This is a genomic window from Anabaena lutea FACHB-196, from assembly GCF_014698305.1.
In the GTDB taxonomy this organism is placed as follows: domain Bacteria; phylum Cyanobacteriota; class Cyanobacteriia; order Cyanobacteriales; family Nostocaceae; genus Anabaena; species Anabaena lutea.
This window is the reverse complement of sequence record NZ_JACJST010000001.1, coordinates 57,672-115,342: the sequence shown is the minus strand read 5'-3', so window position 1 is coordinate 115,342 and position 57,671 is coordinate 57,672. Positions and strand designations below refer to the sequence as shown.

Below are 57,671 nucleotides of genomic sequence, written 5' to 3'. Positions count from 1 at the left end.
ATAATCATCAGGTTATCAGCTACTTTACACCTATGTTGTGACAGAATTTGATGATCATGTAACCCTAATATTACATTTCATATAGCTTGAGACATATTTAAATATCATTACTTTTTTGAGCTTATTTGCCCTATTAGAGGTTAATATACACAAAATTATAGCCTTGTCAAAATTTTTACTATCAAAATTCAGAATTTTCTCTAGAGGAGTGAATGCAAATGAAAAGGATTATTGTCTGCTGTGATGGAACTTGGCAAACATTAGAAACTCCATATCCAACCAATGTGGTAAAACTGGCTGAAGCTATTAAACCACTCTCTGATGATCACATTTACCAAATATTATTTTACGACGAAGGTCTGGGAACTGGAAACTTAGTCGATAAAATCAGAGGAGGTGCTTTTGGCGTGGGAATTGACCAAGCGATTCAAAAAGCCTACCGTTTTTTGTGCCTCAACTATGAAGAGGGAGATGAAATTTATCTATTTGGTTTCAGTCGTGGTGCTTATACTGCACGCTGCTTGGCTGGATTAATTTATTGTTCAGGATTATTGAAAAGACAATACATTCGGAAGATTCCACAAGCTTACGAGCTTTACCGAAATAGAGATAAAGATACTCATCCTAGTGGTGAAACAGCAGTTAAGTTTCGCGAACAATACGGTGGAAATGTACCTATTGAAGTCTTAGGATGTTGGGATACTGTGGGTGCTTTAGGTGTTCCAGATCTGATTCCTTTTATCCCTCTTGACAACTGGCTTAATAAGAAATATGAGTTTTTTGATACCAAGCTCAACCACCGGATTAAGAAAGCATTCCATGCGGTGGCGATTGACGAAACTCGCAAAGCATTTGATGTAACTCCTATGACTCCTAATGCTGATATTCCAAACCAAGTGACACAAATATGGTTTCCTGGTGATCACGGTTGTGTGGGAGGAGGAACACAATCAACGAGAGGTTTATCAGATGCTGCACTCGATTGGATGATGGCTCAAGTAGCTGCAATTGGTCTAGATTTAGATAAAAGCTGTGTTGAAGATGGGATTAAACCAAATTATCAAACTATTTTTCACCATGATCCAAAAATATTTGGTATTCCTTTACCAAGGATATTACGCAAAGTTGATGGTGAGTTTTCAGATTTGGATGTCACTGTAAAGAAGCGTTGGCAAGATCCTTCGCTCAAGTATAAACCTAAAAATCTGGAAAAATTCCAAGATCAACTTAATGCCTGGAAAGCAGAATAAGTAAGTTGGTAAATCATTATTGTTGGGAAAGAAGGAGGGACTAGGGGCAGGGGGAAAGAATAAAAAACCAATGGTTTATATTAGAATAATCAACACTCATTACTCGGTACTCGGTACGGGCTAAACGCCCCGCTACCGCTAACAGCACTATTCCGGTGAGATTAGATTTTCAGTTTTGCTAAACCCAAATAACGAATGCCTTCTGGAGAAACATCAAAACGACAGGGTAGGACTTCTAAACCCAGGTTTATAGCTTCCCGTAACAACTTACCATATACAGGGTCGGTACTGTCACCAGGGGCAAACTCTGGACAATCACCCCGATTAATAAAATACAGCATCACTCCCCGGCTTTGAGGTAAAAGTGCCATTAATTCTCGTAAATGCTTTTGTCCTCTTGTGGTTTCTGTGTCGGGAAACAGTGCTAAATTACCTTGTGTCCAAGTCGTATTTTTCACTTCTAAATAAATCGGAAGTTGTTCATCACTTCCTGTTAAAAAGAAATCTACTCGACTTTTTTTATCTTGGCCATAAACCACTTCACCTTTAATTTGGCTATAGTCACCTAATTCTGGAAAAAGATGTTTTTCTAAAGCTAATTTCACTACCCGATTTGGTAAAGCTGTATTCACACCTACCCAAGTCGGTTCTATATTTTCTACTTGAATTAACTCTAAGGTATAAGCTAATTTGCGGTTAGGATTATCACTTTTAGAAAGCTGTACTGCACTACCAATAGTTGAAACTCCAGTCATTGGCCCTGTATTGGGACAGTGTGCTGTCACTACTTCCCCTGAAGCTAGTTGAACATCAGCAAAAAAGCGCTTGTAGCGTTTGAGCAAAATACCAGAATATAGTGTTGGATAGCGATAAAGCCAATCAGTCATTGTAATAATTCAGAGGGAACTCTTAACAGTGAAGGGGGAACAGTGAAACCCACCCTTAAAAGAGTGAGATTGAAAACTTGGACGTTTTATTGTTCGGGCTACGTTTTCATTACTAAAGTTTTAAGAAATAAGACACTTTCTATTCTCTGTTCCCTTTATTTTGTAAATTGTCTCATTAATATCACAAAATGGTAACTTTTGTAGTTAAATTTACGATATTTAAATTCTAGTGGCATATAATAGAGATCACATACCTCCTATGTAAAAAAACTGGGAGGGTTAAAAAATGCAAGGAGAAATATCCTATGCAAGAAGTCTCACGTGCGACGGAATTAGAATATGCTTTTCTGTTTACTCTCAGAAAGGTAAATTCGATTAATACTGAAGATTTACAGCCATTTTTTCATAATTTACCAGTTGATCCTTACATTAAGGGAGAATATCGCTCCAGAAGGTTATCGCGGCTGATAGTTTCAGGGGATAAGTTGATTAAACTTCCTCATGGACATCTATTTCAAAGCGGAGAATATAATCCTTTATTGGGTGATATCAAAAGAGAGTTTGCAGATTTGGATGATAGGTTGGTAGAACTGGATATTTTTAAGAAGGTTGTTTTAGCATTTTGTGATTCTTGTCAACTTCACCCGGAAGCAGAAATTGGTGTTCATCAAATCAGAACTAGTTGTTCCCCTGGACATTTAGGAAATCCAGCACCGGAAGGTATCCATCAAGATGGTACTGATTTTATTGGGATATTTGCTGTGAGTAGAAACAATATTCAAGGTGGAGAAACGCATTTGTACAATGCTAAAAAAGAGAAACCAGTTTTTAACAAGATCCTCCAACCAGGAGAACTGCTTTTAGTTAATGATCATGAATTTTTTCACTTTACTACTCCCATTAAACCTCAAAATCCAACTACTGGAACTAGGGATGTTTTTGTGCTGACTTCTCCTAGTTTAATTGTAGATTGAGTATTGTTTATAGAGGATGTCTGGAAAAGTTGTAGAGTTTACCTAAGAGGATGTCTGAGAAGTATCAGAATTGATCAAGATCCCCCCTCACCCCCCTTTCCAAGGGGGGATAAATTACTCAAAGTCCTCCTTTTTAAGGAGGATTTAGGAGGATCTACAAGTGTTAGATCTCACACGAAAAAGTTTTCAGACATCCTCTAAGAACCCCACTCTAAACCTCTCCCCCCTTGGGAGGAGAGGCTTTGATATTATATATAGGATGGCTATAGAAGTATTATTGAAAATAAAAGATTATGAATGAGGAATTTTACAATCGGGGATTAGAAAAAGCTCAACAAAAAGATTATGCTGGTGCGATTGCAGAATTTAACCAAGCTATACAGGTAGATCCTTATTTTAGCGCCGCTTACGTAAAACGGGGTTTAGCATATTATGATTCAGGTGCAATTCTCCAAGCTGTTTCTGATTATACCGAAGCTATCAAACTTGATAACAAAAGTGTCCAAGCTTATTATTGTCGCGCTTTAGCTAGGTTGGCGCTGAAAAATTTACCTGGTTGTTTAGAAGATGTAGAAAAAGCGATTCAGCTGAATCTGAATTTTGCTGCTGGTTATGATTTGCGGGGGATAGTGCGACGCAAACAGGGATATATTCAAGATGCGATCGCTAATTTTAAAAAAGCCGCAGAATTATATCTAGTACAAAAGGATGCAGAAAATTGTCGTCTCTGTTTGGAGAAGATTAAACAAATACAACCTCAAGAAAAATCTACCGTAAATCCACCCACTTCTAAACCGACTCCTGTCATATCTACTAAAGATTATTTCACGCAATTATTAGATAAGGCGGAAAAGGGAGACACAGGAGAAGCAATTGCTGATTTAAATTGGATTTTAAAAGCTGATTCCCAAGATGCACAAGCTTATTGCTGTCGTGGGGTGGTGCGTTGTAAAATGGGAAATTATCGAGAAGCGATCGCAGATTTTAATCAAGCACTACAACTAAATTTTCAAGCTGCTATTGTCTATCGCAATCGGGGAAAGGCTCGTTCGCAGTTAGGAGATCATCAAGGGGCGTTATCGGATTTTAACCAAGCAATCAAGATAGAACCAGAAAATGGTTTAGTCTATATTGCTAGAGGTAATGTTTATCGGTCAATGGGTAACTATCTGGCTGCTATTCAAGACTACGCTCAAGCCTTACAAATTAATCCCCATGATCCACAAGCTTACTACAATCGCGGACTAGCTTACACCTTTTTAGAAGAAATGTCAAAAGCGATCGCAGATTATCAAAAAGCAGCGAGTATATTTTGTGAACAAGAAGACTGGGAAAATTATCAACAAGTATTAAATAGCCTGCAAAAAATCCAGTCATCTGTCCCAGAAACAAACAAAGCCACCCATAATCTATTACGTCAAAAACTGTTACGTCTAGTGGGGGGATATTGGGAAATCGCCCAAAGACTGATTCAGCAAAAGAAAAATGTGTATCCGGGGATGTCGGAAGAGTGGTATTTACAAAAAGTGATTAATGATTGGGAAAGCGATCGCAGTTAAATAATTCGTAATTCGTAATTAGGTTTTGTGACGGGGATTTAAACCCACGGTACTCGGTTAAACTCCAAAAATATCCCCTAATTCCCTGAAAAACCAGGAATATCAGCCTACTCAGACAACCGCCAAATTTTAATTTTCTTATCTTCCCCACCACTAACCAAAGTCTTACCATCAGCACTAAAAGCCAAAGATGTGACTGTACTAGTATCTCCCTGTAAGGTGCTAATTTCCTTACCTGTAGACACATCCCATAATTTAATCGTGCGATCGCGGTTAGCACCAGCTAAAATCTTACCATCTGGGCTAAAAGCAATAGTCGTCACATTATTCTCTTGTCCCATCAGAGTAGGAATTTCCGCCCCAGTTTCGATATTCCACAGTTTAATTTTGCGATACTTGGGGTGAGCGTAGCTATCGCGGCTAACACTTGCTAAAATTTTACCATCAGGGCTAAAAGCGACAGTAGTCACAGTTTGTAAATTGGGTGTAATTGTACGAATTGGCTTTTCTTGAGCAATATTCCAGAGTTTAATCGTCTTGTCAAAACTACCACTGGCTAAGGTGACACCATTAGGACTCATCGCTACAGTTCGCACCCAGTAAGAATGACCTTTAAAAGTATGAATTAGCTTTCCCTCTGCTAAATTCCAAACTTTAATTGTTTTGTCATCACTAGCACTCACTAAAGTTTTTCCATCAGCGCTAATCGCCAAAGCATGAACTGCGTCAGCATGACTTATTAAAGTATGAATCAGCTTTTTAGTGCTTAAATTCCAAACTTTAATTGTGGAATCATCACTACCACTAATCAAACTTTTACCATCAGGGCTAATAGCTACCACATTTACCTTTTTTGTATGTCCTTTCAGGGCTGTAATTTCCTGATCTGTGCTAATATCCCATAAATTAATGATGCTATTTTTTTCCTCGCAGCCCTTCGTGCAATCGCCACTACTAGCAATCATCTTACCATCAGGACTAATCGCCACAGACAAAATCAAATCTTCCTCACCTGGGAGAGTTTTCACCAAAGACATTTTCCCCAAAGATTCCTCTTGAGACTGATGGACAATAGCATCACTCTTAACTGTACTAATTGGTGGTGGACTGAAACTAGAGGAAAGACCAGTTTTTAACTGGCGAAAATGTCTATAACCAGATTCTCCCAACCCCAAAGATAAAATCACCCCAGCTATCAAAAGTACATTTCTCAGGAAAATATATTTTTTTGGATAAGTAGTTGAATGATTTTTTGGTAATTGGACAAATGAATTACTAGCTGGTGGTAATATATGTGTATACTGTTTACTCAAATCTCTGATAACTTCATTAGCTGATTGGTAGCGATTCTTAATATCTATTTGTAACAGCTTATCTATAGCTTGTGCTACTTCATTACTCACAGGAGTTCGCAAATAATTCTGCCAAGTTTTTACCCAACTGTATCCATGTTCCATCCACAATTGGAAAGGAGAAATTCCCGTTAATAAATGAAAGCAAGTAGCCCCTAAACTAAATAAATCACTAGCGGGATAAGCTTTGCCATCTCTAATTTGTTCAATGGAAGAATAACCATGTGAACCAATTGAAGTTCCATGCTTTTTTTGACCTTTGGCTGTTAATTGTTTAGAAGAACCAAAATCAATTAAAATTAATCTGCCATCACTTTTCCTGCGAATAATATTTTCTGGCTTGATATCTCGATGAATAACTCCCCGCTCATGAATAAACTGGATAATCGGCAACAAATCTAGCAAAATAGATTGAATATCCCAATCTCTATAGGTCTTTCTTAATTGCAACTCTGTTAATAAATTATGTCCATCAATAAATTGCTGAACTAAATACAAACAGTTATCTTGCTCAAAGTAAGCTAATAGAGTGGGAATTTGTGGATGTTCTCCAAGTTCACGAAGTCGCTTTGCTTCTTCACTAAACAACTCCATTGCTTTCTTTTGTGACCAAGTTCCTTGGAATTTTGGAGCTAATTGTTTAACTACACAGTAGTCATTTAATTTATCTGTATCTTCTGATAGATAGGTTCTACCAAATCCCCCTTCATCTGAAAGCACCCGAATGACACGGAAGCGATTTCTTAAAAGTGGTACAAGGGGAGTTTTACAAGTTTGACAAAGCTGATTTCCCTTTGGATTTTGGGGATTTGAACAATCTGGATTTAAGCAGCAAATCATGATCTGAGATGCGTGAATGCATGATAAATAATCCGTAATCGTACTCTGTTTTCCTGAATATGGGAAAATTAATAGAGCTATATAATTAATTATTTATTTTCTGATTATATAATATTCAAAAATTAAAAACTGGTCAAAATGCCACTATGATTTGATGTATACTTTGCTATCAAATCGGCAATTAGCTATTCGGTAAATATATCTTTATCTAATCACAGATTATCTGTGTTTATTTGTACAATAGGTTACTAAATTTATGTCTTAAATTAACAAATTCTGGGGGTCTAAATCCCCGTTGCAAAACTTAATTACGTATCCCTAGCGGGACTGTAGGCACTATTACGTTAGCGTTCGCGTAGCGTGCCGTAGGCATAGTTCCTCTGAAAGAGGCATTACGAATTACGTATCCCTAGCGTTTCCGAAGGAAATATTACGAATTACGAATTACGAATTATTTTAACCTTGCCATGTTTTAAACCACTTATTTAAAACTGTATTGATAGTCTGTTTAATTTGATGCTTACGATTCCATTTTTGGAAAGCAACTTCGTATTCTTCACCTTTAGTTTGAAACGTATTCCAGATATCCAGCCCTATGGCTAAACCGCAAAATAGTAAAATATAAAGTGACCAAGAAAGAGTATTGCCCCCAATCAAGTCCATCAGCAGCAAAAAACCATTGACAATAGTATAATTACCAAGACGCTTTTTGAATTTACCCCAGCGGTAAACCTCAAAAGCTTGGCGCTGCTGGACTTCACTTTTTTGTCCTAACCAGTCCTGTTCTGCAACTTTTACTAAATCAGGTGATATTTGTAACTCAGCAGCAATTTCTAGTATCTGCTGATATGAAAATTCTTGATCAAGATCGTCAGTTTGACGAGCGATCGCTAATTGCAGAATTTGCTGCACCTCTTCTTGGCTATAAGAACGCAGGCTGTTAGATTCAAACGCCGTCATAATGCTTTCTCAAAAAGGAATTTTAATAATAGAGAGCCAGTATCACCAATCTTCGCGCTATTCCTACACTAGCAAATCTAGATGAGGGTGGCGATAGAGATTTATAACTGCAAGCAAAGCTGAAGACTCTCAAAAAATCTGCTGCTGACGAGAATTTAGCAGCGCATAATAACCAAAGAAGTTGCAGCAGGAGATAAAAAAACCAATGCTTGAAGATAACGGATCAATTCGCACCCTATCGGTGGATATTGGCGGTAGTGGTGTCAAAGTCATGGTTTTGGATATTACAGGTAAACCATTAACAGAAAGGGGAAGGTTAGAAACACCCCAACCCGCGACACCAGAAGTAGTCATTAATGCCATTGCGATGTTAGCCTCATCTCAAGGTGAGTATCATCGAGTTTCCGTTGGTTTTCCTGGTGTTGTGCGTTGTGGAGTCACGGAAACAGCCGCCAACCTAGATCAAAGTTGGATTGGGTTTGATTTAGCAACAACACTGGCTGGACGACTAAATAAACCCGTGAAAGTAATTAATGATGCAGATATGCAAGGACTAGGTGCAATTGCAGGTCAAGGTGTGGAATTGGTGATTACCCTGGGGACTGGTTTTGGTTCCGCTTTATTTGTTGATGGTAAGTTAGTACCAAATATGGAGATGGGACATCATCTGTTTCGTCAAGGGAAGACTTATGAAGAACAGCTAGGACGTGCAGCCTTGGAAAAAATTGGGGATAAAAAATGGAATCGGCGGTTAGAAAAAGCGATCGCATCTTTGCAAAGTCTGTTTAACTATGATTGTCTTTACATCGGCGGTGGTGAAGCGGTGCGAGTGAATATGAATTTGCCCTTAAACGTGAAACTTATTCCCAATATCACCGGGTTATTAGGTGGTATTGCTTTGTGGCGAGATTAGCTGTTTTAATCCCCACTGATATCGTGTTCGGTTAAAGACTTATAGTTAGGGAACCGCGCGGTGAAGGGGGGACGCGATGACTTTTTTAATATAGCAATTAAGCGAACATGATATGAGTTATAAACAAATTTGTTAATAGTTTAAAGCCTCAACAAGTTATATCAATTCACTTAATTAAAGCTACAAATGAATCTTCGCGTCTGTGCGTCCCCTGACCCATCTGTCCATTTGTATCAACCTGAAAGTAAAACCGCATTACTCCCACGCCTTGGGAACAGGAAATAGGAAAAACTTTTAAGAGTTCCCTATTCGCTGTTCCCTTTTTCGATAAATTTGTACCTCAACTGACAAGAAAACGCTATATTATTAATCTTTAACAAACTTAGGTCGAGTCTGTTGATTTAAATTCATTTGTTCGTTTAGCTGTTCCCACTTTTCTTGTTCAATCAGGTAAATAAATTCGTCGAGGTTTTGACGATACTGATGTAGCGAGTGTAGCAAGGCTTGACGATTATATTGTGCCATCATCACCCCTAATTCTGGATTCCCACCACCAACACGGCTGGTATCTCGAAAACCTGAACTAGCAAGATTTTGGGCAAGGTGGGCAATTTCTAGGTCTGTTTCACTCAAACAAGCAGCTATCAAGGAGGCACTAACCATCACAGGTAAATGAGAAATCCAACTAACAGCACGGTCGTGTTTTTCTGGCTGACAATGGTAGATAATAGAACCAAGCGATCGCACAATTTCCTCTAACACTGTAATGGCACTAATTGGCGTTGTCGCTACAGGTGTGAGTACATAAGGACGATTAACAAACAAATTTCGTTGTGCAGATTCTATGCCTACATCCGTATTTCCCGCCATTGGATGACCACCAATAAAATTTTCCCAAATGGGGGCAATCGCCTCTACAATTGGTGTTTTTACTGAACCTACATCAGTCACGATAGTAGTCGCAGGTAAATGAGCAATTAGCTGTTCAACTTGAGGCACAATAAGTCCTATAGGGGTGCAAATAAATACAACATCGGCTGATGCCAACAGGCTCAAGTCAACTGAGGCTTCATTCACACTTCCCAAATCAACAGCTTTTTTACAGGTTGATTCACGACGGCTAACTCCTAAAACATGATGTCCTTGCGACTGTAAATCAAAACCCAGAGAGCCGCCTATCAGTCCCAGTCCTAAAATACCAATTTTCATTTTTTCAATTGACAACTAAACTTTTACATATTCTCTGCATAACTTTACCAACTATTAAAGTTGGCATCTGAGAGGTAGGCTCATGACTATAGAGGAATTATTAGAAAAATATGCAAGGGGAGTCTTAGATTTTAGTGGCGCTGAACTAGCGGAAGTCAACTTGAGCGGCACTAAACTTAATGGTGTTAATCTCAGCCAAGCTAATCTCAGCGTAGCTAACCTCAGTGGAATAAACCTCTCCGAAGCTAATTTGAGTTATGCCAAGCTGAATGTAGCTAGGCTCAGTGGCGCAAATCTGGCTGGGGCAATTCTTAACAACTCCAGTCTCAATGTCGCTAATTTGATTAGAGCAGATTTTAGTCGCACTCAACTCCGTCACGCTTCCTTAGTTCGCGCTGAGTTAATTCGCACTGATTTCACTCGCGCTGATATGAGTGAAGCTAACCTCAACAGTGCCGATTTACGAGAAGCTACACTGCGTCAGGCTAATCTCCGTCACGCTAACTTGAGCGAAGCCAATTTAAGAGGCTCTTGTTTGCGGGAAGCCAACTTAGAAATGGCTAATTTAAACGCCACTGATTTGACTTCTTCCGATCTCAGTGGGGCAAATTTACGTGACAGTGAGTTGAGACAGTCCCAACTTTGCATGGCCAATCTTAGTGGAGCAGACTTAAGTGGGGCAAATCTTCGTTGGGCAGATTTGAGAGGAGCAAATCTAATTTGGGCAGATTTGAGCAATGCCAAACTGAGTGGAGCCAACTTAACTGGGGCAGATTTGAGTAATGCCAATTTAACCAATGCAAGTTTAGTACACGCTAACTTAACTCAGACAAAATTAATTAAAGTCGAATGGATTGGTGCTGACTTAACTGGAGCTACATTAACTGGTACAAAACTTTACGCCACTCCCCGTTTTGGTTTAAAAATTGAAGGCATCAAATGCGACTGGGTTGACCTTTCGCCTACAGGCGATCGCACCATCATTCAAAATTTTAATGAGGAAGAATCACGGGACTTTTTTAATGCTACTCCGCCGACAATTCGCATTATTGTAGACTTACCTTTAGAACACGAAGCTAACTTTGTTCTCGCTGGGACTTATTACCAAATTGCTCAAGAATATGCGGGACTGATACAAATACCCAGTGTAGAAAACGGAAGCCGTAGAACTATTTTTACCTTTCGAGTCGATAGCGATGAAGCTTTATTACCAACAGCTTTTATGGCTATTCTTCCCTTTAAGGATGCCGCTGCTACCCAAAAAAATATCTACACAATGGTAGAGATGATTCGTAAAGAAACGATGACTAACCAAAGTTTCAAATCACCACAACTTGTCAAAAAAATAATCTTCTTGGTAGAGGAAGCTCTGAATAAGTCAAAGACAATTAAACAGACGAAAAAGAATCTAGAAGTAGCAGCAAAATTAAGATTTTTTAAAGCGCCAACCCAAACAATATTAACAAATTCTAACGCTCAATCTTTAACTCTTTATGATCATCCTAACTTTGGCAAACGATTGATGAATCGTCCTATGAGTACTTCTGTTGATGATATATCGATTGAATCAGAATATATTATGCCTTCACTCAAGATGACCTTAGATTTTGTGCAAGGATTTTATTTCATGGGTCGATAATCCAGTAATCTGAATTGATTGATTCGTAAGAATTCAGGAGTCAGGAGTCAGGAGTCAGGAGTCAGGAGTCAGAATGCTTATGAAATGAAGAATAGAGAGAGGTGAGATTTTATCAAAATCATCAAAGTTTACTAAAAAAGCCTTTATTCTCCTGAACCGAGGTCTGCGTAGCGTCTTCTGTATTCTCTATCCTGAATACTTACATGGATTTTATAATCCTCAGACTAAATTAGTATAAATAATAGATTTTGGGAGTCAAACAATGCGCGATGGCTTTAATCGGATGATGGGTAAAACTCGCTATGTCGTCTGTCGTCTATTCCTGCATTTAAACGGGGGCGAAGTAGCACCAATTTTGGGAATCTTAAACCGCGCCGCACGGGAAGCAATTGATGCTGATGGCGATTTGGAAGTTTTGGGAGAAGAATTAGTCTCAATCTGCCAAAGCCTACTTCAATATGATGAATACTGGACTTCAGCCGCTAATGAAGGCGATGTATTTTGGAGTGAAGGCGAAGCGGGAGATTATGTCAATGAATTATTTACCGACTCCGCCCAAAGATATCTCAGTGAACCAGATTTTAGTGCAGTTTCCCGTTTCGATGAACCTTTATCTATCCCTGTCACCCGCAACGTAGTAGTCATGCTGACAGTGGCTTATGAAGGAGAAGTACCAGAATTAGAAGCAGATCTTTCTAATATCCAGGCGCTGAAGGAAGGCTTTAAAGCTTTAATCAATCTGCACTACAAACATAAACTCCGAGCCATCCAAGTGCATTTTTCACCAGCCCAGTTAGGTGACGAACTGACTAACGATCAGTTGTTGCAGTATTTTCCGGAATTGATTCCTTTGTAATTTGTTAGTTAGTCTATAATTACTACCCGCATCGATCACTTTAGGAAAATCACACAATGATCATGACCATAGCACGTAAATTTACAGTCATTCTTCTAGCCTTGAGTTTGTGCTTGACAACTGTCGCCTGTGGGGGAGGAAACGAAACTACATCTTCCAATAACAATGTGAGCCAAACTGCTACCCCCACGAAAATAAGTGATGGACAGTATCCAGTACAGCAAGCCACCTACAACGATGGTAATGGGGAGTATACGCTGTTTTTACTCAATAGTCAGCCTCCAACATTTGCCACCGAAAAGTTACAAATGGCACGGCTGACAGATGAAGAAATCAAAGAGGGTAAAAAAACTTACTTGAAGGTAGAAAATGGACAGCCAGCCCTATACCTGACAGAAGATTTTAAAATCGAGTACGTTCATAACGTTACTGAAACCAAAACTAATCCCCAAACTGGACAAAGAGAAACAGTTGTTGTTCGTCAAGAATCTAACTTCTGGACACCTTTTGCAGCTTCTTTGGCTGGTAACGTGGCAGGTCAAGCCATTGGTAGTCTATTATTTAGACCTCAGTACTATGTACCCCCTGTTTATCAGTCAGGTGGGATTATGAATGGCTATGGTGGATATGGTTCTACCTATGACCAAGCTGTTTCTAGCTATCGTACTCGCTACAATGAACCACCCGCAGCAGTGAGAAATCGCACCGCTTTCCGCACCACAGGAACGATTAGGTCATCTGGAAACTCACTTCGCACGACACCAAGAACAAATACAGGTAGTAGAGCTACAGGTTCTGGTTTTGGTGGCAGTACCCTGCGTCCTTCTGGTAACTCTAGCTCAACCCGCCGCAATTCTGGTAGTAGTTTTGGTAGTGGTGGACGTTCGTCAAGTCGCCGTTCTTCTGGTTTTGGTAGCAGAAGAAGGTAATTCGTAATTCGTAATTCGTAATTCGTAATTCGTAATTCGTAATTCGGATGATGGTTACAAATTACGAATTAGTTTTATACTGCTACAGGTGTCGGTTGTTGCCAGCGCCCCATTAATTTAGCTAGAACTGCTAATTCTGGCATCAACTTATCAAAACGGTCTGGGGTTAAAGATTGGGGTCCATCAGATAAGGCTTTGGCAGGATTGGGATGTACTTCTATCATCAGGGAATCTGTACCAGCTGCGATCGCCGCCATTGCCATAGAAGGTACAAACTCAGACCAACCGACACCATGACTAGGGTCAATCATCATCGGTAAATGGGTCAGTTTTCGCAACACAGGCACAACCGACAAATCCAAAGTATTGCGCGTATACTGACGATCAAAAGTTCTAATTCCCCGCTCACACAAAATCACATTAGGATTACCCGCAGCCAAAATATACTCAGCCGCCATTAGCCAATCTTCAATCGTCGCCGCCATACCTCGTTTTAAAAGCACTGGTTTCGGTTGCGCCCCAACTTTTTTCAGCATGGAGAAATTTTGCATATTTCTCGCCCCGACTTGAATCACATCCGCAACTTCCCCTATTTTCTCCAAATCTTCTGTATCCATGACTTCGGTAATAATGCCGAGTCCACTCACTTCCCGCGCTTTCGCCAACAATTCCAAGGCACTTTCGCCATGACCTTGAAAAGCGTAAGGTGAAGTCCGGGGTTTGTATGCACCACCACGTAAAAACTTAGCCCCAGCAGCTTTTACACGTCGCGCCGTCTCGACAATCATTTCCTCATTTTCCACCGAACAAGGCCCAGCGACAACTACCAATGGATGATGTTCGCTAAACACAACAGCCCCATCAGGCGTATTAACAACTACCTCAGAAGCTTCACCGTGGCGGAATTGGCGGCTAACTCGTTTGTAGGGTACTTCCACCCGCAACACTTGCTCAATCCATGGACTGGCTTCCTGAATTTGTAAAGGGTCTAAGCTAGCTGTCTCACCGACTAGACCAATTACGACTTTATGCTGTCCAATGATTTTTTCTGGTGTTAATCCCCAGCTACTTAGTTCCTCGCTTAGGCGGTCTATCTCTTCCTGTGGGGAACCCACTTTCATCACAACAATCATGTTAAAATTCCTGTTATTTGAGTAACTTTTATACTTTCTTATGGAATTTCTCTGCGTTTATCTGCGTACTCTTCTCCTGTCGGAGACACTACGTGAACGATCAGCCACCTTACGGGTGTCTACATATGCGGTTAGTATCCTGGAAATCTGATTCTATACAGCTTCATGTGAAAAAAGCTATCACCTTACCTAGGATTTAATACTTATTAGTTAACAGATAAAATATCAAAAAAAATGTAGCGCCCAGTACTTTTTCTGAATATTGGGTATAAATAAGAAATTATAATTTTTTGGAAATTGATGTTGAAGAGATAAAATTTCCACTTCAACATTCAAGCTTAAAAACCTACCCAATATTACAGTTATCTAAATACCTGAGCGCTAATGATTCAGACGTTCTTGTTTCGAGTTTCGCGCCAAACTTCGGTCATCCGTCCCCAATTAATGCCAAACTCACCCAAACCTAGTAAAGTTCCAGGTCTTTCTTCATCCCAAGAAGCTGAGAGAACACCATAGGTTATTCCCAGCACCCCTAAACCAAATAATCCCATGTTCACCAATAACACAGCAATGGGAGGCAGTTGGATATCAGCGAACGTGATCAGCAGATAGCTGGCAACTAAAACGATAATACCTAACGCTGTGGGTATACCGCAGAAAGCAGCCACTCGGCGAATCATCCGCTGGCTGACGACTTCAGGAATCGCCATTTCTTCTTTAGTGAAGGTTTGGGGCTTTTGCGGCTGTTTACTAGATTCCTGAGACTTGACTATGGGTTGACTGTTAGTTTTAGGGGCAGTTTTTGGAGTAGTTTTAGCGGGTTTTTGGCGCTTTTTGTTTGGCTCAAAGGGTAAACGACTGCGTTCTGATTCTTCACCAGGCATAAGCGGTAGTTCCTAACCACGAATACCGAGGCGACTAATCAATGCTTGATACTTTTCCCGGCTATCCTTTTGGATATAGGATAGAAGGCGCTTACGTTGACCAATCATCTTTAATAAACCCCGGCGGGAAGAATGGTCTTTTTTATTAGCTTGGAGGTGTTCACTGAGGCGGTTAATGCGGTCAGTTAACATAGCGATTTGGACATCGGCTGAACCAGTATCGGTTTCGTGAACTTGGAAGCCAGAAATTAGTTCTTGTTTGCGCTGTTGCGTCAGAGCCATGATTAATTCAATTTCTATTTTTTTTAATGTCTTCAGCAGTCTCCCATAATATCACAACCTCTAAGCTGTGTGGTGAATTAGGGTTGCCGCCCTATCAAAGAAGAGGCAGAATTTCCCAGAAAGTTAGCTTCCAGTTGTAGCCACGGGTACAGGCACATTTGCCGCTGGCTGCTGCTCTAGGATAGGTTGGCGTGTTTTTAGATCAAATTTGTATCCATGTGGCAAAATATGTAGCTTCGCGCCGACAATTGCCAAAGGCTCATCCTTCAAAATTTGATCCAGATTATTATAGGTAGCTTCTGATTCATCTACAATCGTGACTGCACCTTCGCCAATGACTTCAATCTGGTTATCAGTTACTACCATAGCTGTATTTTCGTCAATGCCAAATCCCAAGGCCACAGGCTCTTGCACTAAAGCAGAAATTAAGCGTCCTAAGCGTCCGCGCTGAGAAAAATGCTGATCAATCACTACCCCAGGTAAAAAACCAAGACCAGGCCCCATTTCCACCACTTCAATTCGGGCATTAGTCTGGGAATCACCTTCGACTATCATTTGATCTGGCATGACAGCAGCACCTGCACTGGTTCCACCGATGACTATGCCTTCCGAGTAACGTTTGTGAATCGCTGCATCAATTTCTGTGTCTTTGAGAATACTGGTGATGCGAGCTTGATCTCCGCCAGTAAAAAATACACCTGTGGCTTTACTAATCGCTTCCAATGCTGTAGATGAGGATGCATCTTCACGAGTTTCTGTATCAATAATGCGAACCTGTTCGGCTCCCAGACGCTCAAAAACTCTAATATAATTTTCTCCGACTTCTCGTGGTAGTTCTGTAGCCGCCGTCATAATTACTATGTGTGCCTTTGTCCCACCAGAACGGCGCACAAACTCGCGCAAGATTGGGGTATCTCCATCTTTTTCTTCGGCTCCACCAATAATTACTAGCTGCCTTTTGCTATGAATGTCAGTCATGATGCTTCCTAGTTTTGGTTATTTATTTTCACTAAAACATGACATTACAAGTAAGGAATCATCCATTTGATAGATTGCAGAGCCATGAAAATGTATTTAGTTGTTAGTCAGAACCGTTAATAAATCAATAGCAATTTTCCGTTCTGCAAAATGGTAGGTGGAGGCTATTATTTCTCGCAGCTTATAGCAATTACCACTCAAATGAGGTACACGCAGTAATAATAAAACGCAGATGAACGCAGATAGACGCAGATGATTTTGTACTTCACTAGACTGGGAAACGCTATATTTAATCTCTACTGAACTCGACTCCTATAGAGTAAGTCAATTAAGAAAAGACGTGCTTGTGCAAGTGAGATATGCCTGGGTTTACCTTGGTAGACAATTTGGTACTCATTGATATCTGGTCCATCTCCATATCCTGAAATCAACTTGTTGTGAAATGCTTCCTCCGCAAGTTGCCGAACTTCATCTCTCAGACTAGCTTGTGTGTTATTCATGCTTGACTGTACCCTGAACGCCCTTTTTGAGTTATATACATTTGGCGAACCTATTGCACCTTTCTTAGGTTATATTTTTTTGATTTTTTGATCGAAAAGACGTTGAAGGCGATCATACTCAAGCTCCATCTGTCTCTGAGGAAATCAGTAATTTAGTCGAAGTTATGTCCTGAGATAGGAGCAACTTTTAGATCATTGGGATATGCTGAGTTGTTGCAATTCAGATTTAATACTTAATCAATTTGGATATAGCGGTTATCGGTTGAGTGAGGTACAAATAGACAGACGCTCTGACGCGGAGATTCATTTGTAGCTTTAATTAAGTGAATTGATATCAGAAACCACCAGATTCCAGAGTATTTAGCTAAAGGTTAATAATCAATGGTTCAAGAGCAAAGCACCGATGTCATTCGCATCAATGCTAGAAGAACTGATGTTTTCGATATTTTCAATTTAAGGTATTATATTGGACCTAATCCCTATTTAGATACAGGGGCGCTAGTTTTTGATTTTTCTTTGACTGAATATCGACAGCCCCTAAAAATTGAGGAGTATGTTTCAATTATTAGCGATACCTCCAGTGGTCTTCGCCCACGCTATCCCCACTTAGCAGAGCAAACCTATAATTCCTACGCTGATTTATTTGCTCATGTCGTTTCGGAAGTGGGTAAATTAGACATGGGTTTGCACTTCCATCTTTGGAGCATCAAGCAATATCCCAATTTTTTCAGAATTAGCATTCAATCACTTCATGAACGGACAACTAGATCAGTAGTTTATTTAGTTTGGGATTGGTTGGAAACTATTACTCAAGGTGAGGAATTCTCAATTGAGGAAAGATTAGTAAGCTTGCAAAATACATTTCGTGCCTCTGTGTATGGGGGTCCTACTGTTTACGCTTTATTGCGAACTGCATACCAACAGGGTATTCCTGCTTTCTACTTGTGGGAAGAAGGACTAATGCAATATGGCTATGGTAAAAAACAGGTGCGAGGAGTCGCAACGACTTTTGATTGTGATAGCCATCTTGATTCAGAATTCAGTACCCGCAAAGATGACTGTAAAGACTTTTTACAAAACTTGGGTTTCCCTGTTCCCAAAGGTGATATAGTCAACTCCGAAAAGGAAGCTGTGGCGGTAGCGAAAGTGATTGGCTATCCAGTTGCAGTTAAGCCTGTGGTAGGTCACAAAGGAATTGGTGTTACTGCTGAGGTGCAAAATGTTAGAGAGTTGGAATCTGCTTATAATAGGGCGTTGTTAGCGATTCCAGATGAACAGCCAACCAGGATTATTGTTGAGAAAAGCATATCAGGAACGGATTTTCGGTTACTGTGCGTTGATGGTAAATTTGTCGCCGCTACAGAACGCCGCCCAGCATCGGTTGTGGGTGATGGACACTCAACCATTAAAGAATTAATTAGGCGGGAAAATGGGAAACCGGAAAGGAGGGATACACCAACTTCTCCCATGAGTAAGATTCAGATTGATGAAGCAATGGAATTGTCTTTAGAGGAGCAGGGTTTAGAATTGGATAGTATTGTTAAGAGCGATCGCACTGTTTATCTGCGTAAAGTGGCGAATCTCTCTGCTGGGGGAATGAGCATTAATGCTACAAACCCAATTCACCATGACAATATTATTTTGGCGCAAGATATCGCCCAACATTTTCGGCTCACTTGTCTGGGTATTGATATCATTGCTAAAAATCTTTCTGAATCTTGGAAATCCGGCAACTTTGCTATTCTAGAAATTAATTCTGCACCAGGAATTTTGATGCACCTTAACCCAGCAGTGGGTAATAGTGTTGATGTCCCTGCTCATATTTTGGCAACCTTTTTTCACTCTAGCATTGATGCCAGAATTCCAATTATTACTTTTAATCAAATCGACCTTACTGAACTGCAAGCAACAATTGATCATATTCTTTTGCAGCATCCCGAATGGACAATTGGTGCTGTTTGTCGTCAAGGTGTTTTAGTCAATCGCTCAGAAAAAGTATTGAGTCAAGATTACAACCAGAATGTGCAAATTTTGTTGCGTCATCCCAAACTTGACTTACTCATTGCTGAATACCCAGAAGAAATTCTGGAACCAGAAGGAATGTTTTACCAAGGAAGTAATATTGTCGTTTTAGATAATCCCAGTGAAACTGAAATGATGTTGGTAAGAGATGTCTTAGATGGTTCTATTGTCGTGATTAAGAAAGACAAGGAGGTTTCTATTCAGCGACAGGGATTAATTGAGGATTACACCTTGGGCGTTGAGGAAGCTTTTAGCAGAGTTTATTTGAAGGAAATTAGGTCGATTTTGTAATTTTTAAACGCAGAAGTACGCTGAGTAAATCGCAGAGGTACGCAGAGAAATTAACCTGCGTCTCTGCTATATTTATTTTGCTAAAGTTTGGCGTGAGCAGCCAAAATAATTTTTTCTGTTTCTTCCCAATTAATACATTTATCAGTTACTGAAACTCCATATTGTAATTCTTCGCGTTTGCCAGTAATCGGTTGATTACCTTCATATAAATTGGACTCTAGCATCATCCCGACTATGGAGGTATTACCATCCACTATTTGCTGAATCACATTTTCTAAGACTACAGGTTGTAATCTGTAATCTTTGTTTGTGTTGCCATGACTACAATCAATCACGATTCTGGGTGGTAAATTTGCCGCTTTTAATTCTTCTTCCACCAGTTTGATATTTTCTACATCAAAGTTAGGCTGACTTCCACCACGCAAAATTACATGGCCATGAGCATTCCCTCTAGTTTGAAATACGCTTACTTGTCCTTTTTGATTAATTCCTAAGAAGTTATGTGGTTCTTTAGCTGATTTCAAGGCATTTAAAGCTACGTGAATATTACCATCAGTACCATTTTTAAAGCCTACAGGCATAGACAAACCACTAGCCATTTCTCTGTGGGTTTGTGATTCAGTTGTGCGTGCGCCAATTGCTGACCAAGCAACCAGTTCACTAATATATTGAGGTATAATAGGATCAAGGGCTTCTGTGGCAGTTGGTAATCCTAATTCGGCAAGTTTCAATAACAAGTTACGGGCAATTAATATACCATCTTCAACATGAAAAGAATCATCCATATCCGGGTCATTAATTAATCCTTTCCAGCCCACAGTAGTTCGGGGTTTTTCAAAATAAACACGCATGATTAATAGCAGTTTATCTTGAACCTTTTCTGCTAAAATTTTCAACCTTTCAGCATATTCAATAGCCGCTTTTGGATCATGAATTGAACAAGGCCCAACTACGATAAATTTCCGGCTATCTTGGAAATCTAGAATATTTTCTATTTCCTGTCGAAACTTCAAAATAGTCTGTTCCGCAGACTTAGTTAAAGGTGATTTTGCCTTAACTTCATTCGGAGTTAATAAGACGTGAGAACTTTTAATGTTAGTGTTAATTAATTTGTTGATCATGACTCAAATCTCTTGATTTGTCTAAATGCTATTAATGTGTAAACGATTACTATACACATTTTCAAGAAAAAAAACAAGATTCTTTCATAGAAGTTAAATAATATTACTAATTGATTTAATTTATAGAATTATCAGATGAAGTTTGATGTCCAAAATACTTGCTGATCATAAATCTTATAGCTTTCATCTTCATGAAGGGGGTTATTTACCCCCTCTTATACATGACTAGAATGCTGGTTTAGGTGAAGTAGATTTCACTTCTGCCAGACAAATACTTTGGCTTCATAAGAGCCTAAATCAGTCATGATACTATTTTCACTTGCCTCTATATCATAATTACCTGTCCATTCATGCCATGTACCACCAGAGGGAAAATTAGTAATTTCGTAGCCAGCTAGGAAGTTATCAGAAAAATTTGCCACGACTACTACACGAGAACCTTCATCGTTCCATCGACTATAAGCCAGAACTTTTGCTTCTGTATTTTCGTGGATAAAATCAATATTTTCTGTGTAGAGTGCATGATTAGTTTTACGCAGATTAATCAAACCTTTGTAGTAATCAAACAAGCCGCGATTTAGGTCATTACCTAACAAATTCCAATCAATTTTTGCTGAAGAAGGTTGTTTGGGTTTATATTCACCAAATTCTTCCCCCATCCAAATCAGAGGCACACCAATGGCTGTCATGAGAATAGCTGCCCCCAACTTAGCCCGCTTCATAGCTTCCTCGTCAAAAATATTACGATTAGCCAACTCAACCATGAGATGGTCATGGTCATGATTAGTTAAGTAATTAACAACATTGGTTGCACCCATAAAGCCTTGACGTTTACAGTCAATGACATCTTTGAGATTTTCTAAATCAAAGACATCACCGCAAATATGTACTGTAATGGTATGACGGAAACTATCATGCCAGCAACCATCCATTGGTCCATCTTGATTAGTGATGCTGGGGGTTTCTGGAATATGTTCAGCAATATTATAAAAAGGCTTAATACCAGCAGTTCTTTGAGTTTCTTGGACAATCCAACTCATGAAATCGTAGTTGGCAATTTGTCTTGCGGCATCATAGCGAATACCATCTATATGATATTCTTCAATCCAAAATCTAATTGTATCGCCAATAAATTTCCTAGCCGGATAAGTATCTAAATTTTCGTCATAATGTTCATAATTAAATTCTGGCCCCCAATTATTTTCTGGATCACGGGGAGAATGATGATACCAATAGTCATGGTCGATTTGAGTTAGAGGACTGGAAGCTTCTGAGTGGTTGAAAATTCCGTCCATAATCACACGAATGCCTCTAGCATGACACTCGTCAATCATATTTTTTAAGTCTGCTGTAGAACCATAACTAGATTCTGTGGCAAAGAAGTAACGGGGATTGTAACCCCAACTATAACTACCAGGATATTCTTTGATAGGCATCAACTCAATAGCATTAATTCCTAATTCACATAGGTAATCTAGTTTTTCGATTACGTGTTTATATTTGCCTCTTGCATAGGGATCATCTTCTCCACCAGAAAAATCCCCAACGTGCATTTCATAAATTACCAATTGATGATCTGGTGATAGGTCTTTATCATCATGTCTCCAAACATAGGTATCAGTAATAATATCCCCATCTTTTACTCTGATAATGCCATTATCTTTCCCACCCATTTCATCAATATCTGTAGCGTAGGGATCTGTGATATCAACCCACTGTTCTGGTTCAAAAAACCAGGAATTTGATTGAACTCGAAATTTATATTGATAACTTCCGTCTGCTAATTCTACACTTGTCCGAAAATATCCATCTTCGCATTTATCCATTGGTATTTCTTGCCAATTGGAAAAAGACCCAACTAAGGTTACTCCTTTGTTATAAGGAGCAAATAATTTAAATTCAATTAGCTTTGTCATTGTCATCAAGTTGTTGATAATTATATGAGGCTGACACATCATTGCGGATTAAATTAAATAATACAATCAGCCTTAAGGAATATCTATTTAATCTAACTTTTGAGATATATTATAAACTTATTTTTTTTGTTATTCTAGAAATAGAAAAAAGAACAAAAACAAATTAATTTGGTATTAAAATATTTAATGTAAATAGAGCTTTCTATAGTGAAAATAGATGAATTAGTGTAACTCCTGAAGTAGCAGATATTTAGTGAAAAGTATTTATTTTTTGACTAAATATCTACCCTGAAAACTTACTCGATTTTTCCAGTAGTGATGAGCATATAACTTAATAACCAATTTGCTGCTGTCGCCCTACGAGTTTGTCGTGGTCCAAATTCACCAATTTTGTAACCTTTGAAACCTAGTTTTTCTTTGAGTAGTTGTTTGTTTTCTTGGGGAATGGAACGAGTCAATTTCATGGTTGCGGGGCGAGACTCCAGAAAATCTATTGGTTCTGAATACTCATCTCGCCATGCTGGTGCTACTTGACTGGTGTTCCATTTTTCAGTTGCAACGTCGTAGCGATAACCTAAGTGATACCATACTAATTGGTTGACGATAGCATCATCAATTGTATCGTTGATGATTGCCCAAATTGTTTCTTTGTTAAGTTCTGGTAGGTTAGACATAAGCCAATTACAATTTCTCAGTTGTCGTCTGTAAAATAACTACTAGTACCGCTTTCTGGGAATTAAAAATTGAAAATTGAAAATTCCAAAAAGCAGATTAAACAAGCTTTCCATAATTTTTAATGGTTGGTTGACTTACTCCCATCTGTACTAATGAATTGTAGTAAAAAATTATTTTTCACTACCTGGATATATTCTTCAACACAGGAATGATTTTATCTTGTTGTCAATCGGCTGAAAGATTTATCTGCTACAACTTTCCGATGTTCTCACTTTCAATTTTCTCACCTATATAGCCGTTCCCACATTCGTGAAGCACAGCCAGAAAGATTTTACCGCAGATATAGACACCTGTAGGGTGGCTTCTTGACGAGTACGCAGATTAATTTTTACTTTACTCTATGAGGAAACGCTATAAAGTAATTGTTAAGTCTTTGAATAAAGTAAAAAGTTCTACGCAAAGAGAAGTTACTTGATCAGGAGCTATTTTATCCTCTGTAACCCATCCGCTATAAACCCAATTCCCACAATAGTTGTAATAGGCATCTACTTGAGATACTTTGTCCCATATGGAATGAAACTCTATATGATCCAACTTGTAAGGGGCAGTAAAGCTAAAACTACCATCTTCCGAGGATTGTTGCCAAAAGCATACATTCAGCACTGCGTCAATCAATCCATCCGCTTGAGGGATTACAATTTTAAAACCTTCAAACATTTTACTACACCATATTTCCGCCTCGGTATTATTGTCTGGGAAGTATTTTTTGACAATTTCCGACATTTTTACCAGATACTGACGAACTTCAAAGTTTTTAAGTAATACTTTTTCACAATCTGATAAATTTTTCTGCATTATTTTTTATCCTTGTATGAGTTTTTACTAAGCTTTTTTTCTGTTATGTTTAGTTTGTAAGATTGATTAAAATATTGTGGTTTTTATACTTCCACAAGAATTATTATATAGGTAAACTGCAAATCTTGAATACTAGACCGGTTTATCCAAAATTTCCTACCACTACCAAGAAGCACAGACACACAGACGTGGTGACGCGGAGATTATTCAGTAGTTTTAATCTACGTGAATTGATATTACTGATTACCAGTTGCAATAACGGAACGAACCAGGCCGCTTGTGGAAACCGGGTTTATGGGATATTTAGATATTTTGGCGTTGCTGATTCCATGTATGAATATGATTTTATCTCATACCAAAATCCTTGTAGAGACTTTTCAGGAAACGTCTCTACAACCGAATTCATACCTCAATTCAGCAACGTCGATATTTGGGGTTTTAAAGATTTTTAGCGAAAGATTTCCGCAAAAAACTGCCGCATAGCCTGCCAAGAACGTTGTTCTGCAATTGGATTATAAAGTGCGCCTTTGGGATCATTTTTGGCTTCTGGGTTGGTGAAAGAATGAACTGCACCACCGTAAGAGATTAATTGCCAGTCCACATTTGCCTGACGCATTTCGTTTTCAAAGCCTTTGAGTTGCTCTTCAGGCACAAAGGGATCATCAGCACCATGTAAAACTAATACCTTAGATTTAATATTTTTGGCATCACTGGGGTTAGGGGTATCCAGGTTGCCATGAAAACTGACTACACCCTGAATATTTGCACCACTGCGGGCTAATTCTAATACTGTACCACCACCGAAGCAGTATCCAATAGCAGCGATGCGTTTAGGGTCAGTTAACGGATAGTTTTGTAAAACTTGTAACCCTGCTGTTGCTCTTTGACGCAATAATTTTCTATCCTGGCGATAAATTGTCGCTTGGGTTCCCGACTCCTGTTGATTTTTTGGTCTTACACCCTTGCCATAGATATCAGCTGCAAAAGCAACATATCCCAGCTTGGCTAATTGCTCAGTCCGTTTTTTGGTAAAAGACTGTAAGCCAGTCCAATCATGAACTACTAAAACCCCAGGACGCTTAACCTTGATAGCGTCATCATAAGCTAAATAACCTTCTAAAATGGTATTACCTTGTTTATATTGGATATTCTTAGTTATAATTACTGCCAGTACATCACCAGCAGTCAACAACATAACCACAGGTGTAAAAAAAACAGAAAGCAAAATTTTCATGACCCTGTAAATACTAAAATACTCATCATGGTTGATTATCCCTACAAAACTGACAAAAACAGCAACAATGTCTCACTCTTAATGCAAAAATTATGCTTCAGCTTGCTGGTAGATTTTCATGAATTCATAAGACTGCCATTCCAGCAAGGCCAAATTGTGTAGTGACGGTACATTATTAGTTATATAAATAAAAATCATTGTTCCGTCTATTTATCGGCTACTAACACAAAACCATGAGTGCAACTGCTACTATTTCTCAAAGTTCCCTAATTCAAGGCTGTGGTTTACCTCTGTTTGCAGAGATTACACCGGAGCAAGTAGAACCAGCCTTCAGGCATCTGTTAGCAGACCTGGAGCAGCAATTAGCTATCTTAGAAGCTAATGTCAAACCTACCTGGAGCGGTTTAGTAGAACCTCTAGAAAAGTTGACAGAAAGGCTGCACTGGAGTTGGGGGATACTGAACCATTTGATGGGTGTTAAAAATAGCCCAGAACTACGTATAGCCTATGAAAAGGTTCAGCCGCAAGTAGTGCAGTTTATTAACACCCTTGGTCAAAGCAAACCTATTTACAAGGCTTTTAAAGCCCTACGCGCTAGTGATACCTGGGAAACCTTAGAATCAGCCCAGCAGCGGATTGTTGAAGCAGCTATTCGGGATGCAAAATTGTCTGGTGTGGGCTTAGAAGGAGCAGCACGAGAACGTTTCAATGCTATTCAGATGCAGTTAGCAGATTTGTCTACAAAGTTTTCTAATCATCTTCTGGATGCTACTACAGCTTTTAGCTTAATTCTCACAACCAAAGCCGAAATAGAGGGTTTACCTAGTAGCTTACTTAGTCTGGCTGCCCAAGCTGCTCGTGCGGCAGGAGAAGAAAACGCTACTCCAGAAAATGGACCCTGGCACATTAGTTTGGATTTTCCTAGCTATTTCCCCTTCATGCAACACAGCACGCGTCGAGATTTGCGTGAAAAGGTTTATAAAGCTTATATTACTCGTGCTTCTTTTGGGGAGTTGAATAACAACCCTTTAATTGAAAGTATTTTAGAGTTGCGGCAAGAACTGGCAGAGTTAATAGGCTTTGAAAATTTTGCCGAACTCAGTTTAGCTAGTAAGATGGCCAAGAATGTCCCAGCAGTAGAAAAGCTGTTAGAAGAACTACGCCAAGCCAGTTATCATGCGGCTGTCAAAGACTTAGAAGAACTCAAAGCCTTTGCCAAATCCAAAGGAGCAGCAGAAGCCGAGAATTTACAACATTGGGATATCAGCTTTTGGGCAGAACGTCAAAGAGAAGCAAAATTTGCTTTTACTGAGGAAGAATTGCGTCCTTACTTCCCTCTTCCCCAAGTTTTAGATGGGTTATTTGGACTAGTGAAGCGGTTGTTTGGTGTGACTGTTACTCCCGCTGATGGTCAAGCTCCAGTTTGGCATGAGGATGTACGTTATTTCCAAATTGCTGATAAAAATGGCTCTCCCATTGCTTACTTTTATCTAGACCCCTATAGCCGTCCCGCTGAAAAGCGAGGTGGTGCTTGGATGGATGCTTGTATTCATCGCCGCAAAATCAAAGAAAATGGTGTAACTAGCATCCGCTTACCTGTAGCTTATTTGATTTGTAACCAAACTCCCCCAATCGATGACAAGCCCAGTTTAATGACTTTTGATGAAGTGGAAACATTGTTCCACGAGTTTGGACATGGCTTACATCATATGCTGACCAAGGTTGATTATACGGGAGCCGCAGGCATTAATAATGTGGAGTGGGATGCCGTGGAGTTACCTAGTCAGTTTATGGAAAACTGGTGTTATGACCGCCCCACCTTGTTTGGTATGGCTAAACACTACGAAACAGGTGAACCACTACCAGAGCATTATTACCAAAAGCTGTTAGCAGCCCGTAATTACATGAGTGGTTCGGCAATGTTGCGACAAATTCACCTCAGTAGCGTTGATTTAGAGCTACACTACCGCTATCGTCCTGGTAGTAAAGAAACTCCGGTAGATGTACGTCAACGCATTGCTAAAACGACTACCATTTTACAACCATTACCTGAAGATGCCTTTTTATGTGCATTTGGTCACATTTTTGAAGGTGGTTATGCAGCCGGTTACTACAGCTATAAGTGGGCAGAAGTTCTCAGCGCTGATGCTTTTGCTGCTTTTGAAGAAGCTGGACTGGAAGACGAAGAAGCAATACACATTACTGGTAGACGCTACCGGGATACAGTGTTAGCACTGGGCGGTAGTAAGCATCCAATGGAAGTTTTTCAATCCTTCCGGGGTCGGGAACCTAGTACCACTGCGCTGCTAAAGCATAATGGTTTATTGGCTGTGGTTTAAAGTTGACCTAAGGAAACCCAACATTGACGAAGTTTTTGTTGGGTTACACAATTCGTAATTCGTAATTCGTAATTCGTAATTCGTAATTCGTAATTCGTAATTCGTAATAATGCCTCCGGTACTCTGCGCGTTGGCGTAAGCACTACGTGTATTTCAAAAATCAAATATTATTCCTATATCTGATTTTCAACTGTTGGTAAAATAGGTTGGAATTCAGCTTTATTGAGAGTCGCTAAATAAAGTTCAACATCAATATCAGGATAGCGATTGCGAATTAACCAATAAGCTCGATTTAAATAATCTGTATGTACTTGTAACTCTCGCTCTGGATCTTTGCTTAAATTAGAGTCAATCATCATTGCATAAGCTCCGCAATCTTGATGATCAATTACAATCACTTTCTGAATATGATGTAGTCGATAGGATATATCTAGCTGATCCCAAAATGCTTCAGCATCAGATGGGTGGGGAAAACCTGTTATGGCTAAGGAAGCACCTGCTAAAGCTGTCCAATCATACTCACCCCATAAATTTTTCTTGCTTAAAAAATAGCGTTCTGCTGTCATAAACCGAAAGTCAATACAACTAAGAACTAAAGCTTTTGTTTGACGAGTTGCGGCTCTAACAGGTGCTGCTGATTGTAAGATACTAAATGCTACTGCTCCGGGAAGGAGAGATTTGAGAAAATGGCGACGATTAGCCAAGGGATGGCAACAAAGACATTGATTTGCTGTTTTGTTCATGTTCTATTAATAATGTTATTTAGGAATAAGTGAAATTAAGCCTTGGCGACGGGAAGTCGCAGCTACACAAACAAAGTTCCTCCTAACAGTAGAGTCAGAGCCTCTGTGATAGCATTCCCAGTCTGGAGACTGGGAACGAGATAAATGTGATTTAGGAGTAGGGGTAAAGTGCAATGCTAAACCTCTAAAAAAGTGATTATAAACAATATTTAAAGTAACTAGGCTCACCGGATATCTTAGTATTTCTTTATCTTCAAAGTCTTGCAGATACTTTAGCACGGTTTCAATTTAGTGGGTGATATCTCGGTTTTAAATCTGTATCAATTGTACCATTAGTTAATGAAATTTCTGAGTTAACCTCAAACTAAGTTCATTGGTGATTGTAGACATTCCATTAAAAATCTTGTATTGGATTGGATAACTGATATGATCTATCCTTAATTTTTCTTAGCATTACTTAACGAAGTTCTAATTAAAAAAGATGAACATAAATTAAAAATAATGACTAACATCATATTTCGTAAAGTTTATTAGGCTAGATTGAGAGTATGCTTAATCTAACAAAAGCCTAGTTGCAATTTTAAGTAACTAAGTGCAAATAAACTTAAAGATTCATTAGTTTTTGGCTCATTGGTTAGTTTTAGTAGTACTAACTAAGGACTCATAACTAATGACTCATAGCGAAAGTTAATTTGTGCCTATTTACTGACTAGGTTGTAGAGCAAAGTTGAGAACATCCGTTCTGATGCTCAGTACTAGCAGCGAAACCCCAAGAAACCTTAAGAACAATTACGGAAGATGATAGAAAAAATTTTGCTGGCTGTCTCTGGACTGGGACACGCAGAAGAAATGCTCAAGACATTGAAAGAAATGCCTTCGATCCAATCTGCAAAAGTTACCGTTCTGCACGTTGTACCCCCACAAAGTACTGCGTCGGCAATGACGGATAAATGGGAAGAAGGTGGCAAGATTCTCGCTAATGCGATTCAGTCTTTGAACTTAGATCCTAGTCAGGTTTCTTCGATTTTGCGACAAGGTGATCCCAAAGATGTAGTTTGTCAAGTAGCTGAAGAAATGGATGCTGACTTGATTATCATGGGTTCACGAGGACTCAAGCGACTACAATCGATTTTATCGAACTCAGTCAGTCAGTATGTTTTTCAATTGTCTTCTCGTCCCATGTTGCTGGTTAAGGATGACATTTATGTCAAGAGAATTAAGCGCGTTATGGTGGCTATAGATAATTCTGAAGCAGCTACCAACTGCTTGAAGTTAGCTCTGTTTTTGTTGCGTGGTGTTACAGGTGGTCAGTTAGTTTTGGCTAATGTCAATACAGATTTAGGTGGCAAATTGTCAGGAATTACTGATATCAAGCCAGAAAAAAATTCAGTTTTGGGACTTGCAGTTGCAGAAGCTGAAAAACAAAATGTTGCAGTTCGTTGTGTAAGCAGTAGTGGCAAACCTGGGGAAGAAATTTGCCGTTTAGCTGAAGAACTGAATGTAGATTTATTATTGCTGGGTTCTCCAGATCGTCGTCCATCTATTGCTAAGAGTTTTGTGGATCTAGACAGACTTATTGGTGCTTCTTTGTCTGACTTTGTTCGAGTTAATGCGACTTGTCCTGTATTGTTAGCGCGGACGGTGGCATAAATAGGTAATTGGGGGCAAGATTTTCAGATCAAAGGATGAACAGGATAGATTTGAGAATGATGAAGATTGATCCTGTATCCCTGAGGAGAGTCTTAACCATTCATCTTAAGTTCTGATTGGTAATGGGGAAAAAGGTAATTGGTAATACTTGCTCCCATTACCAATCCACAATCCGAAATTCATATCGGTGGTTGATAAATAAAAACCCCAGCACTAAAAGTGTCAGGGTTTTTTCTTTTATTACTCAAGTATTAACTATCTTTTCCACCTTCACGGCTGGCAGTTTGGATGTAAAGAATTATTAAAAACACGGCAGGAACTAGAACGAACAAAATGCTCGCTACGAACCCCAACTCATTAACTTGCATGGCAAGATAGCCTCTCTTTGATTTCCAGTCAACAATTTTAGAATAGCATCATCGATGACAGGGTTTGCTCAAATTTTCTGTTTTGGTCAGTAGTTATTGGTTATTAGTCATTGGCTAGAATTCTGAACCGATCAACTGCTTACTTAAGGCTTGGTAACAACACTGACAGGCCCGTTAACTAGGGTTTGACAAGCAAGACGGTAATTATCGGGCTTTTTCTTGAATTTGCGGTTTTCTACATCGGTGCGCGGTGAGAGGTTCTCCAGTCCTTCGACTACCTCAACTACGCAAGTAGCACACTGTCCATTACCGTTACAATTCGTCACCTTAGCAAAGAATTTATAGATATCAATGCCATTTTCCATGGCTTTGATCCGGAGATTAGCACCATCGGCTGCCACTATTTCTTTATTTTCTTTGACAAATTTGATGTTTCCCATAGCTGATTCCTCGCTGAGTGTAAGTGTGGCTTGTGGCTTTGTGTTGATCAAGAGGGCGGAATTAAAAATTAACAATTAAAAATTAAAAAAGTAGATTAAACAGGCTTTTTCAGTATTTTTAATGGTTGCTTAACTTACGCCGTGTTGTACTAGTTAATTATAGTGATTTATTGCAAAATATTAATAAATATCAATTTTCGCTAAGATAATGGGGCAAAAAAATAGGACAGGTGTATGTTTCCTGTCCAGAAAATTAAGAATACATTGGTCTACCTGAAACCTACGGCTGCTTGCCAAACAAAAGCGAGCAACAAGAAGAATACAGGAATTACTGGGAGAACATCCACCAAGGGGTCGAAGATTTGGTAAGCTTCAGGCAGTTTTGCTAATAAAAGTGCTGCTTCCATGTTTGTTTAAATCCACCTAATCCAATACAGCTTTCATATTTGAGATGTATCTTAACATGGTTTGGTGATTGGCAATTGGGAATTGGTGATTGCTAATTAATTATTCTTTCCAATTTCCTAACTTCCTATCTTCCCATCTTCCTTAAGAGGATATCTGAAAACTTTTTCGTGTGGTATCTAACACTTGTAGATCCTCCTAAATCCTCCTTAAAAAGGAGGACTTTGAGTAATTTATCCCCCCTTGGAAAGGGGGGTGAGGGGGGATCTTGATCAATTCTGATACTTCTCAGACATCCTCTAAGCTTCTGTCTCCCCTACTTCTGGAGTTTTAAGCCAGTGACCAAAGTCCTCCAGGAAGCGATCGCTTAAAATTGATTCCCGAATCTTTTGGGTAAAGCGAATCAGTTCGGTGATGTTGTGAATACTCAACAAGGTATAGGCTAATATTTCTTGCGATCGCACTAAATGTGATATGTATGCACGACTAAAATTTTCACAAGCATAACAAGGGCAGGTTTCATCTAAGGGCGTAAAATCTTCACGAAACTTGGCATTTTTTAGATTCCAACGTTCACCGGATACTATAGCTGTTCCATGTCGCGCCCATCTGGTGGGAATCACACAGTCGAATAAATCGACACCACTAGCGATCGCAATGGCCATTTCTCGATAAGTACCCACACCCATCAAATAACGCGGCTTATCAATTGGTAACAACGGCGCTGTAGTTTGGACAATTTGCGCCATCAATTCCGTTGGTTCACCCACACTTACCCCACCAATGGCATATCCTGGCATATCTAGTTTTGCTAAAGCTTCCGCAGCCTGGACGCGCAAATCCAAATACACTCCCCCCTGGACAATGGGAAACAATGCTTGATCACTGCGTTTGTGGGCGACTATACAGCGTTCTAGCCAGCGATAAGTACGGTCTGTGGCGGCTTCTACTTCTTGACGAGTTGCGGGATAGGGAGGACATTCATCAAAAGCCATGATCACATCCGCCCCTAAAATATTCTGTATTTCAATAGAGCGTTCTGGGGTTAATTTAATCATCTGCCCATCATGAGGTGAGCGAAAAGTTACACCTTCTTCTGTAATTTTTCGCATTTCACTCAAACTGAAGACCTGGAAACCGCCAGAATCTGTGAGCATGGGGCCATGCCAGCCCATGAACTTATGTAGTCCACCGCCTCCTGCAACAATAGCTTCCCCTGGTTGGAGGTGCAAATGATAGGTATTAGATAAAACCATTTGCGCCCCTGTATCTTTGAGTTGAGCCGGGGTGATGGTTTTGACATTTGCCAGTGTTCCTACAGGCATAAATCGGGGAGTTTCGACTTCCCCATGAGGAGTGTAAAATACTCCGGCTCTGGCTTTGGTATGGCTACAGGTAGCTAGAGATTCAAAGGAAAAATTGGTCATTGGTTATTGGTCATTGGTCATTGGTTATTGGTTATTGGTCATTGGTTTTTATCCACACTAGGTACTCGGTACTCGATACTCAGTACTCGGTAATTAAGGGTTAAACCCTGCATTATACTACTGCCTTATTGGGTATATGATTTCTAAGTTAGAAGCAATCGGAACAGTCATCATCAAGTTCTGCATCCCATCTGGCTGATAGTACCTGCTCCATCATGGCTTCTAGGGCAACGACGTTAAAGTGGCGATCGCATCGTTCTTGCAAGGGTATGGATAGGGGAATCAAACGCAAGCAGATATTCTCTTGGATTAAATCAAAGCAGGTTTCTTGTTGCGGCGATTGTTTGAGTTCTAGATAGTCAAAACTATAAATATTCAGATACAGCGCTTTGTTAGCAACCAAAGTAGACCTTTGCTGACTGGTGAATACTTCCATCACATCCCCTTCACCCTCGCTGAGTAGCTTGTTGTCTTGGGTGTAAATGTAGCGGACTCGACCTAAATCAGTCAGTAATCGTCGGATATCGAGCTTATTGACAATAATGCCAGTATTGACAATGCATGGGGCTGGTATCCTGGTGTCGGGTAGATGATGACTCATAGAGAAATAGCTATTTCGGGATGGTGAGTGACAACACAGCTAAAAAGTCAATCGCGTAGCTTTTTGACTCCCTACATTTCCAAAATATCAAGTTTGTAGGGCGATCGTCCATTAAAGAATCGAAAAGCAAACCATCCCTGAGCAATTTGTGGCTTTTGCTACCGCCGAGATGTTTGTATTAATTGGTACTTTTTGGGTTGAATAATGATTAAATCAGCATAACAGACTTTTTTTCATGAGTCCGTTAATTAACCTTTGATTAATTATGATGAGAATGTTGCAGTGGTGCAAACAGCAACTGTTACAGTTGGTTGCAAGTATAATATTTTATAGTGCTATTCCTTTGCCCTATATCAAAGACCTAGAATTCAAGCAGGTAGCCTGTTTTGCTCCTGTTGTGGGGTTGATGATTGGCGGAATTTTAGGTTTATTGGATACAGCAATTAGTTATCTAAATATTTCAGTATTAACTCGTAGTGCCTTAGTAGTCTGTGTTTGGATTGCAATTACGGGGGGGCTACATTTAGATGGAGCAATGGATACAGCGGATGGATTAGCGGTGACAGATCCAGAAAAAAGATTGCAGGTGATGGTAGATAGTGCTACAGGTGCGTTTGGGGCGATGGCTGCGATCGCTATCTTACTATTGAAAACGGCTGCGTTGAGTGATTTGTCAGAAAACCGCTATTTAGCGTTGATTGCGGCTTGTGGGTGGGGACGTTGGGGACAACAAGTTGCGATCGCTTTTTATCCTTATTTAAAACCTACAGGTAAGGGTGCATTTCATAAACAAGCGATTCGTTCTTATCAGGATGTGTTACCAAGCTTTTTTTTGCTGCTGGGTTTGAGTGGTTTGGTTTGGTTAATTAATCCCCAGAATTTAGCTTTGGCTATGGGGATGATGATGATTGGAACTGTGATTTCTAGTTCAACAGCAGCTTGGTTTAATCATAAGTTAGGTGGACATACAGGAGATACTTATGGTGCAGTTGTTGAGTGGACTGAAGCTTTATTTTTGTGCGTACTTACTAGTTTTTATTGATATTTCCAAAATAGTCATATAGTCATATTGTATAAGTGAGTAATTGGTAGTAATTGTTAGCTTTTCAGTTACTACTAATTCCCTCGGTGGTTCGTCCGCTCATCTCAGAATAAAATTTCAACATTGCTTGGTATGAAAATTCTGAAGATAGGGAAGGTGAGGTTTCAATCCCTAATAGGGAGTAAATGAAATTTCAACTGAAGATGCCACATCTCCCTTTCCAGTAATTTTACAGAAAAGGTTTCAATCCCTAATAGGGAGTAAATGAAATTTCAACAAGAAGGTCGAAAATTAGAGCTAGAGCGGATGCATAGTTTCAATCCCTAATAGGGAGTAAATGAAATTTCAACACTTGGCTGTATTCACATACGACCAAGGACTTACGTTTCAATCCCTAATAGGGAGTAAATGAAATTTCAACCATTCAGGATTCTTATGCCGCGAGAGAATCACTGTTTCAATCCCTAATAGGGAGTAAATGAAATTTCAACAGGAGTAGAAGTCATCCCAAGCTTCATCGATGATATCGTCGTTTCAATCCCTAATAGGGAGTAAATGAAATTTCAACCTCATTTTCCGAGATTTCGGAATCGTTTCCAGATTCTTGGTTTCAATCCCTAATAGGGAGTAAATGAAATTTCAACTAGGGTTTAGCGATTTAGTCAAAATCTAACTTCAGCAGTTTCAATCCCTAATAGGGAGTAAATGAAATTTCAACTTTAATTTATTTCTGGAATAATTTATTTATTCCCGTTTCAATCCCTAATAGGGAGTAAATGAAATTTCAACTAATTAGATAATCTAACTATTAAGTACTGACATGGCTGGTTTCAATCCCTAATAGGGAGTAAATGAAATTTCAACTTCACAGATGAATAGCCAACGAGATAAATCATCGATTACTGTTTCAATCCCTAATAGGGAGTAAATGAAATTTCAACTTTCCTCTTGATGAAATAGTGGATATCAATATCCAAAAAGTTTCAATCCCTAATAGGGAGTAAATGAAATTTCAACAAAACGTAATACAAAATCGTTATACGTTTAGAGATAGTTTCAATCCCTAATAGGGAGTAAATGAAATTTCAACATGCCGTGGCTATCACGTCTTCCTGAAAATAAGCGTTTCAATCCCTAATAGGGAGTAAATGAAATTTCAACATAGTACATCTAATGCAACAATCATCACCTACATAGTTTCAATCCCTAATAGGGAGTAAATGAAATTTCAACAAGCGATCGCTATTAATGCGGTCGTTTTTAAATTCCGTTTCAATCCCTAATAGGGAGTAAATGAAATTTCAACAGGCGATCGCTTATTGAGTACTCATAAGTTTTCGGGGTTTCAATCCCTAATAGGGAGTAAATGAAATTTCAACTTGCTAATCGTATTAAGCAAGCAAGAAAAGAAGCTGTTTCAATCCCTAATAGGGAGTAAATGAAATTTCAACTAGGTCTAACTTTAGGATTAAGAATTGTATTAATTAGTTTCAATCCCTAATAGGGAGTAAATGAAATTTCAACGAATAGTTCCAATAGCAGTGTTGTTATGTGTCATGTTTCAATCCCTAATAGGGAGTAAATGAAATTTCAACCAATTCGGGACAATTTTCATTTATTGAAGTTTTGGTAAACGTTTCAATCCCTAATAGGGAGTAAATGAAATTTCAACTTCTAATGCTTTAGTTACCATTCTTGTAGTGTTAGCGTGCGTTTCAATCCCTAATAGGGAGTAAATGAAATTTCAACCTGCGCTCAATACTTTGTCGTGCCGAACGTCAGTTTCAATCCCTAATAGGGAGTAAATGAAATTTCAACAAGCTGTTAAGGATGGCATCAAAGAAGGTCAGTCCGTTTCAATCCCTAATAGGGAGTAAATGAAATTTCAACGGGATGGGTGGGCGATCGCTCAGATCAGGAATTAGTTTCAATCCCTAATAGGGAGTAAATGAAATTTCAACTTGGTTTTTAATTGGGCAAGAGAAAGATACTGCGTTTCAATCCCTAATAGGGGGTAAATGAAATTTCAACTTCTCATCCATTAGTAGAAGCAACTAAGCCTTTTAGGTTTCAATCCCTAATAGGGAGTAAATGAAATTTCAACTTTTTGTTCAACGCGTCTATTAATGCCTTGCTGGTTTCAATCCCTAATAGGGAGTAAATGAAATTTCAACTCTGCCCTATACTCAAAAAATTTAGATTCGGAAGCTTTCAATCCCTAATAGGGAGTAAATGAAATTTCAACTTTCACTGTGCTTAACTGAAACGCCGATTATTTCTTTCAATCCCTAATAGGGAGTAAATGAAATTTCAACTTAAAAAGAGTCGGCTCTTTACCAGCATCCGTGCCTGACCTTTCAATCCCTAATAGGGAGTAAATGAAATTTCAACTTTAGACGCTGGAACGCCTGATGAAAGAATAAACCTTTCAATCCCTAATAGGGAGTAAATGAAATTTCAACCAGGATTTGGTGGAGATACTGAATTACAAATACTAGAGACTTTCAATCCCTAATAGGGAGTAAATGAAATTTCAACCATTACTCGAAAGAGGAAAAAATAGAAATGCAACTTTCAATCCCTAATAGGGAGTAAATGAAATTTCAACCTACAGCCTCTGATTTAGTCATCTTGCTATCGCTTTCCCTTTCAATCCCTAATAGGGAGTAAATGAAATTTCAACAGTATTCAACTGATAAAGCAAGTCTTAACGAATTACTTTCAATCCCTAATAGGGAGTAAATGAAATTTCAACTAAAAGGTTTGGCGAATTAACCAAGAAATCTTATCTTTCAATCCCTAATAGGGAGTAAATGAAATTTCAACTACAAAGTAATCCAAACCTTGCTCTATTTCATCAGCACTTTCAATCCCTAATAGGGAGTAAATGAAATTTCAACTGCGGATTACAAGTCTGCAACCGAAGAAGCCAAAGCCTTTCAATCCCTAATAGGGAGTAAATGAAATTTCAACTTAACGTTATTTTTACTATCCATCTCTCTTTTTTCCTTTCAATCCCTAATAGGGAGTAAATGAAATTTCAACTCCTTTTGCTGACTTGTAGCCGTTAGCAGGTACTCTTTCAATCCCTAATAGGGAGTAAATGAAATTTCAACGCGAGCCAAATAGCTAAAGTCCCTTTTTCCAAGTCTTTCAATCCCTAATAGGGAGTAAATGAAATTTCAACATTACCATACCTACCAAACCCCGGCTTTCTACCAGCTTTCAATCCCTAATAGGGAGTAAATGAAATTTCAACCGTTAACAGACAGTTAGTTAGAAAATAAGGCATTAACTTTCAATCCCTAATAGGGAGTAAATGAAATTTCAACTTATGCCGAATCTGGTAGAATTTCATATTTTAAAGGTGAAAACTTTCAATCCCTAATAGGGAGTAAATGAAATTTCAACAGGCGATCGCTTATTGAGTACTCATAAGTTTTCGGGCTTTCAATCCCTAATAGGGAGTAAATGAAATTTCAACTTGCGGTAAATATTCAGAATACATCTGGTTTTGATAGCGACTTTCAATCCCTAATAGGGAGTAAATGAAATTTCAACGTAAATCTCTCACTTCTGAAATCAAATTTCTTAGCGCTTTCAATCCCTAATAGGGAGTAAATGAAATTTCAACTCCCAATTTCTTATTCTTGCGATCAATCAAGCGTTTCACTTTCAATCCCTAATAGGGAGTAAATGAAATTTCAACCAGGGCGAGTTGTGCAGTAAGAGCTTACACTATCCTTTCAATCCCTAATAGGGAGTAAATGAAATTTCAACGTTTTGGAAAATTTTCGGGTAGCAATTGCAACTTTCAATCCCTAATAGGGAGTAAATGAAATTTCAACTCTGAGTTGCGCGTTGGGCGCACTATTGGCGGTCTTTCAATCCCTAATAGGGAGTAAATGAAATTTCAACTACAGTATTTATAAATTACAAAAGAAGAGTTTATCCTTTCAATCCCTAATAGGGAGTAAATGAAATTTCAACTTCTTTTACGCTCCTCCCAAGATTGAGCGTCTAGATAAACTTTCAATCCCTAATAGGGAGTAAATGAAATTTCAACTTGAAGTATAATTATTAAAGTTTTTGGAGGCGATCGCTAATCTTTCAATCCCTAATAGGGAGTAAATGAAATTTCAACCTTCTCCAATATCTCTAATATAGTCAATAGGAATTGGGTACTTTCAATCCCTAATAGGGAGTAAATGAAATTTCAACAAGCGATCGCTCCTATCTGTTCTAAATTCATGGCTAACTTTCAATCCCTAATAGGGAGTAAATGAAATTTCAACTTCAATGGCGGGTCAAACGCCTGAAACATATTAACCTCATGTCTTTCAATCCCTAATAGGGAGTAAATGAAATTTCAACGGAATAATCCTGAATTTGGTTTGGATTTAAAACTCCTTTCAATCCCTAATAGGGAGTAAATGAAATTTCAACCTCAAAGTATTTGATGTCCGGCGTGGGAGACTCGTACTTTCAATCCCTAATAGGGAGTAAATGAAATTTCAACTGGATAAATGGGAGAAGTATTTGAATAGTAGGTGAGATTTTGCTTTCAATCCCTAATAGGGAGTAAATGAAATTTCAACTTTGATGCCAAATGCTTTTAAAAGAGCGTTGCCAGCATCCTCTTTCAATCCCTAATAGGGAGTAAATGAAATTTCAACTGGCGTTAGGGGAATTTCTGTAGGATATAGAAGCACTTTCAATCCCTAATAGGGAGTAAATGAAATTTCAACGTCTTTCCCACCTATTCTTGGCATCATCAATATAGTCTTTCAATCCCTAATAGGGAGTAAATGAAATTTCAACTGCGGCAGCCCGAAAGCCTATATATATGTAGTTTTCAAGGTTCGTTTGCGCGAGCGCTCTCATCATAGTCCATTTCAGGAATCGTGTCAAGAGTGAAAAACGCTGAAAGCCTTACTGTGTAAGGTGCGCGAGGGGTCGGGGTAGAAAAAAGCGAGCAAAGCCTTATGTAGAAATGGTTTCAGGCGTTTTTTGAGAAACCGGATTTTTTACACCCACCCCCTCGCGCATTAAGCGAAGAAAATCGTCGTATCGAGGGGTTGTTCACCACCAATTCGTTCCACCTTACCAAAACAGCAAGCACAGAGGAAATAAAAGCGAATGCTATCAGTATCCGGCTTAATCAGCTTATTGAGGCGCGATCGCAGTTTAGCATACTGAGTCTCAGTCAACTGACATTCAAAAATACTATACTGCACCCATTGTCCATAAGACTTGAGGATATTATGGATTTTAGTACGGCGTTTATCCTCAGAAATATCGTAAGAAACAACAACATTCATAAATAATTTAGAAGTCAGGAGTTAGGATTAGTAGGGGTTTAGCAGTGCTAAACCCCTACTTTTTTCTTCTTGCTAATAGCTACTTCAAAACCAACGGTGGATACTTATCAGTTTCACCCATTAAGTATTTAGCAAGTAATCTAGCTTGCCACTCAAAAGCTTCTCGATAAGTACATTTACGACTCATAACCGGATGTTTAAACACCGATTGCTTTTTCTTTTCGTACAGTGTCAAAAAGGTTTTACGTCCTTCGGGAGTCAGGGAAACAGCATTGCTTAAAGGTTCAGTAACGAAATCCACTGGTGTCAATAATTTGTTATTCAAAATAGATAAAACCACCGAGTCAACCACCAAAGGCCGAAACTCCTCCATTAAATCTAGAGGTAAAGAAGGTCTATTATAGCGATCAAAATGCAAGTATCCTAAATATGGATCAAACCCCACAATATTCACAGCCCCTTGCAAATCATGACGCAACAAAGAATAACCAAAACTCAATAACGAGTTTACCGGATCTGTTGCTGGACGACGCACACGCTTAGTAAAAGTAAATTCCGCGTTACGAATCAACTGATTAAAACAACCAAAATAGGCTCCACTCCCCGCACCTTCCAACCCACGCAAAGAATTAATATTATGAGTTGAATCAATGGGAGCAATTGTTTGTTCAATGCGAGTAATATATTTAGACAAATCAACATCAGAATCCCGTTGACAACGCATCAAAAGTTGACGGTAATTTTTCAACTTCCCCCTCACAAAACCTTGTACCGCATGAATAGATTGGGGAGACTCACCCGCAGCTTGCCATTGTGCCTTCCGAATGAAAATATTACCAGTCATTTCTGGTTCTAAACGTCCCAAATAATGACCCATTTCATCAATAAAAGACAACGGAATATGACGATTCATTAACTCAAAAACAACAGCAGGTGAAACAGTTGCACGTCCCAAAACCACCACATCTTTAAGATGAATGAACGGGATATCCTGAAGTGTTTTCTTTTCAAACTTCACATGAATTCGTTCATCAACCTTACCAATAAAAGAATCATTTTGTGTAACGTAAAGAGTCCCCATAATTAATCCTCAATTTGTAGTTATTTCTCGTTCCCAGACTCCGGCTGGGAATGCAGCTAAAAGGCTCCGCCTCACTTAAAAACTAATCAATTTACCTCTTTATAACGCCCAACCTTCTCAACAGCTTGAGGCAAACATCGAGAATAAAGACTACAACCATCGCAGCGTTTTGTTTTCACAGGTTTTGGCATAGCACCCGTAAACAACATCATTTGCACAGATTCAATAGTTGCAATGGTATTTGCTCGTAATTCCGGCGTAATTTCCACTAACTTACGTTGATGTGTTTGAGCATAATAGATATAACCAGAATTGATATTTTTTCCAGTCATTTCCTCCAAACACAAAGCCTGAGCGCAAACTTGTAACTCATCATTATCCCATTCTCCTTTACGTCCGCGTTTATATTCAATTGGATAAAATTCGCCATTTTCAAATTCAATTAAATCAGATTTACCAATCAGTTGATATTGGTCAGACTTCAGATAAATTGCCCGTATCTGCCAAGTTTCCTCACGATTTACTTCCCCCACAGCGTGAACTCGTTCATGTAAACTTGTGCCTTCAATAGTGTATTGATTATCAATGAATTCACCAGCACAATGAATCCGCCAACAACGATGAGGACAATAAGAATATTGATTTAAAGAAGCGATATTAACGTAATCATCAGCAGAGGTGACAGTTGGCAGCATAAAATATTCACAATTCTCTTTTTAAGACAATAAAAAACAATTCATCTGTAGGTTGGGTTAAGCGACAGCGCAACCCAACAAAAACATTGATTAATAATGTGATGATGTTGGGTTTCCTTGCGTCAACCCAACCTACAATTTTCTTCTCACCATTCCCATACCCATTGTTGTTTTCCTCCCAATACCTGCATATAAAGCAAAATTAGCTAATGCGTTAATTTGTTTAATTCCTATTGTTTCCACATTGCCAAGAATGCGATAACTAATTTCACCTAAACAACCAATGAATTTATTTTCATAGTTGCTAATAACCTCAGTTCTGATATTGAAAGCACTAGGATAAACTGACTCAAAAGAAATATCAGCTAATTCAATACCACTATATTTATTCCACCGATTCAACAAACTATTAAAAACAGATTCTCTTGTTGGTAAAACGTTATCAAAACCACCTTGACGAAAGGCTACAGGTGTAGAAAAAATGAAATTAATTATCCGTTCTTTCTCACTTGCTTGTTCATATAATTGGGGATATGTGCAAACATTAGCCCAAGGTTGGGTAGATTGGGGTGTACCTTGAATGCTGGTAATAAATAAATTAGCTGAACCCAAATGCCAAGGATGTTCCGGGTTAAGATTCAACCATAAAGGTGTGAGTTGACTAAATAAATTGTCATCTAATAAAGATATTCGCCACCAACAACAAGTACCTGCGGAAATAGGATTTTGATGGGCATATTGCAAGATGAGAGATTGAATTTTATGTTTGCTTTGTATCTGTAATGGTGAGAGAGTAAAGGCTTTATCGGCGTTTGATTCGTGGAGGTAATCTCCTAATTTTCTATCCACAGAACTCACCAGATTCAGGAATAAGGCGTGGTAATGTCTGCCAGTGAGGAAATTGGGGTAGATAGGAGATTGGGGGATGATGTTGAGGATGAGACTATGGGGCATAGATTAATGATGAGGAATTTTTCAAAGCCCCCCTTTTTAAGGGGGTTGGGGGGATCTAAAATTTTAAGCCTTAAATCTGTATTGCATTTGTTTGGGAAGTTTTACATTTTTGATATCATCAAAAACATAATATTCCCCTTGCATTTGCACATTTTGAATGAGGCTAACTGGAGGCATATTTACCACATCATAGCTAATGACTTGATTAGTAAACATGACATCTAATGGATTTAAAGGATGAGTACAGGTGAATAAATCAGTTTTGGTTTTTGGTTGTGGTAGTTTTTCAACTGTAATTTCTGCTTTACTCATCCATTTACCTAAACGAATCCATTTAGGTAATTTGATGTCTTTTTGAGCAATTAGAAAAAACTCAAATTGACTTTCCGGTGCAATTTCTTTTGCTCGTCCAAAACTAGGAATATTCTTTTGGGTTTTCTCCATTTCTACATGGTAGTTATTATTTGCATACTTCCATGTATTGAGAATAGCAGCATGATTTACAGAACGAGCCGGAGTTATATAGATTCCTTGTTGATTTAAAGGAGTTAAATGTGCTTCATATTTTGGCACTTGTTCGGGGCAGAAATAGCGATAGGAATGTTCTTCAGCAACGGTTGTTGAGTAGATAGAACTATCAACTAAACCAAGTGCGTAACAGAGGGCATAATTATGAATTATTGGCTCTGTTTCGTATAGTCTGCCAATTTCACGGGTGGCAAAATATAGGCTGTCGTGTAGTTCTAATTGACAACGGTAGATAATAGTCATGGCTGTTATTTAGCCTTAGCAGCAGTTTTCTTTTTGCTGATATGTTTACTAGCATACTCTTTAGCTTCTGCGTCAGCTTTTTGCAAAATTGATTTAATTCCAACCTCGTTATTTGTGAGGGATTTAACTTCATTCAACAGGGGTACAAAAACATCACCAATAAAGTCTGTATGCACAATAAACTCATCAGCCATTAAATTCTCAATTGCACTTTTCGCAGCAGCAATTACATCATCTTCATCTAAAGGATCTGGTGATTTGAGGGTATTATTAGCCTTCATTTGATCATATATTGCTTGAGTCCAACGCAGGTTACTGGTAATTTCTCCATCAGCAAATACAACACCAATTAACTCATTTCTAATTCTACCTGTGCGAGTTGTTTGTGCGCCATAGTGACGAGTTCTCAGGATGTTATTAAAAACATAAAGGAAATTAGCTTCTGTGGGATCTTTTAAGGTGACAATACTAGGGAAGAAAACCTGTGGTCTGATGTGGTCTTGTTGGTTAATTCTGCTAGTAACTTCACCTGGTTTAGAACCATCTTCACCTTTAGAAGCCATTGTTCCATTTTCATAGGGTGCATTGAGGGTAAAGGTTTCATGAGATTCATCAAAAGCTGTAATAGAAAATGCAGTATCTACAACAACTTTTGATTTTTCAGAACCAGAGTCTCCAATAGCAAAACCGTAAATAATACAATCAGGATTATCCATTGCAAAAGATACGTTATATTCACATTCTTCTGCTGTCATAAATTCGTATTTGCGTAATAATTCTCTACCAACTAATCTTTCTGGTGTTGATTGTTTACGCTTGAACATGGAAAGACGGCTAATGGTGTTTTTGTCTTTGACTCCAGCCCTTACCCTTGCTTTGTTTAGTTCGCTATCTGTTTGGAATAACGGATAAGATTCGGTAACGCGAATGGTGAGGAAATGGACATATTTTCCCATTGGTTTGTAGGGAATTTGAGATTGAAATAATTTAGCATCAACAGTTTTTAAGAGTGCCATGATTTTTCTCTGAAATTAGGTTGTTTGATGTAGTAACTTTCTCGTTATTTTCTCGTTCCCATACTCTGTATGGGAATGGATTCTTGAAGGCTCTGCCTTCTGTGAAATAAGGTAGAGTCAGAGACTCTGTTTAGGCATTCCCAGTCAGAGACTGGGAACGAGAGCAACGAGATGAGACGCAGTTTGATTATTCATTTTCATCACCTTCAGATTTAGTTTTTTCTGCATTTTCTTTGTCATCTTCTAAGCGATAAAGAAATTCACAGGTATCTCGAATCAGGTTTAATTGACGACCTGCTAAACGTGCGCGATCGCTCTTAAAACAACCCTCAAAAACATCCACTACAAAATAGTTTGCAAACTCTAAAACTGCTTGTCTTTCTTCCTCCCTTTTATTTATAATCCAGCGTCCTTCCGCAGTAGAAGAATGTACCCGATCCATGAGTTTAAAAATCTCTGCCGCTACGGCTGAAGTTAACACTTCTCCACCAAACATACATAAATCTGCTTTGAGAATAATATCCGCAGCAATATCAATGGGTTTTAAAACAGCATTAGCTTTAGGATTAAACCTTTTATTTGCCCGATAAAAACGGCGATATAATTCCGTTAATTTTTTAGGATGATTCAAGGTTGATATTTCTCTCACAATTAATTTCTCCTTAGTAGAATCAAATTTTGCATAAGGGTCAAAACAAGGGTAAAAATGATAGGTGTAAAGTTTGATTTTTTCAATTCTGGCTGTTTCCACTCCTTGGTTACGCACCCATTTATTGAGATAAGCAAAGACATAAAGAGGACTGGTTTCAAAATCCTTAGCTAACTCTGTAAATTTCCCCCAGTTAGCATCATAACCAGTCTTACCTTGTCTAGCATTCACATCTAAATGAATAGCATAAGCAGCAGTTAAAACATTTAAAGGTGCAGGATATTGAATACCGTACTCTTCCCAACCTTCAAGAATATAATCAAGTCGAAATCTATCTCTTTTTACCAAAGTCCGAAAAGCATGAGGCGCACTATCAAGAAATACGGTTTCTTCAAATTCTGCACCATCATTAAATGGAGGAATAGGAGACTCAGAAACTACAGTTTTGACATCTAAAATCATTGGGAAAGCAAACGCTAACCAACTCGGCATTACCCACGATTCGGTATCAGTGCTGTCTCTTCCTGGTGGTAAAGCCATAAAGTAAAAAGTTAACGGTTGATCTTCAGGATAGGAAAGTTTAAATGTGCGGTCTTTTTCACTATCTAAATTTTCATCAATTAAGAAACTATCTACACTTTGATAATTTTCTTTACCTAAATCAACTTGTAAATCTTTACTGATGAAATGATTACGAATGCTCGTGTCAAACCGAGTTTGAGCAATATTTGTGTAGGCTTTTTGTAAAAACTTATTAGTTTCTGGTGTGAAGTAATAAGTTGGGTAAAAATAGAGATAGCGATATTTACCATCTTCAAATCTTTTACCTACAGCTTGAGTTTGATTCATCAATATTTGTCTGAGCATCATTTCCACCCCCGCAATACTGGAAATGTTGCGTTTAGCGTTAGAACCTCCTAACATTTGTTTATTTGTATAAACTTGAGGGGTAAATAAAACTGCTGATTCCATTTGCTCAGTTACAGTGTATGCAGAATGAGAAATTGAGCAAATTAATTGTTTACCTCTTCCTGGTTTTTTAGCCGTATTGTAGTTAGTTAATTCATTGAGAAAATTATCAACTTCACTTGTTGCAGATGTTTCTTGCTTGGTAGTAGGTAACATCACAACTCTTGATACCCACAATCTTAAATCATCCCAACCATCAGGTAATTGATAATGTGCCAGAATTGGAGAAATTAAATCTGTCAAATAATAAATTACTTGTTGACAATTTTCGCGGACATCTTCAATACCTGGATGTTTTTCCAGATATTTAGCCGCTAGATAATACCATTCATAAGGTACACCTCCTGTATTACCTTTGAGTTTCTGTTCTTTCAAACTTTCATTAATGCGTTGAATTTCTCGAACCTGGGGTAAATATTCTGTTAAATTCCAAAATTCAGCAACTTTGTGAGTTAAATCAAAATCTGGAACTTGTGGAAGTTTTTTATCTTTCTTGCGTGCGGTTTCAATTTTATCAACGGTTTCTTCCCAAATTTTGCGAGTAATTAAATCTCCAAATTCGGCAATTTGATCAATGCGAATACTATCATCAAAGTTAAAATCATAATCAGCAGATAAAACATTCTGTTTTTGGAACTTAACTAAATTTTCACTGCGACTTTTAGCAACAGATGCTTTATTAGTATTGAGAATGCGTAAAGTAGCATCTAACGCAACTTGCATTAAACCTAGAGACTCGAAAAATAGGTTGTAATATTCAGCATATTTCATCCCTTTTCCATCTCTACCAAATCCCGTTTGTCTCAGTTTTAATTGACCTGCACAAAGGGATTTAATCTTATTAACTACCAAATCTGGTAATGTTTCTGGAGAGATAGGAGGAGCATCACGCAACGCTAGATAAATTACCCCTGTTGGTAGATATAACAAAGGTTGATAATATCTATTTTCTTCAGTATTTAAGTTAGTGTGAGCTTCAATTACAGCATTATTAACAACGTTGGTTAAAACACCTCTATTTTCGGAAATGTGATGATAGGTGAATTTTAATTTACCATCACTGAGACTATGGAGAATTTCATTTAATGCCCTATTTTCTGCATCTTGAGGATGTTTGATAATTGAAGAAAGTAAATCAGCTAAACGAGTTAAATCACATAAACTGCGAATAGTGCGATCTTTCAGAACAGGATTTAACCCAAATTCCGAGAAGTTCCAGTTAGTATCCCAGCGAATTTGTGCATTATAAGCCATACACAATAAATCATCAATATATTCGTGATAAACTTCGGGATTTTCTGGATTGATAAATTTATCAAGTCCTAATTGTTGAATTTTTTCATCAATGATTTTTTTATGTTCATCTAAAGGTAGTTTGCGACAGTCTTCAGGTGCATCTGGGAATTTTTCAAAGTCATGTAAAATAAACCCAGCGATTACTAAACGTCGTTCTTTATCTTTGACGACTCGTTTAACTGTAGTATCCAGTTTTTCTAATCTTTGCTCAATTAAATTAGCTGGAAATAATCCATTAAGCAAGTGAGTATTTAAAGATTGATCAGCAGCATTATCACGTCTAACTTTGGTTTTTCCTTCTGTTGCTCGTTTTTCGTCTATTTCATCAAAGAATTTACCACCTTTCGCAGTGACACCAATAGCTATTTTTAGCAGATTTGGTAAGACATATTCTCCAAAATCTGCCATTACTTGATCGTTGGGATTTTGTGCGGAAATTGCTTCTCTTAATAGCTTGAGTGTGAGTAATTGTCCTTTGGCTTCAATAGTTCTATCACCATCACTATCAAAACCAAAATCACCCGATAACCAATCATCATCTGAGGTTTCAGAATTTGAATTATTCTCTATTTCTAAAAGTGATAGTTGTTGATGTTCATTTGTATCTTTACTTTTTTTAGCCATTGCCTTTTTCCAGTCAGATTAAATAAGATTTGATTTGTCTAATGTAAATTGGATATTTTTCTAAAGCAACATTAATTGCTTTAAAAACTTGATTTGGATTTATATTGTCATATTCATAAGTTAGATGTTTTATGAGTCCTGTTGATGGTGTTAATGATTGAGATAAATCTCGTGTAATGACTTGATATTTAGCAAGTTGAGTAAATGATTCTAAGGTGGTAGAACTATTTTCAGGATTTATTTTTGATATTATTTGCTGATTAATGTCTATTGCTGTTTGAGTAATTAAATACAATAGTCTTTCTGCCAGCAGTTGTTGACAATAATCAGAGAGAAATTCATCAAGACTAATAGAAGTAAATTTTTCTAAGGTCTTGTAATATTTTGTGATTAAATTTGCTTTAGTCGCAATTAGATCATTGATATCCATGATTTATTCAAATCCTTCTAGCAATTTAGCAACTTGTTCAGGATCAGGAAGTTGATTTTTTAGTTCTTGTGGTAATTCAGAAACTATTTGATAAGTTGCAACACCAATTGGTTTATGGGAATCTTTGAGTGCGTATTCTACAATAGTTCTTTGTTTGGATTTACAAAGAATAATACCAATGGAAGGATTTTCATCTGGTAGTTTTACCTTATCATCTAAAACAGATAGATAAAATTGCATTTTGCCAACATATTCAGGTAAAAATTTTCCAATTTTTAATTCTATTGCTACCAAACATTTTAAACGGCGATGATATAATAGAATATCTATAAAATATTCCTCATCATCAACTTCTAACCGGTATTGACTATCAATAAAAGCAAATATACCTCCCATTTCTTGCAAAAATGGTTTAACTTTTCCTAAAATTGCTTGTTCTAGTTGTCGTTCGCTGTGTTCATCTGCTAATTCCAGAAAATCAAAAGTATATTCATCTTTAACCGCTAGTTTTAATTGGTTACGGATTTCTGATGAAATATTTTGATCAAAATTAGTCTGATTTAGAAGAGTTTTTTCATAAGTTTGATTTTCAATTTGGTGAATTAACACATTTTTACTCCAGCCAAATTTACGAGTCATTCTAATATAAAATTCTCGTTCTAAGTCATCTTTACATTTTTCTAAAATCACTATATTGTGAGTCCATCCAATTTCTGCCACCAATGGTGTCAGTTTTTCTTTAGAGTAGTAAGCTAAATAAAAATCTCGCATTCTCCAAATATTCCGAGCAGAAAAACCACTAATACCAGGAAATTCTATTTGTAAGTCATTTGATAACTGTTCAACTACAGATTTACCCCAATTAGAATTTTGTTGTTTGATAAAAATCATCTGTCCAATATCCCAGTAAAGGTTAATCATTTCCCGATTAACGGCTTTAAGAGCATCGTATTGGGCTGAACGAATTCGTTGTTGTACTTCCATAAATAGATGTCTGTAATCATCAGCAATTGGGTTATTCATGATGTTATAAATATTTCCGAATCTTTGCATTAGCTTCTGCAACCACCTAGAAATGAATTTCAAGGCTAATAGCTCAAGTCGGTTAAAACCGACTCATAAAATTTTCTAGTCGTCTTTAGACGACTTTTGTTATTAGCCTGAGAATTTATTCTCAGGCGGTTTTTGGGACTGTCTCAAGATTTAAGGTAAACCCATAAATTGAAGTTTCCAGTGTCCTAAAAATACTAAGCAGCTAACTCCATAAACTCCAAAGGAGTAAGATAGATTTGCAGAGGAAATAGATTGAGTTCCAATTGCTTATAAGCACTGGGTTTCTGAATCTCTTCAACCAATTCCACTACATCCTCAGTTGCAATAAGCTGTTCTGAGGTGTAAGGTTGCAAGTCAAAGAGTTCCAGCTGTTTATATTTGTCCATATAGCTGAATCTCCAATTAAATTAAATTGTTTACTTGGAGGCTTCTGGCTAGAAATAAGAAAACTATGCGCGTCAGAGGAATAAAATATCGTCCAACGAGTCTCCGTTCCTGCACTCAAGCGTTGAAGCCACACTAGAAGCCACATTTGTGGCTGTAGCTGATAATAACATAGTTTATTTGAGAACAGTATCAGAAGACCAGAGAAATTTTTTGCTCTTGATTTTGGACAGCTTAATGTACAATCTGAATTAGTAAGACCTATGGGCAACAAGTAACCCCTATCAGGGATTGAAATTTCCGTTACTGGTCTCAGGCGTTTATGCCTTACTGCCCATACTAGCAAGCTTGAGAATAAATTAACAAAAGCTTGCTTGACTCCATAATCCCTATCAGGGATGGACATTTCATTCAATTTACCTGTTAAATAACCCAAACTTGGGGATAGAGACATACACCTCAAGCAATCCATAGCTCGTCTCCCTTACTCTTAAACGTATAGGCAAGCGTATCCAGCAGCAGCGCCGATTGACCAAAAGCTATAGAATAGGGCTGAGTTGCTTCATGAACACTGTACTGGTCACTGATGGGATAAAGTTGAAAGTGCATGGGTAGCCTTAACCGCATCCGCACCTCTGCAACGGGACGACGAATTACATAACAGACCAAACCCTCTTTTTTCAGTTTTTTATCAATTTGACCTATCCAAGCATTATCCGGTTGCCATACTCCCACCCCTGTTAAAACCTGAACTTTCCAAGCGTCAGCTATGGGTTGTAAGTCTCCAGAATAGGTAAATTTCCAGTTCAACCGTTCTTCACGGTAGGAACGTAACTTGATAAATGCTAGACAATGGGCAAATCTACCTTTGGCTATGGGTTGTCCGGTACTTTGCGCGGTTTCTTTTAATGTCCGCATAAATCCTGCTTCCGTCCACATTTCTATTTCTAAGTTGCTTAAAATTCCTGGTAAATCGTAGGTTTTAAATCTCTCATTTTCGTTGCTTTCTGTTAAATCATATAACCCACATTGCAAAGGACTAGAACCGCGAAAACTCGCTGCATCTTCAGCAATGGGATTTCCTGATTTACCTGACATTTCTTTCCATTCTTTTGCCCATTTTGTAATGTGTCCAGCTTGTGAATTTAATCTGGTTTTAAACACTTCTTCACAGGCAGCTTGAAATTTTTCACGACTTTGGGCATATTGTTGTTTAATAGTGCGATCGCTCAATTTAAAACACAACCAAAATGACTGTACAGCACCCCATCGGCGATAATAACCATGAAAATCATTAATTTTCCGATATTGTTCTTTTATTGTTTGTTGTAGAAATGGACGGTCATAAATATTATCAGTTTGTAATGGTGGTGATTCTGTTTGAAATAAACGCTCAACTAAAAAGTTAGGAACTAAAGCATAAGCTGTGAAATTATTAAATTTAATTTTTTGACCATTTTTTTCATATCCGTCATGTCTGCCTAATCTTCCTAAACGTTGAATAAAGTTACCAGAATCCGATGATTCAAAAATCAGGAAGTTAATTTTAAAATCAACCCCCACATCAATTGTGCTTGTACCCAACACTAAATCAGCCGATAAACTTAACTCTTTTTCTCCTTTGCTAGATAAACCTGTATTTTCGCCTACTTTCAAATCATAAGGTTTTAAAAGTTCCTGAAAAAATGGAGTTAATCGCTTCACTGCTGCAATAGAGTTAAGAATAATTGCACCTTTACTTCCTGGATATTCTTGAAATTGAGAAACAATTAAATCACTACTTGCTTTTAACCAAGTTTCCGAAGCTTTAAAACTGGGTTCTAAGGAAATAAAATTAAGTGAAATACCTCGTGATACTTGTCTCCAACCTTGGGTTTTAAGTTTTGCTTCTTGTTCTGGTGTATCAGGAAATTGATATTTATTTTCATCGAGAGGATTTATTTCTTGACAACGAAATCCTGCTGTTTCTAATCTGCTGATTAAATCTTTATCTGGTGTTGCTGAAAGAAAGAGAAATTTTTTCCTGCGGTTTGTACAATGAATTAACAGCATAGTGTTAATTACGCTGGCAATTTGCGGTGCTGCAAACACATGAAATTCATCAAAAATAAATAAATCGAAGTCTTTATCAATCCTAGTCCATAATTTATCAGGACTATCACCAGTAATTAAATAATTACTCCGGTGTAAATAATGAAAAATATCAGGATTAGTTAATAATGCTTCTCTCTGGCTAGAAAGACTTAAAAGTGCAGCACCTTTTTTTAAACCTTCATTTTCTGCGTAAATCTCTAAATCAGCACCACTTAATCTAACAACACGCGGGTTATTTTCTGGTTCAAATATATCAATATATCCTTGAATCTGTGCTTCTTGATCTCTTGCTAACTCATTAGTCGGGTAAAGTCCAATAGCCGAAAATTCACCTTGAAGAACTTGTAAATAAGCAGCTAAACTTTTACCATCACCAGTCATTGCAGTGTTGAAAACTACGTCAATATTTGGATCGCGTAATGCTTTTAAAGTCTCTAATTGATGCCAAGATAAACACCAATTTTCAGGTAATTTTACCCCTTCAGGTGTGGGGACTGTTTGCGAATAAACAGGTTTGAGTTGAATACTGTAATTTTCTGACATACCCTTAATAACTCTTTTCAATTTCTGCAACTAATGGTTGCAGTTTTTCATTATTACCTTAAAAACTGTCCGTAACTCGTTGTTAAAATCTATAATGACACCGAAAATAAAAGTTGGCAAGAGAAAACAAGTATAAAGTATACGGACACTTTTAATGAGTCGAAAAGGTCAGTCTATAACCCTGTCGGTATCAGAACGCGACAAAGCGGAACTAGAAGCGATCGCACTCGAATTCGGTATGAAGTGGGGAGATGAACCCAATATCTCCAAACTCATCAAAGCGATCGCACAACGTGAGTTAATAGTTGGTAAAAATCATGACTGGCAGGATTCCCGTATCCGCGCCTTACATCGTTGTATAGCTGCATTAACCGACATCGGACAAGTTGAACAAGCGGAAATCATCGCCAATTTGTTACTAGAACGTAGTGAATTATCCGTACCAATGCGGAAGGAAATTGAAGGGTTTTTAAATCATTCTCGTCCATCTTGGCGGTTACAAGTGGATCATTATATCTTGCGTGAACAACCCTTTCAGCTTTCCTATCAAGATGCAGCAGAACGAGTATTTAATTTTACTGTCCGTTATGCCAAAATCACACCCCATGAAAAACGTCAATATCTTGACTGTTGGTGTGAAGAAACTGAAGGAAATCTGGATATACCAGAATTACAACATAATTGGTGTTTTCGTTTAGACAATATTCACGAAGCGTCAGTTACGGAAATTACTCAAAAGTGGTTTAGTAACTTAGATGAAATAGATGTAGAAATGCACCTATTAAATAGGTTAGCGTTTGCATATCAGTCTAAACCAGAGGATAAAACAGTTGAATGGATACCAGATAAACCCAAGGTAAAGCAGGTAATTAGAAGAGTATCAAATACATTTTGGTTTATACGAGAAATCATGCAGTATTCCTCTGATTGTATTGTAGTCTCACCCGACAATGTGCGATCGCTCATCAAACAAAAACTGATCACCCTTTGTCAACATTATGATTTGACTTTTGACTAGAATCTTCCTCCCCTTCCCTACGAAGGGGTTGGGGGTTAGGTCTGTATTGAACTCAAATGTAAACCTCTATATAGATAGGAATCCGATTTGATTCTTGAAAAAATCTCAGTATTTGTAGGTAGGGCTATGCCTTACAAAACCATGATACGGTAGGCAATGTCCACCCTAGGTGTATTTCAAAAATCAAATATTAATCCCATATAACAAGGCTTTGTTTACGCAGATTAAATAATCAATAATTAGATTAAATAATTATTAATCTTAGATTATGGTGAACTTCTAAACTATCGCAGCATGGGACTTGTTCTTGTGGCTGAATTAATAATACTCTGTGATTCTTAAATGCATCCGAATTTATGCTGTAAAACATAGTATACTTTCCTCAGTTCTTGTATTACTCATTCAAATTGGAAACGCTTTTATGTTAAGCCCTGTAACAACAATCACCATCTTTCAAAAACAACCCAACGCTGAAGAGTTTTCATCAGGTGAAGTTATCTTTGAAGAAGGACAACTCGGTGGTTCCATGTATGGCATTCTCCACGGAGAAGTTGAGATATTCGTTAACGGCAAAGCAGTGGAGACAATTTCATCAGGTGAAGTCTTTGGGACTGGTGTACTAGTAGGGATAAAACATAGAACCTATACAGCGAAAGCTAAAACTAACTGCAAACTTGCTTTTCTGAATGAACAGGGATTTCTCTTCGCTGTTCAGGAAACACCCATGTTTGCCATACAGGTGATGAAAAGTTACTCAGAGCGTATTAGCCGCTTGCAACAGATTCTCTAAACTTTTACATATAGCGGTCAATTCAAAATTCAAAAGAGTTTATTTTACTGGTTGCAGTTTTGTCACCTTGAGTTTAAATTCCCCTACACCAGTTTCTCCAAAAGAACGGACACGAATGATGTAATTTCCGTTTTCAGTAATACGGGTAAACAGCAGAGAATTGCTAGTACCATCAGGTCCATCATCATTTTCTCCAACTGTTGAGCCATCAGGTGCTAATAGTGTAATCATACCGTCAAAGTTCTCCGATGACAGATCAATTGCTAGATTATCACCTTTATTTAACTTCACCGTGTAATCACGGGCAAATCCTCCTTGACCTGTAGGAATATCTTTATCTGATAAAGTATCAGAAAGTTCCGTACTACTAGGTAAAGGAATTGGGCTATATAAATTATTTAAATTACTATTTAAATTACTTTTTTGAGCTAAACCTGTATTTATGCTTATACCCATTGTTAGTAAAGTAACAGGAAAAATAATGATTTTTCTTAAAGCCGCAGTCAAAGCTTTATTCATAAATTGAAAGAGTATTACTAAAAACACAGTGTAATCTTGTTAATTATAGATTTTTCAGCCATAACTTGACCATCAACTTGCTATTGATCTTTCTTTAGTAGTAGTGGCAACAGCGGCTAAACCCAGAACGGAAATGTTACTTTGATTAAGTGTGTACACAGCAGATTTAGCGGTAGCACCTGTTGTATAAATATCATCTACTAATAGCACTGGTGCTTTTGGTTGACGACGGCGAAAATCTGTCCCTAAAGAAAAAGCTGCCGCTAAATTGTTTTCTCGCTCCGCAGCGGATACGCCAAACTGTGCTTTAGTATCTTTAATTCTTTCTAGACCATTTAATTGTAACTTGAAACCCGTTATTTGACAGAAACCTTGAGCTATGAGTGCAGCTTGGTTGTAACCTCTTTCTTGAAGTTTTTTAGCGTGGAGTGGTATGGGTACAATTACTGGAGGTGGATTGACTTCGAGAGAATTTAATAACCATGCTTCTCCTAGATAGCGTCCGAGAAGAGAACCCATTTCTGGATGATTTTCATATTTCATCACTGCGATCGCTCTTTTGAGAGAACCACCATAACTCCCCCACGCAAATACTGGTAATGGTTGTTGCCATAAATAGCTAGGTTTTTTGAGATTACAGCTTTGTAGTTGTTTGTTGCAAAATTGACATAATTCACCAGGTGTGCTGCGTTGACACAAAGGGCAATTAGATTGGAGAAACAGGTTGAGTAAACTTTTGAAAATTGTCATTATTTAACCGCTTTCGGAAATTAAAAATTAAGAATTAAAAATTCAGATCATTGCTAAAAAGATATTTAACGTAAATGCGATCGCACCTTTGTGTCTCCACACCTGTTGTGGGGATGTAACCATGACTTTCATATAGTTTGACTGCGGCTTTTAAAACACTAGCGGTTTCAATCCAAATTTGCTCAAATCCACGGTTCGCTATCGCAATTTCTAGTTGTTGTAACAAATGCTTTCCCAATCCTAAACCCCGCACAGTTGGTAAAAGATACATTTTGCGGATTTCTACAGCTTTCTCTCCCCGATGTATGGGGTAATATGCACCCGTACCTACTATCTGATTTTGGTGTTCAATTACCCAAAACTCGCCCCCAGCAGCTAAGTAAAATTCCTCAACTTGCAACACATCTTTATCAGCACCATCTGGTTCCCAACCTAAACCATATTCTGATAATACAGAACGAATCACCTCTGCTGCTTGAGTCCGTTCTCTCTCTTCCCAATCACGAATTAAAAAATCTTGGTAATAATATTGCATCAAACAAAGTCCTTAGTCTATAGGCATCTTACTATAAGAATAATATTTGATTTTTGAAATATACGTAGGGTGGGCAATGCCCACCTTAGCAATGGTGAGACTTAAAATTTTATGGCTACGCCACGCAAACTATCAAATATCATTTATGATTCCTATAAATCATTGGTAAACAACAAGATACCCAACTTCTCTAAGCAATTGAGTATCTGTGCTTTTTCATATTCACAATTCAAATAAGTACTAAATTAACTATGAATTCTTGGTTCTGGGTGTAAAGTTGCTAATAATTCACTTTCCACAACTGCTAATTCATCAAGACGTTGCATAACTATTTTTCGCTCAAAATAAGTATCAGCTAATACCCAATATGTGCCGAAATGTCGCGCTTCTGATGCCATCAAAGCCCGATAAAATTTAGCTAATTCTGGTTCTGGACAGTTTGCAGCCAAAAGTCCCAAGCGTTCATGACTTCGCGCTTCAATTAAACCAGTAACTAGTAAATTGTCTAAAAATCGGGCTGGTTCCTGCGATCGCACTTGCGTTTTTAACCCCGCACCGTAGGGAGGTGCTGACAGGGGTGCAAGGGGGATATTCCGGCGTTCTAGCCATTGATTGACTAATTCAAAGTGTTCTAGTTCTTCACGAGCGATCGCAGTTAACTCCCGTACCATTTTACTATTTGACGGGTAACGAAACATAAAATTTAAGGCTACCCCAGCCGCTTTCCGCTCACAGTGGGAATGATCGAGTAAGATAATATCCAAATTAGCGATCGCTTGCTCTATCCAAGCATCACTAGTAGGTTGTTTCAGAGCATTAATAGTTGGTAACGGAGAACTCAGCACAGGACAAAAAACTCCCAATTTGACAATTTTAATAAATTTTAACTAATTCAAGGGGTTTAAGTTCCCCGCTGCTATAATTTAATTTCTTTATTCTGAATTATACTGTATTATGGGCTGATTTAGGCACAGACAAACAACCACCGAAATTTTCAGCAAATTCTCAGATTAAATTAATGTAATTACTGCTAAATTGATTTAGATTCTTAATAGAAAAAACTTAGAAAAATATTTTATTTATTTAATTATTTGGTAGCTTCAGACATTTATTATAGCGTTTCCTAATCACATGAGGTACATCATAGCCCTCTTTTGTCACTTTCCCTAAATGAAACGATGTAACCCTTACTATATAAGAGTTTTAGCCTAAACCAATTAGGACATCTATCATATTAGAAAATAAAGCCGCAAACCCAGTCCTAGTAAGAATTTGAAAAATTGCCTTTGATGTTTGTTTTCGGAGAGTGACAAAAGAGAGATAGCCCCCTCATCGCTTGCGGGGAGAGGGTTGGGAGGTGGGGTTCTTGTATCTCACTCAACAGAGAACCGCCATAACTTTAATTAAAACCTTTTGACAAGACCCAACTTATAAATAAAAAAGTGAAGCAAATTAGAAAAATTTGTCAACAAATTGATCCATTTTCATTACGATTACGCCTAACTATTGGTATTGCTATATTTTCCGCTTCGTCATTAAGTAGCCTCGCTATATGGACTAGTTGGAAAATGCAGCAAATTTTGATTGATAGTCATAAGCATAACATTCAACAAATTGCTAACCGCGTGCCACATGATGTCCAACTTTATAGTGAAATGATGCAACCCGAAACAGGGGTGCAGAAAGCTATTAATAACTTAGCAAATACCAACACATTATTATGGCTAAAAAATACTGATAATAAAATTTGGGTCAAATCTGCCACTTTAGATTTGTTATCTGATTCTACAGTGGCTGAATTAATGTCTCTTACCAATATGTCGATTAAACCCAAAGTTTACCAAGTCAAAAAAAACTACTTCGTTATAAGTGGTAGTTCTTTACAAGTCCAGGGTAAACTTTTGG

Annotated in this window: 50 protein-coding genes and 1 CRISPR repeat array (2 of these 51 cut by a window edge); of the genes, 14 read left to right on the top strand and 36 right to left on the bottom strand. The window is 38.1% G+C overall.

Annotated features, from left to right (window positions below; translation table 11 throughout):
- Positions 1–8, bottom strand: the start of a protein-coding gene (locus tag H6G59_RS00540; protein ID WP_190711229.1) for a gluconokinase. The gene continues 475 nt to the left of window position 1, outside the view; only the first 8 of its 483 coding nucleotides appear in the window; it begins with the start codon at positions 6–8; its stop codon lies beyond the left edge, outside the window.
- A gap of 210 nt (positions 9–218) precedes the next feature.
- Here H6G59_RS00540 and H6G59_RS00535 point away from each other — a divergent pair, with 210 nt between their 5' ends.
- Complete coding sequence (locus tag H6G59_RS00535) at positions 219–1,250, top strand: DUF2235 domain-containing protein (RefSeq protein ID WP_190711228.1); 1,032 nt, start codon at positions 219–221, stop codon at positions 1,248–1,250.
- Between the two features lie 161 nt (positions 1,251–1,411).
- Here the strand turns inward: H6G59_RS00535 and sfsA are convergent, their stop codons facing one another.
- Positions 1,412–2,137 carry a DNA/RNA nuclease SfsA gene (gene sfsA, locus H6G59_RS00530; RefSeq protein ID WP_190711227.1) on the bottom strand — a complete coding sequence of 242 codons (726 nt, stop codon included), beginning with the start codon at positions 2,135–2,137 and terminating at the stop codon, positions 1,412–1,414.
- A 305-nt stretch (positions 2,138–2,442) separates the two neighbouring features.
- Here sfsA and H6G59_RS00525 point away from each other — a divergent pair, with 305 nt between their 5' ends.
- Positions 2,443–3,111: a 2OG-Fe dioxygenase family protein gene (locus tag H6G59_RS00525; RefSeq protein WP_190711226.1), complete on the top strand. Its 669-nt coding sequence runs from the start codon at positions 2,443–2,445 to the stop codon at positions 3,109–3,111.
- A gap of 293 nt (positions 3,112–3,404) precedes the next feature.
- A complete protein-coding gene (locus H6G59_RS00520) occupies positions 3,405–4,670 on the top strand; it encodes a tetratricopeptide repeat protein (RefSeq protein WP_190711225.1) in 1,266 nt (421 codons plus the stop codon).
- Between the two features lie 107 nt (positions 4,671–4,777).
- On the opposite strand, the gene H6G59_RS00515 is transcribed toward H6G59_RS00520, so the two are convergent.
- Together H6G59_RS00515 and H6G59_RS00510 are read right to left on the bottom strand one after the other, a co-directional pair.
- On the bottom strand, positions 4,778–6,862 hold the full coding sequence (locus H6G59_RS00515) for a serine/threonine-protein kinase (RefSeq protein ID WP_190711224.1): 2,085 nt from the start codon (positions 6,860–6,862) through the stop codon (positions 4,778–4,780).
- 456 nt (positions 6,863–7,318) lie between these two features.
- Positions 7,319–7,822: a 2TM domain-containing protein gene (locus H6G59_RS00510; protein ID WP_190711223.1), complete on the bottom strand. Its 504-nt coding sequence runs from the start codon at positions 7,820–7,822 to the stop codon at positions 7,319–7,321.
- Between the two features lie 205 nt (positions 7,823–8,027).
- Here H6G59_RS00510 and H6G59_RS00505 point away from each other — a divergent pair, with 205 nt between their 5' ends.
- Positions 8,028–8,735, top strand: coding sequence for an ROK family protein (locus H6G59_RS00505; RefSeq protein ID WP_190711222.1), 708 nt, complete (start codon positions 8,028–8,030; stop codon positions 8,733–8,735).
- A 366-nt stretch (positions 8,736–9,101) separates the two neighbouring features.
- On the opposite strand, the gene H6G59_RS00500 is transcribed toward H6G59_RS00505, so the two are convergent.
- Complete coding sequence (locus tag H6G59_RS00500) at positions 9,102–9,944, bottom strand: prephenate/arogenate dehydrogenase (RefSeq protein WP_190711221.1); 843 nt, start codon at positions 9,942–9,944, stop codon at positions 9,102–9,104.
- 82 nt (positions 9,945–10,026) lie between these two features.
- On the opposite strand from H6G59_RS00500, the gene H6G59_RS00495 reads away from it, so the two are divergent.
- The 3 genes from H6G59_RS00495 to H6G59_RS00485 all read left to right on the top strand — a co-directional run bounded on the left by H6G59_RS00495 (position 10,027) and on the right by H6G59_RS00485 (position 13,368).
- The gene (locus tag H6G59_RS00495; RefSeq protein ID WP_190711220.1) at positions 10,027–11,583 is read left to right on the top strand and encodes a pentapeptide repeat-containing protein; all 1,557 of its coding nucleotides are present in this window, start codon (positions 10,027–10,029) and stop codon (positions 11,581–11,583) included.
- A gap of 262 nt (positions 11,584–11,845) precedes the next feature.
- Positions 11,846–12,439, top strand: coding sequence for a DUF1517 domain-containing protein (locus H6G59_RS00490; RefSeq protein ID WP_190711219.1), 594 nt, complete (start codon positions 11,846–11,848; stop codon positions 12,437–12,439).
- Positions 12,440–12,495: 56 nt separating this feature from the next.
- Positions 12,496–13,368: a hypothetical protein gene (locus H6G59_RS00485; RefSeq protein ID WP_190711218.1), complete on the top strand. Its 873-nt coding sequence runs from the start codon at positions 12,496–12,498 to the stop codon at positions 13,366–13,368.
- 74 nt (positions 13,369–13,442) lie between these two features.
- On the opposite strand, the gene aroF is transcribed toward H6G59_RS00485, so the two are convergent.
- From aroF to H6G59_RS00460, 5 genes are all read right to left on the bottom strand, one after another.
- Positions 13,443–14,501, bottom strand: coding sequence for a 3-deoxy-7-phosphoheptulonate synthase (aroF, locus tag H6G59_RS00480; RefSeq protein ID WP_190711217.1), 1,059 nt, complete (start codon positions 14,499–14,501; stop codon positions 13,443–13,445).
- Positions 14,502–14,890: 389 nt separating this feature from the next.
- A complete protein-coding gene (locus H6G59_RS00475; protein WP_190711216.1) occupies positions 14,891–15,385 on the bottom strand; it encodes a PAM68 family protein in 495 nt (164 codons plus the stop codon).
- A 12-nt stretch (positions 15,386–15,397) separates the two neighbouring features.
- Positions 15,398–15,667, bottom strand: coding sequence for a 30S ribosomal protein S15 (gene rpsO / locus H6G59_RS00470; protein WP_190711215.1), 270 nt, complete (start codon positions 15,665–15,667; stop codon positions 15,398–15,400).
- Between the two features lie 123 nt (positions 15,668–15,790).
- Positions 15,791–16,645, bottom strand: coding sequence for a cyanophycinase (locus tag H6G59_RS00465; protein WP_190711214.1), 855 nt, complete (start codon positions 16,643–16,645; stop codon positions 15,791–15,793).
- Between the two features lie 296 nt (positions 16,646–16,941).
- Entirely contained in the window at positions 16,942–17,145 is a 204-nt protein-coding gene (locus H6G59_RS00460) for a hypothetical protein (protein ID WP_190711213.1), read from the bottom strand.
- Between the two features lie 381 nt (positions 17,146–17,526).
- Between H6G59_RS00460 and H6G59_RS00455 the strand changes: the two genes are divergently transcribed.
- On the top strand, positions 17,527–19,458 hold the full coding sequence (locus tag H6G59_RS00455; protein WP_190711212.1) for an ATP-binding protein: 1,932 nt from the start codon (positions 17,527–17,529) through the stop codon (positions 19,456–19,458).
- An 80-nt stretch (positions 19,459–19,538) separates the two neighbouring features.
- On the opposite strand, the gene H6G59_RS00450 is transcribed toward H6G59_RS00455, so the two are convergent.
- The 5 genes from H6G59_RS00450 to H6G59_RS00430 form a co-directional block, all read right to left on the bottom strand.
- Entirely contained in the window at positions 19,539–20,579 is a 1,041-nt protein-coding gene (locus tag H6G59_RS00450) for a 3-deoxy-7-phosphoheptulonate synthase (RefSeq protein ID WP_190711211.1), read from the bottom strand.
- A gap of 254 nt (positions 20,580–20,833) precedes the next feature.
- Positions 20,834–22,495 (bottom strand): alpha-amylase family glycosyl hydrolase, encoded by a 1,662-nt coding sequence (locus H6G59_RS00445; protein ID WP_190711210.1) that lies wholly within the window; start codon positions 22,493–22,495, stop codon positions 20,834–20,836.
- A 296-nt stretch (positions 22,496–22,791) separates the two neighbouring features.
- Positions 22,792–23,169, bottom strand: a complete 378-nt coding sequence (locus H6G59_RS00440) for a DUF1823 family protein (RefSeq protein WP_190711209.1) — start codon at positions 23,167–23,169, stop codon at positions 22,792–22,794.
- Between the two features lie 412 nt (positions 23,170–23,581).
- Complete coding sequence (locus tag H6G59_RS00435) at positions 23,582–24,025, bottom strand: hypothetical protein (RefSeq protein WP_190711208.1); 444 nt, start codon at positions 24,023–24,025, stop codon at positions 23,582–23,584.
- A 448-nt stretch (positions 24,026–24,473) separates the two neighbouring features.
- Positions 24,474–25,259, bottom strand: a complete 786-nt coding sequence (locus H6G59_RS00430) for a dienelactone hydrolase family protein (RefSeq protein WP_190711207.1) — start codon at positions 25,257–25,259, stop codon at positions 24,474–24,476.
- 233 nt (positions 25,260–25,492) lie between these two features.
- Between H6G59_RS00430 and H6G59_RS00425 the strand changes: the two genes are divergently transcribed.
- Complete coding sequence (locus H6G59_RS00425) at positions 25,493–27,598, top strand: M3 family metallopeptidase (protein ID WP_190711206.1); 2,106 nt, start codon at positions 25,493–25,495, stop codon at positions 27,596–27,598.
- 173 nt (positions 27,599–27,771) lie between these two features.
- Here H6G59_RS00425 and H6G59_RS00420 read toward each other — a convergent pair whose 3' ends face one another.
- A complete protein-coding gene (locus H6G59_RS00420; RefSeq protein WP_190711205.1) occupies positions 27,772–28,341 on the bottom strand; it encodes a carbonic anhydrase in 570 nt (189 codons plus the stop codon).
- 798 nt (positions 28,342–29,139) lie between these two features.
- On the opposite strand from H6G59_RS00420, the gene H6G59_RS00415 reads away from it, so the two are divergent.
- The gene (locus H6G59_RS00415) at positions 29,140–29,991 is read left to right on the top strand and encodes a universal stress protein (protein WP_190711204.1); all 852 of its coding nucleotides are present in this window, start codon (positions 29,140–29,142) and stop codon (positions 29,989–29,991) included.
- 251 nt (positions 29,992–30,242) lie between these two features.
- Here H6G59_RS00415 and psbM read toward each other — a convergent pair whose 3' ends face one another.
- The 5 genes from psbM to H6G59_RS00390 form a co-directional block, all read right to left on the bottom strand.
- On the bottom strand, positions 30,243–30,359 hold the full coding sequence (psbM, locus tag H6G59_RS00410) for a photosystem II reaction center protein PsbM (RefSeq protein WP_083389570.1): 117 nt from the start codon (positions 30,357–30,359) through the stop codon (positions 30,243–30,245).
- A 143-nt stretch (positions 30,360–30,502) separates the two neighbouring features.
- A complete protein-coding gene (locus H6G59_RS00405; RefSeq protein WP_190711203.1) occupies positions 30,503–30,799 on the bottom strand; it encodes a 2Fe-2S iron-sulfur cluster-binding protein in 297 nt (98 codons plus the stop codon).
- Positions 30,800–31,068: 269 nt separating this feature from the next.
- Positions 31,069–31,206 (bottom strand): photosystem II reaction center protein K, encoded by a 138-nt coding sequence (locus H6G59_RS00400; RefSeq protein ID WP_006195022.1) that lies wholly within the window; start codon positions 31,204–31,206, stop codon positions 31,069–31,071.
- 297 nt (positions 31,207–31,503) lie between these two features.
- The gene (gene tgt / locus H6G59_RS00395) at positions 31,504–32,631 is read right to left on the bottom strand and encodes a tRNA guanosine(34) transglycosylase Tgt (protein WP_190711202.1); all 1,128 of its coding nucleotides are present in this window, start codon (positions 32,629–32,631) and stop codon (positions 31,504–31,506) included.
- 148 nt (positions 32,632–32,779) lie between these two features.
- A complete protein-coding gene (locus tag H6G59_RS00390) occupies positions 32,780–33,232 on the bottom strand; it encodes a hypothetical protein (protein ID WP_190711201.1) in 453 nt (150 codons plus the stop codon).
- 265 nt (positions 33,233–33,497) lie between these two features.
- On the opposite strand from H6G59_RS00390, the gene cobS reads away from it, so the two are divergent.
- Positions 33,498–34,274 carry an adenosylcobinamide-GDP ribazoletransferase gene (gene cobS, locus H6G59_RS00385; RefSeq protein ID WP_190711200.1) on the top strand — a complete coding sequence of 259 codons (777 nt, stop codon included), beginning with the start codon at positions 33,498–33,500 and terminating at the stop codon, positions 34,272–34,274.
- Between the two features lie 161 nt (positions 34,275–34,435).
- Positions 34,436–39,095: a CRISPR direct-repeat array (repeat unit 37 nt; unit sequence CTTTCAATCCCTAATAGGGAGTAAATGAAATTTCAAC).
- 227 nt (positions 39,096–39,322) lie between these two features.
- On the opposite strand, the gene cas2 is transcribed toward cobS, so the two are convergent.
- The 11 genes from cas2 to cas3 all read right to left on the bottom strand — a co-directional run bounded on the left by cas2 (position 39,323) and on the right by cas3 (position 52,154).
- A complete protein-coding gene (gene cas2, locus H6G59_RS00380) occupies positions 39,323–39,595 on the bottom strand; it encodes a CRISPR-associated endonuclease Cas2 (RefSeq protein ID WP_190711199.1) in 273 nt (90 codons plus the stop codon).
- A 79-nt stretch (positions 39,596–39,674) separates the two neighbouring features.
- The gene (cas1d, locus tag H6G59_RS00375) at positions 39,675–40,676 is read right to left on the bottom strand and encodes a type I-D CRISPR-associated endonuclease Cas1d (RefSeq protein WP_190711198.1); all 1,002 of its coding nucleotides are present in this window, start codon (positions 40,674–40,676) and stop codon (positions 39,675–39,677) included.
- A gap of 86 nt (positions 40,677–40,762) precedes the next feature.
- Entirely contained in the window at positions 40,763–41,371 is a 609-nt protein-coding gene (gene cas4 / locus H6G59_RS00370; RefSeq protein WP_190711197.1) for a CRISPR-associated protein Cas4, read from the bottom strand.
- A gap of 132 nt (positions 41,372–41,503) precedes the next feature.
- Positions 41,504–42,325: a CRISPR-associated endoribonuclease Cas6 gene (cas6, locus tag H6G59_RS00365; RefSeq protein ID WP_190711196.1), complete on the bottom strand. Its 822-nt coding sequence runs from the start codon at positions 42,323–42,325 to the stop codon at positions 41,504–41,506.
- Between the two features lie 63 nt (positions 42,326–42,388).
- The gene (cas5d, locus tag H6G59_RS00360; RefSeq protein ID WP_190711195.1) at positions 42,389–43,096 is read right to left on the bottom strand and encodes a type I-D CRISPR-associated protein Cas5/Csc1; all 708 of its coding nucleotides are present in this window, start codon (positions 43,094–43,096) and stop codon (positions 42,389–42,391) included.
- 5 nt (positions 43,097–43,101) lie between these two features.
- Positions 43,102–44,112: a type I-D CRISPR-associated protein Cas7/Csc2 gene (gene cas7d / locus H6G59_RS00355; RefSeq protein ID WP_190711194.1), complete on the bottom strand. Its 1,011-nt coding sequence runs from the start codon at positions 44,110–44,112 to the stop codon at positions 43,102–43,104.
- A 187-nt stretch (positions 44,113–44,299) separates the two neighbouring features.
- Positions 44,300–47,650, bottom strand: coding sequence for a type I-D CRISPR-associated protein Cas10d/Csc3 (gene cas10d / locus H6G59_RS00350; protein WP_190711193.1), 3,351 nt, complete (start codon positions 47,648–47,650; stop codon positions 44,300–44,302).
- 13 nt (positions 47,651–47,663) lie between these two features.
- Positions 47,664–48,080 carry a type VII toxin-antitoxin system HepT family RNase toxin gene (hepT, locus tag H6G59_RS00345; RefSeq protein ID WP_190711192.1) on the bottom strand — a complete coding sequence of 139 codons (417 nt, stop codon included), beginning with the start codon at positions 48,078–48,080 and terminating at the stop codon, positions 47,664–47,666.
- A gap of 3 nt (positions 48,081–48,083) precedes the next feature.
- A complete protein-coding gene (locus tag H6G59_RS00340; RefSeq protein WP_190711191.1) occupies positions 48,084–49,103 on the bottom strand; it encodes a PDDEXK nuclease domain-containing protein in 1,020 nt (339 codons plus the stop codon).
- A gap of 224 nt (positions 49,104–49,327) precedes the next feature.
- Positions 49,328–49,519, bottom strand: a complete 192-nt coding sequence (locus tag H6G59_RS00335) for a hypothetical protein (RefSeq protein WP_190711190.1) — start codon at positions 49,517–49,519, stop codon at positions 49,328–49,330.
- A gap of 457 nt (positions 49,520–49,976) precedes the next feature.
- Positions 49,977–52,154: a type I-D CRISPR-associated helicase Cas3' gene (gene cas3, locus H6G59_RS00330; RefSeq protein WP_190711189.1), complete on the bottom strand. Its 2,178-nt coding sequence runs from the start codon at positions 52,152–52,154 to the stop codon at positions 49,977–49,979.
- Positions 52,155–52,308: 154 nt separating this feature from the next.
- On the opposite strand from cas3, the gene H6G59_RS00325 reads away from it, so the two are divergent.
- Both H6G59_RS00325 and H6G59_RS00320 read left to right on the top strand, forming a co-directional pair.
- Positions 52,309–53,172 (top strand): WYL domain-containing protein, encoded by an 864-nt coding sequence (locus H6G59_RS00325; protein ID WP_190711188.1) that lies wholly within the window; start codon positions 52,309–52,311, stop codon positions 53,170–53,172.
- Positions 53,173–53,593: 421 nt separating this feature from the next.
- Positions 53,594–53,962, top strand: coding sequence for a cyclic nucleotide-binding domain-containing protein (locus H6G59_RS00320; RefSeq protein ID WP_190711187.1), 369 nt, complete (start codon positions 53,594–53,596; stop codon positions 53,960–53,962).
- A 39-nt stretch (positions 53,963–54,001) separates the two neighbouring features.
- Here the strand turns inward: H6G59_RS00320 and H6G59_RS00315 are convergent, their stop codons facing one another.
- The 4 genes from H6G59_RS00315 to H6G59_RS00300 all read right to left on the bottom strand — a co-directional run bounded on the left by H6G59_RS00315 (position 54,002) and on the right by H6G59_RS00300 (position 56,611).
- Positions 54,002–54,481, bottom strand: a complete 480-nt coding sequence (locus H6G59_RS00315; RefSeq protein WP_190711186.1) for a PPC domain-containing protein — start codon at positions 54,479–54,481, stop codon at positions 54,002–54,004.
- Between the two features lie 72 nt (positions 54,482–54,553).
- Positions 54,554–55,231 (bottom strand): ComF family protein, encoded by a 678-nt coding sequence (locus H6G59_RS00310; protein WP_190711185.1) that lies wholly within the window; start codon positions 55,229–55,231, stop codon positions 54,554–54,556.
- A gap of 34 nt (positions 55,232–55,265) precedes the next feature.
- Positions 55,266–55,766: a GNAT family N-acetyltransferase gene (locus tag H6G59_RS00305; protein ID WP_190711184.1), complete on the bottom strand. Its 501-nt coding sequence runs from the start codon at positions 55,764–55,766 to the stop codon at positions 55,266–55,268.
- A 245-nt stretch (positions 55,767–56,011) separates the two neighbouring features.
- The gene (locus H6G59_RS00300) at positions 56,012–56,611 is read right to left on the bottom strand and encodes a tRNA isopentenyl-2-thiomethyl-A-37 hydroxylase MiaE (protein WP_190711183.1); all 600 of its coding nucleotides are present in this window, start codon (positions 56,609–56,611) and stop codon (positions 56,012–56,014) included.
- A gap of 597 nt (positions 56,612–57,208) precedes the next feature.
- Here H6G59_RS00300 and H6G59_RS00295 point away from each other — a divergent pair.
- Positions 57,209–57,671, top strand: the start of a protein-coding gene (locus H6G59_RS00295; protein ID WP_190711182.1) for an ATP-binding protein. It continues 959 nt past the right edge of the window; 463 of the gene's 1,422 nt are visible here — the first part of the coding sequence; the start codon lies at positions 57,209–57,211; the stop codon falls past the right edge of the window.

Bases quoted from the DNA above. Each gene is read 5' to 3' on its own strand.
- H6G59_RS00340 (WP_190711191.1), bottom strand. From the start codon at position 49,103: ATGAATAACCCAATTGCTGATGATTACAGACATCTATTTATGGAAGTA.
- H6G59_RS00325 (WP_190711188.1), top strand. From the start codon at position 52,309: ATGAGTCGAAAAGGTCAGTCTATAACCCTGTCGGTATCAGAACGCGAC.
- H6G59_RS00390 (WP_190711201.1), bottom strand. From the start codon at position 33,232: ATGAGTCATCATCTACCCGACACCAGGATACCAGCCCCATGCATTGTC.
- cas6 (WP_190711196.1), bottom strand. From the start codon at position 42,325: ATGCCCCATAGTCTCATCCTCAACATCATCCCCCAATCTCCTATCTAC.
- cas2 (WP_190711199.1), bottom strand. From the start codon at position 39,595: ATGAATGTTGTTGTTTCTTACGATATTTCTGAGGATAAACGCCGTACT.
- H6G59_RS00510 (WP_190711223.1), bottom strand. From the start codon at position 7,822: ATGACGGCGTTTGAATCTAACAGCCTGCGTTCTTATAGCCAAGAAGAG.
- sfsA (WP_190711227.1), bottom strand. From the start codon at position 2,137: ATGACTGATTGGCTTTATCGCTATCCAACACTATATTCTGGTATTTTG.
- cas1d (WP_190711198.1), bottom strand. From the start codon at position 40,676: ATGGGGACTCTTTACGTTACACAAAATGATTCTTTTATTGGTAAGGTT.
- H6G59_RS00430 (WP_190711207.1), bottom strand. From the start codon at position 25,259: ATGAAAATTTTGCTTTCTGTTTTTTTTACACCTGTGGTTATGTTGTTG.
- cas7d (WP_190711194.1), bottom strand. From the start codon at position 44,112: ATGGCACTCTTAAAAACTGTTGATGCTAAATTATTTCAATCTCAAATT.
- cas10d (WP_190711193.1), bottom strand. From the start codon at position 47,650: ATGGCTAAAAAAAGTAAAGATACAAATGAACATCAACAACTATCACTT.
- tgt (WP_190711202.1), bottom strand. From the start codon at position 32,631: ATGACCAATTTTTCCTTTGAATCTCTAGCTACCTGTAGCCATACCAAA.
- cas3 (WP_190711189.1), bottom strand. From the start codon at position 52,154: ATGTCAGAAAATTACAGTATTCAACTCAAACCTGTTTATTCGCAAACA.
- H6G59_RS00485 (WP_190711218.1), top strand. From the start codon at position 12,496: ATGATCATGACCATAGCACGTAAATTTACAGTCATTCTTCTAGCCTTG.
- psbM (WP_083389570.1), bottom strand. From the start codon at position 30,359: ATGCAAGTTAATGAGTTGGGGTTCGTAGCGAGCATTTTGTTCGTTCTA.
- H6G59_RS00505 (WP_190711222.1), top strand. From the start codon at position 8,028: ATGCTTGAAGATAACGGATCAATTCGCACCCTATCGGTGGATATTGGC.
- H6G59_RS00400 (WP_006195022.1), bottom strand. From the start codon at position 31,206: ATGGAAGCAGCACTTTTATTAGCAAAACTGCCTGAAGCTTACCAAATC.
- H6G59_RS00525 (WP_190711226.1), top strand. From the start codon at position 2,443: ATGCAAGAAGTCTCACGTGCGACGGAATTAGAATATGCTTTTCTGTTT.
- H6G59_RS00315 (WP_190711186.1), bottom strand. From the start codon at position 54,481: ATGAATAAAGCTTTGACTGCGGCTTTAAGAAAAATCATTATTTTTCCT.
- H6G59_RS00335 (WP_190711190.1), bottom strand. From the start codon at position 49,519: ATGGACAAATATAAACAGCTGGAACTCTTTGACTTGCAACCTTACACC.
- cas5d (WP_190711195.1), bottom strand. From the start codon at position 43,096: ATGACTATTATCTACCGTTGTCAATTAGAACTACACGACAGCCTATAT.
- H6G59_RS00425 (WP_190711206.1), top strand. From the start codon at position 25,493: ATGAGTGCAACTGCTACTATTTCTCAAAGTTCCCTAATTCAAGGCTGT.
- cobS (WP_190711200.1), top strand. From the start codon at position 33,498: ATGATGAGAATGTTGCAGTGGTGCAAACAGCAACTGTTACAGTTGGTT.
- H6G59_RS00500 (WP_190711221.1), bottom strand. From the start codon at position 9,944: ATGAAAATTGGTATTTTAGGACTGGGACTGATAGGCGGCTCTCTGGGT.
- H6G59_RS00420 (WP_190711205.1), bottom strand. From the start codon at position 28,341: ATGAACAAAACAGCAAATCAATGTCTTTGTTGCCATCCCTTGGCTAAT.
- hepT (WP_190711192.1), bottom strand. From the start codon at position 48,080: ATGGATATCAATGATCTAATTGCGACTAAAGCAAATTTAATCACAAAA.
- H6G59_RS00435 (WP_190711208.1), bottom strand. From the start codon at position 24,025: ATGCAGAAAAATTTATCAGATTGTGAAAAAGTATTACTTAAAAACTTT.
- H6G59_RS00440 (WP_190711209.1), bottom strand. From the start codon at position 23,169: ATGTCTAACCTACCAGAACTTAACAAAGAAACAATTTGGGCAATCATC.
- H6G59_RS00445 (WP_190711210.1), bottom strand. From the start codon at position 22,495: ATGACAAAGCTAATTGAATTTAAATTATTTGCTCCTTATAACAAAGGA.
- H6G59_RS00520 (WP_190711225.1), top strand. From the start codon at position 3,405: ATGAATGAGGAATTTTACAATCGGGGATTAGAAAAAGCTCAACAAAAA.
- H6G59_RS00305 (WP_190711184.1), bottom strand. From the start codon at position 55,766: ATGCAATATTATTACCAAGATTTTTTAATTCGTGATTGGGAAGAGAGA.
- H6G59_RS00310 (WP_190711185.1), bottom strand. From the start codon at position 55,231: ATGACAATTTTCAAAAGTTTACTCAACCTGTTTCTCCAATCTAATTGC.
- H6G59_RS00320 (WP_190711187.1), top strand. From the start codon at position 53,594: ATGTTAAGCCCTGTAACAACAATCACCATCTTTCAAAAACAACCCAAC.
- H6G59_RS00450 (WP_190711211.1), bottom strand. From the start codon at position 20,579: ATGATCAACAAATTAATTAACACTAACATTAAAAGTTCTCACGTCTTA.
- H6G59_RS00535 (WP_190711228.1), top strand. From the start codon at position 219: ATGAAAAGGATTATTGTCTGCTGTGATGGAACTTGGCAAACATTAGAA.
- H6G59_RS00490 (WP_190711219.1), top strand. From the start codon at position 11,846: ATGCGCGATGGCTTTAATCGGATGATGGGTAAAACTCGCTATGTCGTC.
- H6G59_RS00405 (WP_190711203.1), bottom strand. From the start codon at position 30,799: ATGGGAAACATCAAATTTGTCAAAGAAAATAAAGAAATAGTGGCAGCC.
- H6G59_RS00515 (WP_190711224.1), bottom strand. From the start codon at position 6,862: ATGATTTGCTGCTTAAATCCAGATTGTTCAAATCCCCAAAATCCAAAG.
- cas4 (WP_190711197.1), bottom strand. From the start codon at position 41,371: ATGCTGCCAACTGTCACCTCTGCTGATGATTACGTTAATATCGCTTCT.
- aroF (WP_190711217.1), bottom strand. From the start codon at position 14,501: ATGATTGTTGTGATGAAAGTGGGTTCCCCACAGGAAGAGATAGACCGC.
- H6G59_RS00460 (WP_190711213.1), bottom strand. From the start codon at position 17,145: ATGAATAACACACAAGCTAGTCTGAGAGATGAAGTTCGGCAACTTGCG.
- H6G59_RS00455 (WP_190711212.1), top strand. From the start codon at position 17,527: ATGGTTCAAGAGCAAAGCACCGATGTCATTCGCATCAATGCTAGAAGA.
- H6G59_RS00475 (WP_190711216.1), bottom strand. From the start codon at position 15,385: ATGCCTGGTGAAGAATCAGAACGCAGTCGTTTACCCTTTGAGCCAAAC.
- rpsO (WP_190711215.1), bottom strand. From the start codon at position 15,667: ATGGCTCTGACGCAACAGCGCAAACAAGAACTAATTTCTGGCTTCCAA.
- H6G59_RS00415 (WP_190711204.1), top strand. From the start codon at position 29,140: ATGATAGAAAAAATTTTGCTGGCTGTCTCTGGACTGGGACACGCAGAA.
- H6G59_RS00465 (WP_190711214.1), bottom strand. From the start codon at position 16,645: ATGACTGACATTCATAGCAAAAGGCAGCTAGTAATTATTGGTGGAGCC.
- H6G59_RS00495 (WP_190711220.1), top strand. From the start codon at position 10,027: ATGACTATAGAGGAATTATTAGAAAAATATGCAAGGGGAGTCTTAGAT.